49 protein-coding genes (2 of these 49 cut by a window edge) are annotated in these 57258 nt (G+C 64.4%); 18 read left to right on the top strand and 31 right to left on the bottom strand.

What is annotated here, in order from left to right:
- From ccoO to surE, 6 genes are all read right to left on the bottom strand, one after another.
- Positions 1 to 564 carry the 5' portion of a cytochrome-c oxidase, cbb3-type subunit II gene (gene ccoO / locus GJ668_RS03565; RefSeq protein WP_155448748.1) on the bottom strand. It extends 237 nt beyond the left edge of the window, so the window shows 564 of its 801 coding nt (coding positions 1-564); the start codon lies at positions 562 to 564; its stop codon lies off the left edge, out of view.
- 16 nt (positions 565 to 580) lie between these two features.
- The gene (gene ccoN / locus GJ668_RS03560) at positions 581 to 2014 is read right to left on the bottom strand and encodes a cytochrome-c oxidase, cbb3-type subunit I (protein ID WP_155448747.1); all 1434 of its coding nucleotides are present in this window, start codon (positions 2012 to 2014) and stop codon (positions 581 to 583) included.
- A 136-nt stretch (positions 2015 to 2150) separates the two neighbouring features.
- Positions 2151 to 3167 (bottom strand): RNA polymerase sigma factor RpoS, encoded by a 1017-nt coding sequence (gene rpoS, locus GJ668_RS03555; protein ID WP_155448746.1) that lies wholly within the window; start codon positions 3165 to 3167, stop codon positions 2151 to 2153.
- Positions 3168 to 3197: 30 nt separating this feature from the next.
- On the bottom strand, positions 3198 to 4175 hold the full coding sequence (locus tag GJ668_RS03550) for a peptidoglycan DD-metalloendopeptidase family protein (RefSeq protein ID WP_246194614.1): 978 nt from the start codon (positions 4173 to 4175) through the stop codon (positions 3198 to 3200).
- 56 nt (positions 4176 to 4231) lie between these two features.
- Positions 4232 to 4900: a protein-L-isoaspartate(D-aspartate) O-methyltransferase gene (locus GJ668_RS03545; protein WP_222930747.1), complete on the bottom strand. Its 669-nt coding sequence runs from the start codon at positions 4898 to 4900 to the stop codon at positions 4232 to 4234.
- Entirely contained in the window at positions 4900 to 5649 is a 750-nt protein-coding gene (gene surE / locus GJ668_RS03540) for a 5'/3'-nucleotidase SurE (protein ID WP_155448744.1), read from the bottom strand. The genes GJ668_RS03545 and surE overlap by 1 nt, the downstream gene beginning before the upstream one ends.
- Before the next feature lie 143 nt (positions 5650 to 5792).
- On the opposite strand from surE, the gene GJ668_RS03535 reads away from it, so the two are divergent.
- A complete protein-coding gene (locus tag GJ668_RS03535; protein ID WP_155448743.1) occupies positions 5793 to 6347 on the top strand; it encodes a Smr/MutS family protein in 555 nt (184 codons plus the stop codon).
- A 96-nt stretch (positions 6348 to 6443) separates the two neighbouring features.
- On the top strand, positions 6444 to 7274 hold the full coding sequence (gene lgt / locus GJ668_RS03530) for a prolipoprotein diacylglyceryl transferase (protein ID WP_155448777.1): 831 nt from the start codon (positions 6444 to 6446) through the stop codon (positions 7272 to 7274).
- Positions 7275 to 7355: 81 nt separating this feature from the next.
- Here lgt and rpsT read toward each other — a convergent pair whose 3' ends face one another.
- On the bottom strand, positions 7356 to 7619 hold the full coding sequence (gene rpsT, locus GJ668_RS03525) for a 30S ribosomal protein S20 (RefSeq protein WP_012969996.1): 264 nt from the start codon (positions 7617 to 7619) through the stop codon (positions 7356 to 7358).
- 182 nt (positions 7620 to 7801) lie between these two features.
- Between rpsT and murJ the strand changes: the two genes are divergently transcribed.
- Positions 7802 to 9337: a murein biosynthesis integral membrane protein MurJ gene (gene murJ, locus GJ668_RS03520; protein ID WP_155448742.1), complete on the top strand. Its 1536-nt coding sequence runs from the start codon at positions 7802 to 7804 to the stop codon at positions 9335 to 9337.
- 58 nt (positions 9338 to 9395) lie between these two features.
- On the opposite strand, the gene GJ668_RS03515 is transcribed toward murJ, so the two are convergent.
- From GJ668_RS03515 to parE, 3 genes are read right to left on the bottom strand one after another with little or no spacing between them, the layout of a single operon-like run.
- Entirely contained in the window at positions 9396 to 9704 is a 309-nt protein-coding gene (locus tag GJ668_RS03515; RefSeq protein ID WP_155448741.1) for a helix-turn-helix domain-containing protein, read from the bottom strand.
- Positions 9701 to 10000 (bottom strand): DNA-binding protein, encoded by a 300-nt coding sequence (locus GJ668_RS03510; protein ID WP_155448740.1) that lies wholly within the window; start codon positions 9998 to 10000, stop codon positions 9701 to 9703. Before GJ668_RS03510 ends, GJ668_RS03515 begins: the two co-directional genes overlap by 4 nt.
- Before the next feature lie 44 nt (positions 10001 to 10044).
- Positions 10045 to 11949, bottom strand: coding sequence for a DNA topoisomerase IV subunit B (parE, locus tag GJ668_RS03505; RefSeq protein WP_155448739.1), 1905 nt, complete (start codon positions 11947 to 11949; stop codon positions 10045 to 10047).
- Between the two features lie 117 nt (positions 11950 to 12066).
- Here parE and GJ668_RS03500 point away from each other — a divergent pair, with 117 nt between their 5' ends.
- From GJ668_RS03500 to cysZ, 5 genes are all read left to right on the top strand, one after another.
- Positions 12067 to 12306, top strand: a complete 240-nt coding sequence (locus GJ668_RS03500; RefSeq protein WP_155448738.1) for an exodeoxyribonuclease VII small subunit — start codon at positions 12067 to 12069, stop codon at positions 12304 to 12306.
- Complete coding sequence (gene ispA / locus GJ668_RS03495; RefSeq protein ID WP_155448737.1) at positions 12303 to 13196, top strand: (2E,6E)-farnesyl diphosphate synthase; 894 nt, start codon at positions 12303 to 12305, stop codon at positions 13194 to 13196. The genes GJ668_RS03500 and ispA overlap by 4 nt, the downstream gene beginning before the upstream one ends.
- Positions 13197 to 13403: 207 nt before the next feature.
- On the top strand, positions 13404 to 14240 hold the full coding sequence (gene folE2, locus GJ668_RS03490; protein ID WP_155448736.1) for a GTP cyclohydrolase FolE2: 837 nt from the start codon (positions 13404 to 13406) through the stop codon (positions 14238 to 14240).
- The gene (locus GJ668_RS03485) at positions 14237 to 14974 is read left to right on the top strand and encodes an alpha/beta fold hydrolase (protein ID WP_155448735.1); all 738 of its coding nucleotides are present in this window, start codon (positions 14237 to 14239) and stop codon (positions 14972 to 14974) included. The genes folE2 and GJ668_RS03485 overlap by 4 nt, the downstream gene beginning before the upstream one ends.
- 82 nt (positions 14975 to 15056) lie before the next feature.
- The gene (cysZ, locus tag GJ668_RS03480; protein ID WP_155448734.1) at positions 15057 to 16256 is read left to right on the top strand and encodes a sulfate transporter CysZ; all 1200 of its coding nucleotides are present in this window, start codon (positions 15057 to 15059) and stop codon (positions 16254 to 16256) included.
- On the opposite strand, the gene GJ668_RS03475 is transcribed toward cysZ, so the two are convergent.
- The gene (locus GJ668_RS03475; RefSeq protein WP_155448733.1) at positions 16225 to 16968 is read right to left on the bottom strand and encodes a class I SAM-dependent methyltransferase; all 744 of its coding nucleotides are present in this window, start codon (positions 16966 to 16968) and stop codon (positions 16225 to 16227) included. The genes cysZ and GJ668_RS03475 overlap by 32 nt on opposite strands.
- A gap of 100 nt (positions 16969 to 17068) precedes the next feature.
- On the opposite strand from GJ668_RS03475, the gene GJ668_RS03470 reads away from it, so the two are divergent.
- Positions 17069 to 17491: a phosphate-starvation-inducible PsiE family protein gene (locus tag GJ668_RS03470; RefSeq protein WP_155448732.1), complete on the top strand. Its 423-nt coding sequence runs from the start codon at positions 17069 to 17071 to the stop codon at positions 17489 to 17491.
- Between the two features lie 44 nt (positions 17492 to 17535).
- On the top strand, positions 17536 to 18336 hold the full coding sequence (locus tag GJ668_RS03465) for a sulfite exporter TauE/SafE family protein (RefSeq protein WP_155448731.1): 801 nt from the start codon (positions 17536 to 17538) through the stop codon (positions 18334 to 18336).
- A gap of 13 nt (positions 18337 to 18349) precedes the next feature.
- Here GJ668_RS03465 and GJ668_RS03460 read toward each other — a convergent pair whose 3' ends face one another.
- Together GJ668_RS03460 and GJ668_RS03455 are read right to left on the bottom strand one after the other, a co-directional pair.
- Positions 18350 to 18958 (bottom strand): hypothetical protein, encoded by a 609-nt coding sequence (locus GJ668_RS03460; RefSeq protein ID WP_186342855.1) that lies wholly within the window; start codon positions 18956 to 18958, stop codon positions 18350 to 18352.
- Between the two features lie 86 nt (positions 18959 to 19044).
- On the bottom strand, positions 19045 to 21015 hold the full coding sequence (locus GJ668_RS03455; protein WP_246194613.1) for a transglycosylase SLT domain-containing protein: 1971 nt from the start codon (positions 21013 to 21015) through the stop codon (positions 19045 to 19047).
- Between the two features lie 80 nt (positions 21016 to 21095).
- Between GJ668_RS03455 and GJ668_RS03450 the strand changes: the two genes are divergently transcribed.
- The 3 genes from GJ668_RS03450 (at position 21096) to amrA (ending at position 22934) form a co-directional block, all read left to right on the top strand.
- Positions 21096 to 21407, top strand: a complete 312-nt coding sequence (locus GJ668_RS03450; protein WP_155448728.1) for a hypothetical protein — start codon at positions 21096 to 21098, stop codon at positions 21405 to 21407.
- A gap of 110 nt (positions 21408 to 21517) precedes the next feature.
- The gene (gene amrB, locus GJ668_RS03445; protein ID WP_155448727.1) at positions 21518 to 22321 is read left to right on the top strand and encodes an AmmeMemoRadiSam system protein B; all 804 of its coding nucleotides are present in this window, start codon (positions 21518 to 21520) and stop codon (positions 22319 to 22321) included.
- A complete protein-coding gene (gene amrA / locus GJ668_RS03440) occupies positions 22308 to 22934 on the top strand; it encodes an AmmeMemoRadiSam system protein A (protein ID WP_425482469.1) in 627 nt (208 codons plus the stop codon). The genes amrB and amrA overlap by 14 nt, the downstream gene beginning before the upstream one ends.
- Before the next feature lie 72 nt (positions 22935 to 23006).
- Here the strand turns inward: amrA and GJ668_RS03435 are convergent, their stop codons facing one another.
- The 3 genes from GJ668_RS03435 to GJ668_RS03425 all read right to left on the bottom strand — a co-directional run bounded on the left by GJ668_RS03435 (position 23007) and on the right by GJ668_RS03425 (position 28894).
- The gene (locus GJ668_RS03435; RefSeq protein WP_246194612.1) at positions 23007 to 25709 is read right to left on the bottom strand and encodes a chemotaxis protein CheW; all 2703 of its coding nucleotides are present in this window, start codon (positions 25707 to 25709) and stop codon (positions 23007 to 23009) included.
- Positions 25710 to 25956: 247 nt separating this feature from the next.
- A complete protein-coding gene (locus GJ668_RS03430) occupies positions 25957 to 26787 on the bottom strand; it encodes an ATP-grasp domain-containing protein (protein ID WP_155448724.1) in 831 nt (276 codons plus the stop codon).
- A gap of 28 nt (positions 26788 to 26815) precedes the next feature.
- Positions 26816 to 28894, bottom strand: coding sequence for a molybdopterin-containing oxidoreductase family protein (locus GJ668_RS03425; protein ID WP_155448723.1), 2079 nt, complete (start codon positions 28892 to 28894; stop codon positions 26816 to 26818).
- Between the two features lie 71 nt (positions 28895 to 28965).
- Here GJ668_RS03425 and GJ668_RS03420 point away from each other — a divergent pair, with 71 nt between their 5' ends.
- Positions 28966 to 30159, top strand: coding sequence for an alkaline phosphatase family protein (locus tag GJ668_RS03420; protein WP_155448722.1), 1194 nt, complete (start codon positions 28966 to 28968; stop codon positions 30157 to 30159).
- Positions 30160 to 30206: 47 nt separating this feature from the next.
- On the opposite strand, the gene GJ668_RS03415 is transcribed toward GJ668_RS03420, so the two are convergent.
- The 4 genes from GJ668_RS03415 to smc form a co-directional block, all read right to left on the bottom strand.
- Positions 30207 to 30479, bottom strand: coding sequence for a segregation and condensation protein A (locus GJ668_RS03415; RefSeq protein WP_155448721.1), 273 nt, complete (start codon positions 30477 to 30479; stop codon positions 30207 to 30209).
- Positions 30472 to 32553 carry an NAD-dependent DNA ligase LigA gene (gene ligA / locus GJ668_RS03410; protein WP_186342854.1) on the bottom strand — a complete coding sequence of 694 codons (2082 nt, stop codon included), beginning with the start codon at positions 32551 to 32553 and terminating at the stop codon, positions 30472 to 30474. The genes GJ668_RS03415 and ligA overlap by 8 nt, the downstream gene beginning before the upstream one ends.
- Complete coding sequence (gene zipA / locus GJ668_RS03405) at positions 32550 to 33410, bottom strand: cell division protein ZipA (RefSeq protein ID WP_155448719.1); 861 nt, start codon at positions 33408 to 33410, stop codon at positions 32550 to 32552. Before zipA ends, ligA begins: the two co-directional genes overlap by 4 nt.
- Positions 33411 to 33497: 87 nt before the next feature.
- The gene (gene smc / locus GJ668_RS03400; RefSeq protein WP_155448718.1) at positions 33498 to 37025 is read right to left on the bottom strand and encodes a chromosome segregation protein SMC; all 3528 of its coding nucleotides are present in this window, start codon (positions 37023 to 37025) and stop codon (positions 33498 to 33500) included.
- 312 nt (positions 37026 to 37337) lie between these two features.
- On the opposite strand from smc, the gene GJ668_RS03395 reads away from it, so the two are divergent.
- The gene (locus GJ668_RS03395; RefSeq protein WP_155448717.1) at positions 37338 to 37685 is read left to right on the top strand and encodes a hypothetical protein; all 348 of its coding nucleotides are present in this window, start codon (positions 37338 to 37340) and stop codon (positions 37683 to 37685) included.
- Positions 37686 to 37737: 52 nt separating this feature from the next.
- On the opposite strand, the gene GJ668_RS03390 is transcribed toward GJ668_RS03395, so the two are convergent.
- The 6 genes from GJ668_RS03390 to GJ668_RS03365 all read right to left on the bottom strand — a co-directional run bounded on the left by GJ668_RS03390 (position 37738) and on the right by GJ668_RS03365 (position 46637).
- Complete coding sequence (locus GJ668_RS03390; RefSeq protein WP_186342853.1) at positions 37738 to 38703, bottom strand: lysylphosphatidylglycerol synthase domain-containing protein; 966 nt, start codon at positions 38701 to 38703, stop codon at positions 37738 to 37740.
- Positions 38704 to 38712: 9 nt separating this feature from the next.
- Entirely contained in the window at positions 38713 to 39606 is an 894-nt protein-coding gene (locus tag GJ668_RS03385; protein ID WP_484476972.1) for a lysophospholipid acyltransferase family protein, read from the bottom strand.
- Between the two features lie 43 nt (positions 39607 to 39649).
- Positions 39650 to 43396 carry a translocation/assembly module TamB domain-containing protein gene (locus tag GJ668_RS03380; protein WP_155448715.1) on the bottom strand — a complete coding sequence of 1249 codons (3747 nt, stop codon included), beginning with the start codon at positions 43394 to 43396 and terminating at the stop codon, positions 39650 to 39652.
- Positions 43397 to 43411: 15 nt separating this feature from the next.
- Positions 43412 to 45190, bottom strand: coding sequence for an autotransporter assembly complex protein TamA (locus tag GJ668_RS03375; RefSeq protein ID WP_155448714.1), 1779 nt, complete (start codon positions 45188 to 45190; stop codon positions 43412 to 43414).
- A complete protein-coding gene (glk, locus tag GJ668_RS03370; RefSeq protein ID WP_155448713.1) occupies positions 45187 to 46167 on the bottom strand; it encodes a glucokinase in 981 nt (326 codons plus the stop codon). Before glk ends, GJ668_RS03375 begins: the two co-directional genes overlap by 4 nt.
- A gap of 152 nt (positions 46168 to 46319) precedes the next feature.
- On the bottom strand, positions 46320 to 46637 hold the full coding sequence (locus tag GJ668_RS03365; RefSeq protein ID WP_155448712.1) for a sulfur globule protein CV3: 318 nt from the start codon (positions 46635 to 46637) through the stop codon (positions 46320 to 46322).
- A gap of 392 nt (positions 46638 to 47029) precedes the next feature.
- Between GJ668_RS03365 and GJ668_RS03360 the strand changes: the two genes are divergently transcribed.
- Positions 47030 to 47764, top strand: coding sequence for a glutathione peroxidase (locus GJ668_RS03360; RefSeq protein ID WP_155448711.1), 735 nt, complete (start codon positions 47030 to 47032; stop codon positions 47762 to 47764).
- 120 nt (positions 47765 to 47884) lie between these two features.
- A complete protein-coding gene (gene gorA / locus GJ668_RS03355) occupies positions 47885 to 49261 on the top strand; it encodes a glutathione-disulfide reductase (protein ID WP_155448710.1) in 1377 nt (458 codons plus the stop codon).
- A gap of 10 nt (positions 49262 to 49271) precedes the next feature.
- Here the strand turns inward: gorA and GJ668_RS03350 are convergent, their stop codons facing one another.
- From GJ668_RS03350 to pepN, 5 genes are all read right to left on the bottom strand, one after another.
- The gene (locus tag GJ668_RS03350) at positions 49272 to 50279 is read right to left on the bottom strand and encodes a phosphoglycerate mutase (RefSeq protein ID WP_186342852.1); all 1008 of its coding nucleotides are present in this window, start codon (positions 50277 to 50279) and stop codon (positions 49272 to 49274) included.
- Positions 50280 to 50324: 45 nt separating this feature from the next.
- Positions 50325 to 51554, bottom strand: a complete 1230-nt coding sequence (locus GJ668_RS03345) for an O-succinylhomoserine sulfhydrylase (RefSeq protein WP_155448708.1) — start codon at positions 51552 to 51554, stop codon at positions 50325 to 50327.
- A complete protein-coding gene (gene purF, locus GJ668_RS03340) occupies positions 51532 to 53046 on the bottom strand; it encodes an amidophosphoribosyltransferase (protein ID WP_155448707.1) in 1515 nt (504 codons plus the stop codon). The genes GJ668_RS03345 and purF overlap by 23 nt, the downstream gene beginning before the upstream one ends.
- Before the next feature lie 82 nt (positions 53047 to 53128).
- On the bottom strand, positions 53129 to 54274 hold the full coding sequence (gene lptF, locus GJ668_RS03335; RefSeq protein ID WP_155448706.1) for an LPS export ABC transporter permease LptF: 1146 nt from the start codon (positions 54272 to 54274) through the stop codon (positions 53129 to 53131).
- On the bottom strand, positions 54271 to 56907 hold the full coding sequence (gene pepN, locus GJ668_RS03330) for an aminopeptidase N (RefSeq protein ID WP_155448705.1): 2637 nt from the start codon (positions 56905 to 56907) through the stop codon (positions 54271 to 54273). Before pepN ends, lptF begins: the two co-directional genes overlap by 4 nt.
- Before the next feature lie 191 nt (positions 56908 to 57098).
- Between pepN and grxC the strand changes: the two genes are divergently transcribed.
- A protein-coding gene (gene grxC, locus GJ668_RS03325; RefSeq protein ID WP_155448704.1) for a glutaredoxin 3 crosses the window boundary here: on the top strand, positions 57099 to 57258 show its 5' portion. It continues 107 nt past the right edge of the window; the window shows 160 of its 267 coding nt (coding positions 1-160); the start codon lies at positions 57099 to 57101; its stop codon lies beyond the right edge, outside the window.

Here is a 57258-nt window from a genome sequence, read left to right as displayed (position 1 = left end):
GGCAGCGGTCGTATCAAGCCAGGGATAGCCGGGCATGACCGATTCGGGCACCAGCGCACGCGGATCGTACAGATGCTGGCGTTGCCAGTCGTTGGAATACTTGCCGCCGACACGCGCCAGATCGGGGCCGGTCCGCTTCGAACCCCATTGGAAGGGATGATCGAACATCGACTCGGAGGCGAGCGAATAATGGCCGTAGCGCTCCTTTTCGTCGCGGAAGGGGCGGATCATCTGCGAATGACAGAGATAGCAGCCCTCGCGCTGATAGATGTCACGCCCGGCCAGTTCCAGCGCTGTGTAGGGCCGCACACCGTCGCCCGGCTGCCAGTTCCACTGCTCCTTGCCCGCTTCATCGACGGTGACGATGGGTTCCTGGCCCGCCTTGTCCCAGACGATCTCGGGGAAGGCGTTGTGCTCCATCGTGCCCTTCAGATAGAACAGCGGCACGATCTCGACCAGTCCACCCACCGAAAGCACCAGGGCGGTAGCAATCAGCAGACCCCAGACGTTGACCTCCAGCCATTCCTGGAGGCTCTTGACGCGAACCTTGGCTCTGTCGCTCATGTCGATACTCTCCGCTTCAGGCCATGGCCGGGAGGGCGCGCGCCTGTTGCAGGCGACCCTCGACGACGGATTTGCGCACGGTCATCAGCACGTTGAACAGCATCACCGCCGCGCCGAACAGGAATATCATGCCGCCGATGGCGCGCATGGCGTAATAGGGATGCATGGCGTCGACCGACTCGACGAAGGTATAGGCCAGGGTGCCGTACTCGTCATAGGCACGCCACATCAGACCCTGCATGATCCCCGACACCCACATGGCGACGATATAGATGACGGTGCCGATGGTCGCGGTCCAGAAATGCAGGTTGATCAGACGCTCGGAGTACATCTCGGTGTGGTAGAGCCGGATCATCAGATGGTAGATGGCGCCGATCGAGATCCCGGCCACCCAACCGAGCGCACCCGAGTGTACATGGCCGATGGTCCAGTCAGTGTAATGCGAAAGCGCGTTGACGCTCTTGAGTGCCATCACCGGCCCCTCGAAGGTCGACATGGCATAGAAGGCCAGCGCCATGATCAGGAAGCGCAGCACATAGTCGGTGCGCAGCCGGTCCCAGGCGCCGGATAGTGTCATCATGCCGTTCACCGCCCCGCCCCAGGACGGGATGATCATGGCCAGCGAGATCGCCGCCCCCAGCGAGCCGGTCCAGTCCGGCAGCGCCGTGTATTGCAGATGGTGCGCGCCGAGCCAGACATAGCCGAACATCAGCGCCCAGAAGTGAATCACCGACAGCCGGTAGGAATAGATCGGCCGTCCGGCCTGCTTGGGCACGAAGTAATACATGATGCCGAGGAAACCGGCGGTCAGATAGAAGCCGACCGCATTGTGACCCCACCACCACTGGATCATGGCGTCCTGCACCCCGGAGAAGATGGAATAGGACTTGAAGAGTCCGACCGGAATCGCCAGGCTGTTTACGACATGCAGATAGACGATCATGATCATCATGCCGAGGAAGAACCAGTTCGACACATAGATGTGCGAGGACTTCCGCTTGGCGATGGTCATGATGAAGTTGAATGTGAAGGCCAGCCAGACCACGGCGATCAGGATGTCGATCGGCCATTCCAGCTCGGCGTATTCCTTCGACTGGGTCAGCCCGAGGGGCAGTGTAAGCACCGCCAGCACGATGACCGCATTCCAGCCCCAGAAGGTGAAGCGCGCCAGCGTGTCGCTCCAGAGTCGCACCCCGCAGGTGCGCTGAACCGAGTAGAAAGCCGTGGCCATCAGGGTACAGCCGCCGAAGGCGAAGATGACGGTGTTGGTGTGCAGCGGACGCAGCCGCCCGAAGGAGAGATAGGGACTGTCGAAGTTCAGAAACGGCCAGGCCAGTTCCGAGGCGATGTAGACACCGAAGGCCGCACCCAGCACCAGATAGACCACAGCCATGATCGTGAACCAGCGCACGATATCAAAATTGTACTTTTGCTCCAGACTGGCTTGCATGGACCCTCCCGAAACCATTGGACAGCACGAAGGTGAGGAGGCATCCGGCCTGGTACTGGGCGGCCGCGATCCAGAGGCGCCAATTGACGAATCTCAATGGATCGCGTCGTGAAAGTCAACCGTTGATCGTCAATGCTTATTTGAAGAAAGCGTCGACCGAAAACCCTTCACTTTCGAGGATATCGCGCAGCCGGCGCAGCGCGTCCATCTGGATCTGACGCACCCGCTCGCGCGTGACGCCCAGTTCGCGCGCCACGCTTTCGAGCGTCGAGTTCTCATAGCCGTGCAGACCGAAACGGCGCTCGACCACCTCGCGCTGCTTGTCGTTGAGCAGCCCGAGCCAGTGCTCGATGTTGACATGGATGTCGTCGTCCTGGATGCGCTCGGTGGGGTCACTGGAACCATCGTCCTGGAGCATGTCGACCAGCGGCTTGTCGGCGTCCTTGCTGTAGGGCGTGTCGACCGAGGTGATGCGCTCATTGAGGCCCAGCATGCGCTTGACCTCATTGATCGGGCGGTCGAGCAAATGAGCGATGTCTTCTGAGGTGGGATCATGATCCAGGCTCTGCGCCAACTGACGCGACGCCTTGAGATAGATGTTGATCTCCTTGACCACATGAATGGGCAGCCGCACGGTGCGGGTCTGGTTCATGATGGCGCGCTCGATGGTCTGACGGATCCACCAGGTCGCATAGGTCGAGAAGCGAAAGCCGCGCTCGGGGTCGAACTTCTCGACCGCCCGGATCAGCCCGAGATTGCCCTCCTCAATCAGATCCAGCAGCGGCAGACCGCGATTGAGATAGCGACGCGCGATCTTGACCACCAGGCGCAGGTTGCACACGATCATGCGCTGACGCGCCGCGTTGTCGCCGGCCTGGGCCAGGCGGGCGAACCGGATCTCCTCCTCGGCGGTCAGGAGTCTGGACTCACCGATCTCGTTGAGATAGATCCGGGTGGCATCGAAATCGGCCTCGGCGGCGTCGATGGGGCGCTCTTCCGGAACGCTGGACGAGTCGCCATCGAGCGGCTTGAGATCCTCCGAGTCGGACTCCTTGGGCGCGAGCGCTTCCGAGTCCTCGTCCAGCATCGGCAAGGCATCGCGATCGATTTCGGGCAGATTTTCGGGGGTCTCGCGGTCTTCAGCGCTCGACATCCACATCCTCCGGCGCGCGGGACGAAATTCTTAACGACGCGCAGGCAGATAGAGGATCGGGTCTACGGCCTGGCCATGACGACGAACCTCGAAATGCAGCAGATAGGCGCCATCCGCGCCCTGACCGACCTCAGCCAACACCTGGCCCTGTTTCACGCGCTCACCCTGCGTGACCAATAACCGGCGGTTGAAGCCATACGCGCTCAGATACTTTTCAGTGTGTTTGACGATGATAAGGTTGCCGTATCCCTTGAGTCCACTACCGCTATAGACGACCTGACCATCGGCCGCGGCCTTGACCTGATCCCCGGCCTGTCCGCCGATGCGCAGAGCGTGACGAGTACGATCGCCCTCGCTGAAGGTCTGCACCAGCGGGCCGGTGAGCGGCCATTCCCAGTCCACCCCCGAGGGGCCGCGCCGACTGCCCGGACCCTCGCGCGTCGCGGTCTTTGCAGCGGAGCGCGTGGTGCGGGTCTGGGCCGTTTTAGTCGTCTTGGTCTTGGTCTTGGTCTTGGTCGCCTGACGCCTGGCGGTCTGCTTCGCTGGAATCGGATCCGCGGGAGTCTGGCTCGCCTCAGATTGGTTCACCGGCGTAACCGGCGTGGGGTCGCTCCCAACCGTCTTGGGGACATCCGCCTCGATGGGCGCCGGTGGCTTGCGTACTCTCCTGAACCGTTTAGACGCCTCGCCATCCGGCGGCGCAATGCGCAGCAAGGTATCGGTATAGATGGTGTAAGGCGGTTCCAGCCGATTCCAGTGCACAAGCTGACGCTGACTGATCCCGAGTCGCTGGGCGATCAAACCGAGATTGTCGCCGCTTCGGATCAAATAGTAGCCGTCGGGCGCCGGACCGGACCAATACCGGCCATGGAGCGATTCCGACGTTCTGGAGGCACAACCGGCGATCAGCAGCGTCAGAACCAGACTCAGTAGCGACGAGACGACTGGCAGCCATACGCGGTCTGGCTCTTTACAGGTGGTAGCTGGGGTCGATCGAGGCTGGAACAAGGTCAGGTCACCGCTTCCATCAGGCCCGCCGCGAACCTCAGCCGGCAGGTTCCGGTTCAGGCGACCCCAGCCAGCAAGGGTACGAAGCTGGCAGGTTCCAGGATTTCGTGACCGAAGCCGCCACGCGCCAGCCGCACCAGCCGCACCAGACTCTGGTGCGGTCCATCGCCGATCGGCAGCACCATGACCCCACCGGGCGCGAGTTGCTCGGCCAGTGCGCGCGGTATCCCGCGCGGGGCGGCGGTCACGAGGATGCCCTGATAGGGCGCGTATTCATGCCAACCCTGGGCACCATCGCCATGGCGATAGCGAATATTGCGCATCTTCAACGCGCCGAGCCGTTCCTGGGCGCGTTCGAACAGCTCGCCGACGCGCTCGACACTGTAGACACGGCGCACCAGCGAGGCCAGGACGGCGGTCTGGAAGCCGGAGCCGGTGCCGATTTCCAGCACCGTGTCGGGCGCGCCGTGCTCGATCAGCGCCTGGGTCATGCGTGCTACGGTATAGGGCTGGGAAAGCGTTTGGCCATGCCCGATCGGCAGCGCCGAATCTTCATAGACCCGACTGGCAAGCGCCTCGTCGACGAACAGATGGCGGGGCAGCTCGCGCATCACGCGCAACACCTCGGGCGAGTCGATCCCGGCCTCTATCAGACGCTGGATCAGACGTTCGCGCGTGCGTCTGGAGGTCATGCCGATCCCCGGATCGAGCAGGGTCTCGGCCATTACACGCATCCGGCCAGCCAGGAGCCGAGCGACGCCAGCGCAGAATGACGGGTCAGATCGACCTGAAGCGGCGTGATGGAGACAAACCCCGTGCGCACGGCTTCAAAGTCCGTTCCAGGTCCGGCATCCTGCTCGGGACCGGCCGGCCCGATCCAGTAGATCGGCTGACCGCGCGGATCGCGCGCCTCGACGATCGGTTCGGCCTTGTGACGATGTCCGAGCCGCGTGGCTTTGAAGCCTGCAAGTTCGGCATAGGGTCGATCAGGGACATTGACATTGAGGATGATGCTGGCTTCGAGTGGACGCTCGCGCAGACGCTCAACCAGTTGGACCGCCACGCGCGCCGCCGTGTCGAGATGCTGGGGCGTACTCGAGGCCATGGAAATCGCGATCGAGGGCAGCCCCAGGAAGCGCCCCTCAGTGGCGGCGGCCACGGTGCCCGAGTAGAGCACGTCGTCGCCCAGATTCGGACCATGATTGATGCCGGAGACCACGATGTCAGGCTCGATCGAGGGCAGTCCGGTGAGCGCCAGATGCACGCAATCGGTCGGTGTGCCGTCGACCTGAATGAAGCCGTTGGGCATGCGCTTGGCACGCAGTGGACGGTCGAGCGTGAGCGAGTTGCTCGCCCCGCTGCGATCGCGCTCGGGGGCCACGACCACCACCTCGCCCAAGGCCGCCAGGGCCTCGGCCAACACGATCAAACCCGGTGACTGATAGCCGTCGTCGTTACTGACAAGGATCTTCATGGCGATATGCTTGCTCTCCTGACTTCGCCGAAGATCATACTCCAATGGGCGCCGATCGGGCATCCCGACATCGTCGACCGACGGCGCGACAGCTATACTCGGGCCCGAGCGCGCCCAGACAGCCAGAGATCCGGATCCAGCCGATGAAGCCCACACTCCAGGACACCGACCGTCAGCTCTTTCGCGAACAGGTCGAGGATGCCGAGCCACTGTCGTTCGAGGGCGCTGAGCCATTCCGTCGCCGCCCGCCGCCGGTGCCGCGTCCACGCCCGATCGAGGCGCCGGATGGCGACGAGCGGGTGGCGCTCGCCGAGTCAGAGGTCGAGACCCACGACTATCTGCTCTTCGCGCGTCCCGGCGTCCAGAATCGGGTGCTGGCCGATCTCCAGCGCGGCGCCTTTCCGGTCGGGCTGGAAGTGGATCTGCATGGACTCCAGGCTGAACACGCGCGCCAGATCCTGGCCGAGTTCCTCGCCGAGTGCGCGCATCGGCGCGTGCGTTGCGCGCGCATCATCCACGGCAAGGGCATGCGTTCCAGCGGACGCGCGCCCGTACTCAAGAGCAAGGTCAACTATTGGCTCAGACTCTATGATCAGGTACTGGCCTTCTGTTCGGCGACCCGCCGCGATGGCGGAACGGGCGCGGTCTATGTGCTGCTGCGCAATCCCAATAAGGCCGGCAGAACGCGCGCGCTGTGATGGACGCTCGGCGCCAGATTCGCACACGCCATGCTTGCAATTTCGTGACCGCCACCCACTCCTTTGTATCCACTGCCCCGTGATACCATCCGCGCCATGCTGACCTATCCCGACATCGACCCCGTCGCCCTCGCCCTTGGCCCGCTCAAGGTCCATTGGTATGGACTCATGTATCTGATCGGCTTCGCCCTGGCCTGGTGGCTCGGGCGCTGGCGCGCACGGCGTCCCGAGTCCGGCTGGACGACCGAGATGGTCGACGATCTCATCTTCTATGGTGTCGTCGGTGTCATCGTTGGCGGGCGGCTCGGCTATATGCTGTTCTACGGCTTCGATCAGATCCTGGTCAATCCGCTGAATCTGCTCAAGGTCTGGGAAGGCGGCATGTCCTTCCATGGCGGGCTGATCGGCGTCCTGGTCGCGATCGGGCTGTTTGCGCGCCGTCATGGTCTGCACTTCTTCCAAGTCGGCGACTTCCTCGCGCCCCTGGTGCCGACCGGACTGCTGGCTGGGCGTCTCGGCAACTTCATCAATGGCGAACTCTGGGGGCATCGCACCGAGCAGCCCTGGGGCGTCCAGCTCCCCTGCGAGCACTTTCCGCATCAGTGTCTCGATCAGCCGGCTGATGCGCTGCTGAGTCCCGCCGTGCATGCCTCCCAGCTTTATGAGGCTGCGCTCGAAGGGCTGGTGCTGTTCGTCGTCCTCTGGCTGTTCTCCAGCCGCCCGCGCCCGATGATGGCGGTCTCAGGGTTGTTCCTGCTCGGCTACGGAAGTTTCCGCTTCCTGGTCGAGTTCGTGCGCGAACCCGATGCCCATATCGGCTATCTGGCCTTCGACTGGCTGACCATGGGACAGATCCTGTCACTGCCGATGGTGCTCGCGGGTGGACTGCTGCTCGTCCTGGCCTATCGACCCAAAGCGGCGGACTGATAGGGTCTGAACGCAGATCAGCAGGCAACAAAAAACCGGCTCTAGGCCGGTTTTTTGTGTCTCAAGCAAGCGTCTTCGCGATCAGGCCATGGCCTTGATGTGCGCGTTCAGGCGGCTCTTGTGACGGGCGGCCTTGTTGGCGTGGATCAGACCCTTGCGAGCAGCGCGGTCGATACGCGGCACGGCATCCTTGAACGCCTGAACAGCCGCTTCCTTGTCTTCGGCGCGGATCGCCTTGATCACCTTCTTGATAAAGGTGCGCAGGGTGCTGCGCTGAGCCATGTTACGCTGACGACGGTCTTCCGCCTGACGGGCGCGCTTGCGCGCTTGGGGTGAGTTAGCCAACTGAGAGTCTCCCGAGAATTCGATGTCTGACGCGGTCAAAGTAAAAACGATGAAACCGCGTGGAGGGTCGGCCAGCGGCTTGGGCCATACCGAACGCGGTTTAGACGACGCAGTATTTCGGATCGGGGCGTGATTGTCAATTATAATCAGCACCTTTTCCTGTCTGGAGCCGTCTCCGATCCATGGCCTCGCTGGTTGCTGCATTCGCCAAGGTGGGTGGCGGGACGCTGTTGTCGCGCATTCTGGGATTCGTCCGTGATCTGACGATCGCGCGCGTGTTCGGCGCCGATGCCGCGACCGATGCCTTTTTCGTCGCCTTCAAGATCCCCAACTTCGCGCGCCGGCTGTTCGCCGAGGGCGCGTTCTCGATGGCGCTGGTTCCGGTACTCAACGACTATCGCGAGCAGCAGGGACGCCCGGCGCTCCAGTCCTTCGTCGACGACATGACGGGCACGCTGGCCGCCGCGCTGCTGCTGATCACTGGGCTGGGCATTCTGGCCGCGCCGCTGCTGATCCTGGCCTTTGCCCCCGGCTTCGGCGCAGAGGCCGATCAGTTCGCGCTGGCTACGATGCTGTTGCGACTCACCCTGCCCTATCTGTTCTTCATCACGCTCACGGCACTGGCCAGCGCCCTGCTCAACACCTATGAGCGTTTCGGAGTACCAGCGTTCACGCCGGCCCTGCTCAATATCATCCTGATCGGCTGTGCGCTGTGGCTGGCGCCGCGTCTGGAGACGCCGATCCTGGCGCTGGCCTGGGGCGTGCTTATTGCTGGACTGACGCAACTGGTCTTTCAACTACCCTTTCTGGCGCGACTCGGACTCTTGCCACGTCCCCGCTTCAAGCCGCGCGATCCGGGCGTGCGCGCCGTTTTCAGGCGTCTGGGGCCGGCGATCCTGGGGGTGTCCGTGGGTCAGATCAGCCTGCTGCTCGACACCCTGCTCGCCTCGGTCCTCGTGACCGGGAGTATCTCCTGGCTCTATTACTCGGATCGGCTCATGGAGCTGCCGCTCGGACTGCTGGGCGTGGCCCTGGGCACAGTGATCCTGCCGCGTCTGTCACAAAGCCAGGCGGCGCAGGATCCCGAGCGCTTCTCGGACACGCTCGACTGGGCCTTGCGTCTAGCGCTGCTGCTCGGCCTGCCGGCGGCGGTCGGGCTGCTGGTGCTGGCCGAGCCGGTGATGGCGACGCTCTTTCTGTCGTCGGAGTTCGACACGCACGCTGTCACCCAGGCCGCGCACTCGCTCATGGCCTATGCGCTCGGCATCCCGGCCTTGCTGGCGATCAAGGTGCTGGTGCCCGGCTATTACGCCCGGCAGGACGTGCGCACGCCGGTGCGTCTGGCCCTGATTGCGCTCGGTGTCGGGCTGGTCGTGCATCTGCTGCTCATGGTGCCGCTGGGACATGCCGGACTGGCGCTCGCAACGGCGTTGACAGCCGCGCTCAACGCCGTCCTGCTGCTGCGCGGGTTAAGACGCTCAGGTCTCTATCGACCACGACTCAACTGGAGGCGCCTGCTCAGTCAGACGGTGCTGGCCAGTCTGAGCATGGGATTCGTGCTGCACTGGGGCATTGGGGTGCGCGCCGACTGGATCCAGGCAGATTCCTGGACGCGGATCCTGGAGCTGACAGGCTGGATTCTGGCGGGCGGATTGGTTTATGTAACACTACTGCTCGTTGCCGGACTAAGGCCGCGCGATCTGCGCGAGTGTCGTTGATGGGCATTTTTGCCTGACCAGACAGCAACCTGTCAGTTTGAAGCCCTGCGGAGGCAGCTCAGGCCGCCAATTCAGTCAATACCTCGGGATGCTTGGCGACGATCTTCAGAAGACACAGCACCGCCCCCGGCGGCGTGAATCGCCCCTGCTCCCAGTCACGCAAAGTTGCCACAGGCGTCTGAATCAGGTCGGCAAACTGAGGCTGTGAAAGCCCCAGCGCCTGACGCGCGGATCTGACGAGCATCTGCTCCGGGGTCGTGGTGCGCGCGATGAGGCCGTCGCGCATCTCGGCGAGGCTCTCGCGCAGACCCGGCAAGGCTTCACCCGCGTCCTGTTCGATGGCTTTGGCGATCTGGTCGATGTTCATCGAGCGGCCCTCAGTATGTCGTTGGGTTGGATGTTGGACTGATCCGACTTCGCATAGATCGCGACCAAACAGACCACGCCTTGCGCCATGAGGTTGAAGTAGATCACGCGCACGCCGCCGCGTTTACCTTTCGCTTGAGCCGCCCAGCGCACTTTCCGCGCGCCGTCGGCACCTGGGATCACGTCGCCGGCCAGTGGGTTCCGGGCGATCCAGGTCACGAAATCGAGCCGCTCGTCCTCCGACCAGATGGCGTCGGCCTGCTTCTGAAAGGTCGGAGTTTCGATGACGGTTTGCATGGGTTGCATCGTGCGGGAATCCCGCATCATGCACAATGCCCTGATCAGGACACCTCAGCCAAATCCCCCTTCTCCTGCAACCAGGCACGCCGATCCGCCGCGCGCTTCTTAGCCAGCAAGCGGTCGAGCAGCTCGTCGGTCTGATCCGCCTCGGCGATGGTGAGCTGCACCAGGCGGCGCGTGTCGGGATGGATGGTGGTCTCGCGCAGTTGCGCCGGGTTCATCTCGCCTAAGCCCTTGAAGCGCTGCACATTGACCTTGCCCTTGATCTTCTCGGCGGCGATGCGGTCGAGAATACCCTTCTTCTCGTCGTCGTCGAGGGCGTAGTAGACCTGCTTGCCGACGTCGATGCGATACAGCGGCGGCATGGCGACATAGACATGCCCTTCGGCCACCAGACGCCGGAAGTGCTTGAGGAAGAGCGCGCACAGCAGGGTCGCGATATGCGCACCGTCCGAGTCGGCGTCGGCCAGGATGCAGATTTTGCCGAAGCGCAGTCGGCTCAAATCATCACTGCCCGGATCGACGCCGATGGCCACGGCGATGTCGTGGACTTCCTGCGAGGCCAGCACCTGGTCGGGTTCGACCTCCCAGGTGTTGAGGATCTTGCCGCGCAGCGGCAGGATGGCCTGGAACTCGCGGTCGCGTGCCTGCTTAGCCGAGCCGCCGGCCGAGTCGCCCTCGACCAGGAACAGCTCGCCGCGCTCGGGATCGGTCGCGGTGCAGTCGGCGAGCTTGCCCGGCAGCGCCGGACCCTGGGTGATCTTCTTGCGCGTGACCGTCCGCCCGGCGCGCAGTCGTGCCTGGGCGGCGCCGATCGCCAGCTCGGCGATGCGCTCGCCCTCGGCGACGTGCTGATTGAGCCACAGACTGAACGAATCCTTGACCACGCCCGCGACGAAAGCCGCGCACTCGCGCGAGGACAGCCGTTCCTTGGTCTGGCCCGAGAACTGCGGGTCGAGCAGCTTGACCGAGAGGATGTAACTGACGCGGCTCCAGACATCCTCCGGTGCCAGCTTGACCCCGCGCGGCAGCAGGTTGCGGAACTCGCAGAACTCGCGCACCGCCTCGGTCAGCCCGGTGCGCAGACCATTGACGTGGGTGCCGCCCTGCACGGTCGGGATGAGGTTGACATAGCTCTCGGCGATCGGCTCGCCGCCGCCGGCCCTGGGTGGCTCAGGCAGCCACACCAGCGCCCAGCTCGCCGCCTCTGTGCGTCCTTCCATGTCGCCGATGAAGGGTTCAGATGGCAGGGTCTCGACGCCGTTGAGCGACTGGAGCAGATAGTCCTGGAGTCCGTCCTGATAGCACCAGAGCTGCTCCTCGCCGCTGGTTTCATCGCGAAAGCGCATTTCCAGCCCTGGGCAGAGCACGGCTTTGGCCTGGAGCAGATGAGTCAGCGGACGCACGGCAAACTTGGGGCTATCGAAATAGCCGGGATCGGGCCAGAAACGCAGCCGGGTACCGGTCGCCTGGCGTTTGACCGTACCGACCACATCCAGATCGCTGACCTTGTTGCCGTCCCTGAAGGCCATGTTGTATTCCTGGCCGCCGCGCCGGACCCAGACCTCCAGATGCTGCGAGAGCGCGTTGACCACGGACACGCCCACGCCATGCAGACCGCCCGAGAAGCGGTAATTGTCGGCGTTGAACTTGCCGCCCGCGTGGAGCTTGGTGAGGATGACCTCGACCCCAGGGCGGCCTTCCTGCGGATGGATGTCGACCGGCATCCCGCGCCCGTCGTCCTCGACCTCCAGCGAGCCGTCGGCATGGAGCGTGACGGCGATGCGCTTGGCATGACCGGCGAGGGCTTCGTCGACGCTGTTGTCGATGACCTCCTGCGCGAGATGATTGGGACGGGTGGTGTCGGTGTACATTCCGGGGCGCTTGCGCACCGGGTCGAGGCCCTGGAGGACTTCGATGGCTGAGGCATCGTAATGGCCGGTCATGAACGCGCGGATCTTCCTTAAAGCTGAGTTGAGTCGAAGTGGCCGGAGCGGTCGCGCTGGTTTGACCGCTCAACCGAGCTACGGTACCGTACCTGCAAACCCGGATTCAAACCCTAGATGAAACAACCCAAGACCCCGCCCCCGCCAGCGTTCGAGCAAGCCCTGACCGAACTGGAAGCCGTCGTCGATGCCCTTGAACAGGGCGAGATGACGCTCGAAGACGCGCTCGCGGCCTTCGAACGCGGCATCGGTCTGACCCGTGTCTGTCAGCAGGCGCTGGAAACGGCTGAGCAGCGGGTGCGTATCCTCACCGACGCCCGGCCGGACGCCGAGCCAGAGCCATTCGACAACCCATGACCGATCACACACTGGATGACTTCCGCGCGCGCTGCGCCGCGCGCGTCGAAACCGCGCTCGACCAGATCCTGCCGCCCGTGAGCGTGCAGCCGTCGCGATTGCACGAGGCCATGCGCTACACAGTGCTGGCCGGCGGCAAGCGCATCCGTCCGCTGCTCGCCTATGCCGCCGGCGAGGCACTCGGACTCGACGCTGCCCTGCTCGACCGCTCGGCCTGTGCCGTTGAGATGATCCACGCCTATTCGCTGATCCACGACGATCTGCCGGCGATGGACGACGACGATCTGCGCCGCGGGCGTCCGACCTGTCATCGCGCCTTCGACGAAGCGACCGCGATCCTGGCCGGCGACGCGCTCCAGACGCTCGCCTTCCAGGCCCTGGCCGAAGCGCCCGGACTGAGTGCCGAGTCGCGCGTCGGCATGGTCGCGGCGCTCGCCCGTGCCAGCGGCGCACGCGGCATGGTCGGTGGTCAGGCGATGGATCTCGAAGCCGAAGGCACGCCGCTCGATCTGGTGCAACTGGAGAACATCCACATCCACAAGACCGGCGCCCTGATTCGCGTCTCGGTACAGATGGGCGTGCTGGCGCATGGCGGACTCGACGCCGATCCGGCCGAGCGTCTGGACCATTACGCCAAGTGTCTGGGTCTGGCATTCCAGATCCAGGACGACGTGCTCGACGTCGAGGGCGACACGGCCCAGATCGGCAAGACCGCCGGGCGTGACCAGGCACTCAACAAGGCCACCTATCCGGCCCTGGTCGGTCTGGCCGAGGCCAAGGCCATGGCCAATCAGCTCATCACCGAGGCCATTGAGTCGGTCGCCATCTTCGGCGAGCGCGCTCAGCCGCTGATCTGGATCGCCAACGCCCTCCTGGGACGCAAGCACTGAAGCGATGTCGAACGTTACGATGGGCATCGCTAGGCGCTGTCCATCCGACCACGCCGAGGCCATATCCTAAGGCCGGCATGACATTGAACCGCCGCCCCCTCGAACCGCTCTAACCCCGGCACTCGGCCCTGTCAGCCAGTTCGACTTGGCCGAGCCACAAGCCGCCCCCATCTTCCAGCCAATCATCCCGACGACGACACAATTCTCATGGAGCCATCGACCACATCCCCCTGTTCGACCAATGCCAGCTGCGAGATCGCAGATGTCCAGGGGAGCGCGGATACCCGCCGCATCGCCATCGACCGGGTCGGCATCAAGGACATCCGCCATCCGGTGCGGGTACTCGACCGCAGCGGCGCTGAGCAGCATACGGTCGCGAACTTCAACATGTACGTCTATCTCCCGCACGACTTCAAGGGCACGCACATGTCGCGCTTCGTGGAGATCCTCAACCGCCACGAGCGCGAGATCAGCGTGTCGTCTTTCAAGACCATGCTCAGCGAGATGTCCGAGCGCCTGGAGTCGGAGGCTGGCCATATCGAGATGCGCTTTCCCTTCTTCATCAACAAGAAGGCGCCGATCTCGGGGGTCGAGAGTCTGCTCGACTACGAGGTCACCTTTATCGGCGAGATCCGCGACGGTCAGCCGCGTCTGGAACTCAAGGTCATGGTGCCGGTCACCAGTCTCTGCCCCTGTTCCAAGGAGATCTCGGCCTTTGGCGCGCACAACCAGCGCTCGCACGTCACGGTCCAGGTGCGCATGGAACGTTTCATGTGGCTGGAGGAACTGATCGAGCTGGTCGAGCGCGAAGCCTCGTCCGAACTCTATGGTCTGCTCAAGCGCCCGGACGAGAAGTTTGTCACCGAGCGCGCCTACACCAATCCCAAGTTCGTCGAGGATCTGGTGCGCGACGTGGCCAAGCGGCTCAATGACGACCCGCGCATTCTCGCCTACATCGTCGAGGCCGAGAACTTCGAGTCGATCCACAACCATTCGGCCTATGCCCTGATTGAGCGCGACAAGACCGCCGAGGCCACACTCTGAATCCGGTCGAACCCCGCTGTCTGCTGCTGCATGGCTTCACCGGCGGCGGGGCCGACTGGTCGAGCGTCTTTGCCGACGATCCAAGATGGCTGGCCATCGACCTGCCGGGGCATCTCACCAGCCCGGATCCGACGAGCGACTATCCAGAGGTCATACGCGATCTGCTCGATGCGCTGCCGGCGAGCATCGATGAAGTCATCGGCTATTCGCTTGGCGGGCGGATCGCGCTCAGTTTCATCCAGCTTGCGCCCGAGCGTTTTCGGGCTGCCACCATCATTTCGGCCCATCCAGGGCTGCTCGATCCGGCGATGCGCGAACAACGCCGGCTGGCCGATCAGGTCTGGATCCGGCTGCTGCGCGATCAGGGAATCGAAGCCTTCGTCACGGCCTGGGAGCATCAGCCACTCTTCAAGACCCAGGCACGGCTGCCAGCCGAGATCCTGGCACGCCAGCGTGCGCGACGTCTGAGTCAGCGCTCCGAGGGGCTGGCCAGCGCGCTCGAACGGCTCGGTTTGGGCGAGATGCCCAGCACCTGGGAGGCGCTCGCGTGCTACCAGGGTCGGCTCGATTGGATTATCGGCGGCGAGGACACGCGCTTCCAGGCGATCGCGCATGAAGTCTTGGCGCACCGCCCGGCAACCCGACTGGTCGTACTGGAGGGCGTGGGTCACAATCCACTGCTGGAAGTGCCCGAGCGGCTGCGCGCCCGTCTCGACACACACCCGGACCATTGACCCGATTACAGACCTTGAACCCGGTCCGGGTTTCGGCGTCTCATGTCCGAACTTCAATCCATACACCGCTCGATCCGTTGTTATGTTAAGCCATTCCATCTCCGGGGCCGGGTACCTGCTACAGGGTCTGCGGCTCATCACCCGTCCCGGAATCAAGCGTTTCGTGGCCATTCCGCTGCTGTTGAATATGCTGGTGTTCTCGGCGGCCATCTATGTCGGCGTACAGCAGTTCGAAGCCCTGATGGGCTTTATGGACTCCAAACTCCCCAGTTGGCTCGATTGGCTCGACTGGTTGCTCTGGCCCCTGTTCATCCTGTTCTTGCTGGTGGTGGTGTTCCAGACCTTCGGTCTGCTCGCCAACCTGATCGCCGCGCCCTTCAACGGACTGCTGGCCGAGAAGGTCGAGCTGATGCTGACCGGCCGCCCCATTGAGCAGGACGGCGATTACGACCGGCTGCTGGCCGAGCTGGGGCCGACGCTGCTCGACGAGTCGCGCAAGCTCGCCTATGCCCTGCTGTGGGCGATCCCCTTTCTCGTGCTGCTGTTCGTGCCCGTCGTCGGCACGGTGCTCTGGTTCCTCTATACGGCCTGGATGCTGGCGGTCGAATACAGCGACTATCCGATGGGCAATCATGGTCTGCGTTTCGGCGAGATCCGCCGCCGACTGCGCGAACGACGCGCGCTCAGTCTCAGTTTCGGCGCCGCCGCCGCCGGGATGGCGATGGTTCCGGTGCTCAACTTCCTGCTGATGCCCAGCGCGGTGGCCGGCGCGACGGCTATGTGGGTGCGCGAGTTCCGACCGGCCAACGGCTATCAGGGATCGCATCAGTCGCGCGTGGCCACGCATTATGTCCTGTTGACCATCGACCATCTCTCGGGACGCATGAATGGCGAGATCCTCGCCGGTCCGCTCACCGGCCGCACACTCGACGCCGCCGAGACCGCCGAGCTGCTTGATCTGCTCAATCTGTGCTATCGCACCGACGCCGAATCGGCCGAGGCGCTGGAGGCCTATCTGACCCATGAGCGCGGTCAGCGTTTCCAGGAACCGCCGCCGCGCCCGGATGCCGGACGCGCGCCGCCACCGTCGCCCGATCGACCCGGCCTGGACGAAAACGAGGCACGCGCCATCCTGGGGCTGGCGCCCGAGGCGGGCGCCGATGACATCCAGGCGGCCCATCGACGCCTGATCCAGCGTCTGCATCCGGATCGCGGCGGCTCGGACTATCTGGCCGCCAAGGTCAACGAGGCTAAGCGGGTGCTGCTGTCACCTCGCTCTTGACGCGCAGCAGATCGACGCGATGGGGCTTGAGGAAACGCGCGCCCTCGGGTGTCAGATGACGCTCGAAGGCGGCGCGGATCTCGGCCAGACGTACGGCGTCGAGGTCGTGGTCGGTGTGCGTGACCTGGATGAAGCGCTCGGCGAAGGCGTCCCAGTTCAGATAGACGCCTTCCGACTGATAGAACACCTGACGCTCCCAGGTGAAGCGCCCTGAGGCGACCGCGCGCTCGATGGCCTCATAGGCTGCCGTGCGCACGAGGCACTCGTCATGGATGAGCCGCATCACCTCGTTGAGTGCGCCCCAATAGACCGGCTCGGAGAGATAAACATAGCCGCCCGGCACCAGCACGCGCTGAATCTCGGCGAGCGCGCGGTCCATGAGATCGACAGGGACATGGTGGAGCGACTTGAACAGAAAGACGCCTTCATAGGTGGCGTCCGCATCGGCGATCGACTCAGCGCCGCCGACACGAAACTCGACCCTGGGCAGATCCTGGATGGCGAGATTCTTCTGGTGCTGGATGCGGTCGACCTCGGTCGCCGTCACCCGACGCGCGCCCAGGCGGGTCGCCAGCAGCCGGGTCATCCAGGCCGCGCCACAGCCCAGCTCCAGCACCTGGTGCCCGTTCACCTCGACCAGATCCTCAATGACCTGGATCTCGTCGCACAGTCGGTAGGCTTCGGGGTCAGTCTGGATCATCTGTCTCGGCATGGTGATTTGGTCCAAATTCGCAGTTGTGTTCAAAGCGTTCGAGTCCTAATGTCGATGGCGAGGCATACTTTTTCATCATCCCGCACAGGAGCCGAAACGGATGAACCAACATCACACATGGCTGGATAGATGGCTCTCGATCCTCTTTCTCTATACCGAAAAGCTCGTGCTCGTCGGCGTCGGCGGGCTTGCCCTGGTCGGCATCGGACAGCTGATGTGGGGCATCTATCAGCAAGGCGCGATCCGGCTGGAAGACCTGCTGATGATCTTCATCTTCATCGAGATCATGGCGATGGCCAACGTCTATTTCTTGCGGCGTAGCGTGCCCTTCACCTATCCGATGTTCATCGCCGTCACGGCGCTCTCGCGTCTGATCGTACTCCAGGGCAAGGAGGGCAGCTCAGAGGGTCTGATCTACGAAAGCGGCGCCATCCTGCTCATCAGTTTCGCCATCCTCGTCATCCGCTTCAGTCAGCAGTTCAGTACCGATGCCCTGGAGCAGCGCGAGGATCGGCACGAATAAGCCGCATTATAGCGTTCACACTCTCTGACGGACGGTTGCCCCACATGCTCGTGATCGAACTCATGGCCTATCTCGCCATCGGCGCACTCTCCGGCGTGCTGGCCGGACTCTTTGGCGTCGGCGGTGGCGCCATCATGGTTCCAGCCCTGATGCTGCTCTTCGGCGCACTTGGCCTCGGCGGCGACTGGATGGCGCATCTGGCGGTCGGAACCTCGCTGGCGACCATCATCGGCACCGGAGCGGCTTCCACGCTGGCGCACCATCGGCGCGGCGGCGTGCGCTGGGACATCGTCTGGCCGCTGGCGCCAGGCATCGTCATCGGTGCTCTGGCCGGCGCGGCCCTGGCCGGCTGGATTCCCGGTCTCTGGCTGCAACGGATCTTTGCGGTCTTTCTGGCCTATGTCGGGGTCCGTCTGCTGCTGACGCCCGCTGCATCCGTCTCGGCATCGCATCCGCTGCCCGGTCGGGCTGGACTGGCGGGCGTAGGCGGCGGGATCGGGATGCTATCGTCACTGGTCGGAATCGGCGGCGGGACGCTCACCGTGCCTTTTCTGGGCCGTCACGGCCTGGAGATGCGCCAGGCGGTTGGTACCTCGGCGGCGTGCGGATTGCCGATTGCGCTGGCTGGCGCGCTGGGATTCGTGCTGACCGGTTGGGGACGCGCTGGACTACCGGCGTTCAGCACCGGCTTCGTCTACTGGCCGGCGGTCCTGGCCATGCTGATCGCCAGCATGCCGATCGCCCCGCTCGGCGCCCGATTGGCCCATGCCCTGCCCGTGGACCTGCTCAAGCGGCTCTTCGGTGGCCTGTTGCTGCTGATCGCCATGCGCCTGGCTTTTTCTTGAGTGGCGCCGGCCTTTATCGAGCCGTGTTTGGACTCAGGACCAGCCGCCGATAGAGATAGAGCTGACCGTTTTGGTCGCGCAGTGCCAGCCGGCCCTGGTCCAGAGCAAACTCGAAGGTCTGAATGAAATTCTCAGCGCGATTGCTCAGCTCCACCCGCGTGTCCTGGAGACGGATCTCGCCCTCGACATACCCCCGACAGGCCGAATAGAGCCGGTAGAACCCGCCCTGAACGATCAGGAGTCCGCCCTGGTTGTCTTCCCAGAGTCCCTCCAGCGAGGTGCCGCTCCAGGGCATGGCGCCGCCGCTCGCATTCTGCATGGCGCGCCACGCCGAATCCGCCATGGCGCTGGCCTGGGGGATCGCTTGATCAGGCCGGGTCGCCAATGCCCCAGGCATCTGACCCGGCGCTGACAGCGGCAATGGCGGTCCCTGGCCCTGATCGAGATTCGCCGTAAACCCCATGCTCTCCATCATGCGCGCGATGGCGTGCGCCATGGCTTCGGCGGCTGTCTGTTGAGCGGCGGCCGGCTGGGGCGACAACCCACCGAGCATCAGGGTTAGGATGAGGGCGTGGCTCGCACGCCGGCGAAGGATGGACGATCGAGCTTGAATGGCTGGCATGAAACGCTGGGCGCACAACACGGACGCCGAACCGGTGATGGAGGCTGGAGGAGATTCCCACAAGCGCGCCAGTGTAACAGAGCCGGTCACTCGGTTCCTGCCTCATCAGAACGCGGCTGAGCCTCGCCGCCGGGTTCGGATTGGCGTGGTGTCGTCTCCCGGAAATCGCGCCCCGGCACCGGCGGCAGGAGTTCGCGCAGACGTCGCGGCTCCAGACCCAGACGCTCGGCATAGAGGATGCGGTAGGTCAGAACGCGCTCGACATAGCCGCGCGTCTCGGCGAAGGGGATGCTTGCGATCCAGAGATCGGCCTCCATGCAGGTCTCCGGCAGCCAACGGCTGACGCGCGCCGGGCCGGCGTTATACGCGGCCGTGGCCAGGGCTGCATGGCCGAAACGATCGCGCATCCGGGTCAGATAGGCGCTGCCGAGCGTGATATTGCGTTCAGGATCGAGCAGATCCCAGCGCGAGGGTTTCGCCAGTCCCAGCTCAGCGGCGACCTCGACGGCGGTCGCCGGCATGAGCTGCATCAGACCGACAGCACCCGCCGGCGAGGCGATGGTGCGGGCGAAGACGCTCTCCTGACGCATCACGGCCTGAATCCAATCGGGTTCAATGCCGATCTGCCACGCCTGTTCGGCGGCCAGATCGCGATAGGCGAGCGGAAAGCGGATCTCCAGGTCGTCCCAATACCCCGAGCGGGCGAGCATGACGATGGCCTGATCGTGCCAGCCACGTTCATGGGCGAGCCGGGCGGCGACCATGAGACCGTCGCTATCGAGTCGACCGGCGAGCGTGCGCCACTCGCGCCGCACATCGACCTCACGACCGAGTTGATCGAGCGCGAGGATGCGCCGATAGGCCGGATCCTGGGCCAGCGTCTGGAGTCGTTCGGGCGCCACCGGCACCGGACGGTGGTCCAGGTTGTAGGGTTGGTCCAGACGGTCGGCGGCCATGAAGCCCCAGAAGCTGCGTTCGCGGGCCGCCTCGGTGAGCGTTGCGCGCGCGGTCTCGGAGTGTCCGAGAAACTCCTGGGCCACACCAAGCCAATAGAGCCAGCGCTCGCGCTTGATCTCGCCATCGGGCAGGCGCTCGATCCATTTGGCCAGCCAGTCCCAGGCGCGGAGCCTGATGGCCGCGCGCAGACGGCGCTCCTGCTCGGGCAGATTGTCGGCGTTCGGCTCGACGGCGTCCCAATAGAGCAGACCCAGCCGATCGCCCGACTCAGTCAGGGCACGACCGACGGCGACCTGCGCCTGCTCGCGTGCCGCCGGATCGTTCGCCAGCTCCGGCTCCAGACGCCGCAACGCCAGTGCCGCGCGTTCGAGATCGCTCCGTGCCAGCGTCACGATGCCGTGTGCCAGGATGGCGGCGCGCATGGGGTGGGTCTCCTGGAACCGACTGGCGTCCAGAATGCGCTCAGGCTCGCGATCGATCGACAGCCAGAGCGCGAGCCAGGGCCGCTCGGACTCGGGTAGCCGCTGACCGAGATAACGGGCCAGACCTGGACGTCCGGCCTCCAGCGCCAGCCGGATACGCGCCCAGACCCGTTCGGTCGTCAGATGTCCCGCAGCGCTCCAGTGCGCGAACACCGAGTCACAGGCATCGGGCCGCGACTGGCTCGACAGCCAGATCGGCTCGACCTCAGGAAGCGCTTCCTCGGCGCGTCCGGTCTCGATCAAGGCGCGCAGAAAGAGACAACGCCGCTCGACCGAGTCGTCGGGTTGATAGAGGCGCGCATAGTCTGCCCAGCGCCCGGCATCGGCCAGTCGGCGCAGATAGGCCAGACGCAGCCGCTCGGCCAGAGGGGTGTCGGGATAGTCGGCGAGAAAGGACTCGATGCGTGCGTCCGGCGCCTGATCCAGATCGCGCGTCAGCTCCGCAAACAGCAGATAGGGATAGAGCGGATCAGCACGCAACTCATTGGCCAGCGTCTGAAAGGTCGCCAGATCGCCGCGTTCGAGTGCCGACTCAGCGGCGAGGAAGCCCTCGCGCGTGTCGGCGCGTACCTCCAAGGCGATGAAACAGGAGACGGCGAGCCATGCAAGGGTTAGCATGGCCGGCAAACAGGCCGCACACCGCGACCGCCTCGACAACGACAGACTCATCGGATTTGTCACAGTTTGGAGCCATGTATATGCGAATGACCATTGTAGCCATCATTCTCCTTTTAGTCGGTGCCTGCGTCGGCGGCGTCATGACGCTCGCCTTCGGCTGGAACATAGGCGCGGCGAGTGGAATGGTGGTCGGCACTCAGGCCGGCGTCTGTCTCGCCGTCGAGACCGCGCGCCGACAGGGTGTGATGGACGAGGCCGAACTGAATGCGCTGGTCGCCACCAGCATCGCCCACATCCGCGCCGAGGGTGAGTCGGTGCCGCTGCAAACCGAGATCGACTGGGTCGAGGATGCCGCCGGCTGCACCAAGCTGGTCGAACAGCTCGATCAATAAGCCTGCATCCGGTGTCAGCGGACGCTCGACGTCGCCGACGCCGGTTTATACTTTGGCATGTAGGGACTGACGATCCGACTCCAAGTCACTTTGCGTGAGGAGGTGTACCCATGCCAACGATTCGACAGCCTGCCGTGGCCGATCGCTTCTATCCGGGCGATCCCGCCGAGCTACGCCGGATGCTCGATGCCCTGCTCGCCGAGCCGCATCCGTCGACATCCTTCCAGCCCGGCACGATACCGCCCAAGGCGCTGATCGTACCCCATGCCGGTTATATTTACTCTGGCCCCATCGCCGCCACCGCCTATGCCACACTGGCTGCGGTGCGCGGTCAAATCCAGCGCGTGGTGCTGCTGGGTCCATCGCACCGTCTGCCCTTTGTGGGACTGGCGGCGAGCAGTGCTGATGTTTTCGCTACGCCGCTTGGACCAATCCCCATTGATCAGGCGGCTGTCGAGCGCGCCCTGACGCTGCCGCAGGTCCAACGGCTCGACGCCGCGCACGCCCAGGAGCACAGCCTGGAGGTCCAGTTGCCCTTCCTGCAACAGGTGCTCGACGACTTTACGCTGGTTCCGCTGGTGGTCGGCGAGGCCACGCCCGAGTCGGTGGCCGAGGTGCTGGATCTGCTCTGGGGCGGCCCCGAGACGCTGATTGTCGTCAGCTCGGACCTGACGCACTATCTGGATTACCGCACCGCGCAGCGCATCGACGCCGCGACCTCCGAGGCCATCGAGGCGCTACGTCCCGAGTCGATCGGCTATGATCAAGCCTGTGGCCGCGCCCCATTGAACGGTCTGCTGACTCTGGCACGACGACGCGGACTCAGGGCCGAGACCCTGGATCTGCGCAACTCAGGCGATACGGCTGGATCACGCGATCAGGTGGTGGGTTATGGTGCCTATGCATTCCATTGACACGACTGAGACGGCGACCGAACGGCCCGTCTACGACGCAACAGAGCGCACGGCCCTGCTCGACATCGCCGCACGCTCGATCACGCACGGACTGGCGCATCAGCGACCGCTGGATCTGGACCCGCACGACTATCCCGAGCCGCTGCGCGCTATCCGCGCCACCTTCGTCACGCTGGAGCATGGCGAGAATCTACGCGGCTGCATCGGCGTGCTGGAGGCCTTCCGCCCGCTGGTCGTGGATGTGGCCCGGAACGCCTTCGCCGCCGCCTTCGAAGATCCGCGCTTTCCGCCGCTGCGTGCCGCCGAGTATCCCGAGCTGACGCTCAAACTCTCGGTCCTGACACCCGCCGAACCGCTGGCGTTCGACTCCGAAGCCGATCTGCTCGCTCAGATCCGGCCGGGCGTCGACGGACTCATTCTGAGCGACCGCCGCCATCGTGGCACTTTTCTGCCTTCGGTCTGGGAGCAACTGCCCAATCCGCACGACTTCCTTGAACATCTCAAGCGCAAGGCCGGGCTGCCGATGGGTTACTGGTCGGATAGTCTGCGTGTTGACCGCTATCGAACCGAGTCGTTCGGTGAGCGAATCAGCCGACTCCAGCAGACCGTTTGAACCGCCACGACATCCTGGACGCGAAGACAAAAAGCAGCGCCTGTTGGTCTTCATGAAATAGACGCGGTTGTCTCAGTGTCCCTTTTTCACATCCCGCTCAAGAACTGGGACACGATCGGCGTGACCATGATCCGAGCCAGTGGCGCGGGCCTTGAGTACATGTTCCTCAAGGCCTTCGACATCCAGGATGGAGAGCATCGCGGAGCGTTCGTTGCCCAGGTCGGGACGCACCACGGCCTTGGTCAACACGGATTTGCCGGCGAGCTCGGAGCCATAGCAGGCGATGCTGCGGTTGGGGATCTCAGGGCTGTCCATGATGCGGTCGATCACGATCCCGAGAATGCCTTCGTCTTCCTGGACACCGGCGCGCGGCTTGACCTTGACGAGCAGAATGCCGTCGCTGTCTGGGTTATAAGGCCGGTCATTCAGACCCAGAAGCTCGTACAGCGAGATGACTCCGACAGTCTGACCAACGTAGGAGAAGACGCCGATGAAGCCTGGATTCGAGCACACCAGCGGCGTGATCTGCTGGTCGTTGATGGAGCAGATGACATTGCAGGATTCGACACCGAACAGCCGCCCGCCGATCAGGAAGGTCGAGATGTCGGTGGTGACCTCATTGCCCGAAGGCTGCGGATAGCGCTGGCGCTCCGGCTGAGTCTGGTGACCATCGTGCCGTCCGCTCGGGCGCTCGCCACCGACAGCGGCGACCGAACCGATCTGCATGAAGACGAGCGCGATCACATCGTTGCGATAATGGTCTTCCGGCCCCTTGTATTCGCGATAGCCTCTTGAGGCACGCGCGCCGACCACGAAATAGGCGCCCTGGTACTCGACGATGTTGGATACGCCGGCGCCGGGCTGGAGGGCGAAGAATTCCGGGTCCAGCTCCAGACTGGTGCCGGGTAGCATCTGCCCGCGCGTCGAGGCGATTACCTGGCGATTCGAATCGGCGAACACGGCAAAGCAGCCATCGAGAATCTCGCCGCGCTCGCTCTTCGGCAGGGCGTCGCGCAGCATGGCGGCGAACTGAGGTTCGGAGTCGAAGACGATGCCGATGCCGCCGACCACCTGTTGGGGATTGTCGAGCGCAGTCACCGAGGCGCCGTAGATGTAGGTGTGGCGGTCGCCATAGAGCCAGGTTCGCGCAAAGGGCGAGACGCTGTAGATCTGGGAGTCGCGGATGGCCAAGGTCTCCATCACCCAGGATTCGCCGAGCTTGCTGCCGATAGCCTGGCTGAAATCCGGATTGGATACCGCGACGATGGTGCCGAGCCGGTCGTAGAGAAACAGATTGGTGTAGACCGTGTAAAGATTGTTGATATAGGCCAGGATGGCCTCCAGAGTCCCGCGCGGCTCGTCGGTGATCCGGTCGCCGGCCAGGGTCTTGCGGAAATAGGAGGTGAGCGCCCACCAGCGGCAGTCGTTGGCACGCTCGTAGAGATTGCGGTCCATGATGTCGATAGCGAGCGAGGCGCGAAACTGCACGTCGGCGAGGATGGAGGACACTACGGTCTGATTCAGGTTGCCGATCGACTCCTCGAACACCTCCTTGGTGCGCGCGCCCGTCTTGCTGATCTCGCCGAGCAGGGTCTTCGAGAAACTGTTCTCGCCCGACTTGGTGTTGGCGATGCGGACATTGCCGTTCCAGACAGTGACGTCGAGTTCTTTCTGGATCTTGTCGGCCTGGCGCGGAATGTTGCGCAGCGCATCCGAGAACAGGGTCGAGCGGCGCATGACCGCGTCCAGGATATGACCGGCGATCTGATCGGCGCTTTCTTCCGGGTTCTTCTCGAAGGCATAGCTCAGCGGAACCATCACATGACCGAGCCAGCCGGGTCCGGCATAACCCTGATACCCCTTGGTGGCGCAGGTGGTGGCGAGATATTCGCGCCCGGCGAAGCGGGCGACCCGGTAGGCCAGACCGGGTTCCGGACGCATGCGGGCACCGACCTGGATGTGGTGCTCGTCGCTGCTGGCAATGACCCGCCCGTCACGATCGAGCAGCATCAACACCTCCCCGCCGTCGGCGGCGATCAGATGCTGGAAGACGCCGGCCATCTCGTCCTCGAAGCGGAACATCAGGCAGAGCACGCCGAGCACTCTGGACTTGGGCGAATTGTTCTCGGTGATGCGATAGGCATAGATCAGGCTGCGCTCCCGCCGCGGGTCCAGATCCGACGCCCGGTAGACCTCAACGTAGTCGCGGCTGGTCTCGATCGCCTCGCGGATCAGCGGATCGCGCGACTGGCTGACCGGATTCTCGTCGTCGAGCTGGGCGAGCACCTGCCCGGTCGGACTCAGTAGTACGATATTGTCGTAGACCGAGTACTTGGCGACATACTCGCGAAAGCGGCTCTTGATGGCCTCCATCTGATAGGTGCCGGCGCTTGGCCCAAAACCGTCGACACGCGCTTCGCGGCCATCGTCGTCACCTGCACCGCTGTCTTCGGTGGTGCCGAGCGCGGCAATGAAATCGCGGAAATCGTCGTCCGTTGCCAGAAAGCCGATGTCGGCTGTGCGCTCGAACAGGTTACGGATCACGATGTCCACCGCCACCTGAGCCTTGGCCTGCATTTCCGCGACCGTCTTCTTGAGGTTTTCCGTCCCCAGATGGTGGAGTAGCTCCTTGGTGAGATTCTGGAAACCCTCGCGCGTCTCGGTCATGTCCATGCCGATGTTGCTCATCTGCCCGAGTAGCGTCAGCAAGTTCCAGCGCTCGGACAGGGCGTCCAAATTGGTGCTGTATGCCCTAACCTGGGGCATGTGCGACATCAGCGAATCCACCCTGGCGGGTTCGGGGGCGAGCGAAGGAGCGGTCGAGTTAACCATAGCAATCAGATCCTTAGCAGAGCTGGCCTAGCCGGGCCGGAGCGTTGGCCGCGACCGGCGCGGAACCCGATCAAAATATCAGGCAAGTCTCGCACCAGGATAATTCGTTGCACCTGCCGACAGACCAAGCGCTGGCTGGAAGCCGGGCTGGCGCCACGACAGACGGTGGTCAAGGTGTCGATCGACGGCTTCAGGAGGTGAGCCAGCGGTCGATCCATTCCAAGCCGCGTGCTTTGTCGGGACAGAGGATCACGGCGTGGCGGTCTGGGGTCTGCGCATCGGGTCGGACGAGCGCGCCGGCCGCCGAGAGCGCCGCCGCCTGGTCGTCGGTAAGCGGCTCGGTGCCGAAGAGCGAGATCACCAGCCCGCCTGGCACCGGCGGCGGTGCCTCGAACGGCTCGCCGTCCATGAGCGCCACCCAGGCCGGCACGAAGTCCGGTCCATAGAGTTCGAGAAAGCCATTGGAGCCGCGCAGATGGGCCTCGATCGGCTGTCCGCCGATCAGCTCCAGATTGCAGAGTCCGGTATACCCCGACAAATGACGCTCGACCCAGTCGCGGACGCGCACGTCGAGTTCGGGTCGTTCGACGCCCACCTCCCAGTAAATCGGACGCGCGCGATCCTTGCGTTCCGAGGCGCGGGTATGGGCCAGCCAGACCACCTGGCCCTCGCGCACCAGACAGTCGGTGCTGCTGTGTTCGCCCTCCAGCCGCTCGCACCAGAACAACCCAGGTTCGTTGGGGACGGCCTCGGCACGCACCGCGCGCGCCTGGAGCGCCATGCCGGCCAGATTGACGATCGGCTTGACGAATACCCAATCGTCCGGCGCCAGACCCAAGGCGCGCGGATCGACCCCGCAGGGCGCGGCGCGCAGACCGGCGTCGAGCGCCACGCCGAGCTTGTCATAGACATGCCGATGGGCGGGATTCAGCCGCCAGGCGGCGGCATCGTTGACCGCGACCTCGGATCGCGGCGTGGGTTGGAAGAGCGGCGCGCGTTCAGGCAGGACTCCGATGAACATGGGATTTGGACCAATCGTCTACGACGCTCTAGGTTATGGACGCGACCTCGCACAGGCTCGACTTGAACGGCGGAAAGCCGCTGATCGGATCGAGATGCCGATCATCGGTCAGCTCATTGACGTTGGCGCTGTTCCAGCCGTGGGTGCAGTGGACCACGCCCGGCTTGATGCGCTCGGTGACGCGCGCGACGAAACGCACCGCTCCGCGCGGCGAGCTGACCTGGACCGGCGCGCCGTCCTGAATGCCGCGCGGCTCGGCGTCGCGGGGATGGATCTCGACCAAGGGGTTGGGAATCGCCCGGCGCATGCGCTGGATGTACTGATGCTGTGAATGGGTGTCGAACTTGGTGCGTGCCCCACTGGTCAGGACCAGCGGATAGTCGCGGGCGATCTCAGGCGTCGAGAGCGGACTCTCCGCCGGTTCGCGATAGATCGGCAGACCCTCGTGTCCAGCCGCGCGCAATTCAGCGGCGTCGAACTCGACCTTGCCGCTCGCGGTCGGAAAGCCGCGCAGCCGATAGAGCCGGTCAGCGTCGAGAAAACCATGCTCGACCAGATCCTCGATCGCCTCGGCATAGACGGTGACGCCGTCGGGATTGGTGTAGACCTCCTCGCGGATCTCCTCCGGGATGCCCTCAGCAGCCTCGGCCCAGCTCGCTTCCAGATCGCCGTTCCAGAACTGCTCGCCCATGCCCAGCCGCACGCCGAGTTCCAGGAACATCTCCCCATCCGGACGCGCCTCGCCGCGCGGCGCGACCACCGGACGCCGATAGCGTAGCTCGCCCTGATAGGCGCAGCCCGGATAGGCGATCAGCGCCGGGCGTTCCAGACTGGTCGCCGCTGGCAGCACGATGTCGGCCTGGAGCGTGGCCGGATTATGGAAAAAATCGGTGGCGGCGAAGAAATCGAGCGACCCGAGCGCCTGTTCCATGCGTTTGGAGTTGGGCCACATGGCGGTGTTGATGCCCATGGCTAGCAAGGAACGCACCTGCTGCGGGCGGCCATCGAGGATGCAGTCGGGCAGCAGCATGCTCTGCCCCGCCGGCCAATACTTGGTCCAGACCGGATAGACCTCATCGCCGATGCGCGGCGGCAGGCTGTTGCGACAATAGTCGAACAGCTCGATCGGCTTGGGCAGCACCTTGTCGTTGAAGAAACGGTTGCCGCCCTCGCGGTCCAGATTGCCGGTCACGGCCGAGAGCAGGATGAGCGCGCGGTGGTTCTGGAAGCCGTTGCTGTGCTGAACGGTCGAGGTCGGCGAGAGCGTGATCTGGGCCGGCAGCGTGGTGGCAAAGAGTTCGACCGCCGCGCGCAGGTCGGACTCGGCGATGCCGCAGATGGAGGCCACCCGCTCGGGCGTGAACTCGGCCACATAGTCCCTGAACGCCTCGACACCCGAACACCATTGATCGAGGAACGCCTGATCCTGCCAGCCATTGGCAAAGATCAGATGATGGAAGCCGAGCGCCAGCGCGCCATCGGTGCCGGGACGGATCTGGAGGTGGATGTCGGCCTGATCGACCATGGGCGTGCGGCGCGGATCGACCACGATCATGCGCCGTCCGGGCTTGAGCGTGACCAGACCATGGGTGTCGAACGGCGGGATCGAGCCGCGCGGATTGGTCGACCAGATCAGATGACAGCGCGTCTTGGGCGAGACCACGGTCGAGGTGGTCTTGATCTTGTAGCCGAAGGTGACCTTCTCGGCCACCATGGTCGCGGAGAAACAGCAGCCGCTCTCAGTCAGATAGTTGGGCGAACCAAAGGCGTGGGCAAGCCGCTGGAGTTGGGGACGCGCTTCCTTGGTATAGCCGGCGAAGAAGGCCACCGCCGGCGCGCCATGGGCGTCACGGGTGGCGCTGAGCCGTTCAGCGATGGTGTCGAGTGCCTCGTCCCAGGAAATGCGTTCGAACTGGCCGCTGCCGCGCGGTCCGACCCGCTTGAGCGGATAGAGCAAACGCTCGGGATGATTGCGCCGGTCGAGTTGGGCGTAGCAGCGCGGACAGTCCGGCCCCTGGACGGCGATCGGTTCGCCGCTGTCGTCGAACTCGACCTGGATCGGGCAGTTGGCATCGCATTCGTAGCAGGTGCTGGGCTTGGTGGGCATCTCGATGGTCTCGCGCGACGATGGGGGTTCGTGGTTTCATGCGGAATGGTCCTCAACATGACGTCCGATTCATGGAAACCAAGCCTAGACCCGACTACAGCGGCCACGGCCTGCTGAATCTGATGAGCACTGTGATCCAGGCGCGCGGCGGACGGTGCGAGCATCCGCCGCTGGCCGGACTGGGGCTGGACACTCTGACGTGCGCGACCAATCTGGTGCTGCTGGTCATCGACGGACTGGGCGCCGACTGGCTGGAACGACAGGCGCCGGATGGCGTGCTCAGCCGAGCGCGTTGGGGCGCGATCAGCTCAGTGTTCCCAACAACTACGGCCTCGGCGATCCCGACCTATCTGACTGGACTGTCGCCGCTTCAGCATGGTCTGACCGGCTGGTTCACCTATTTCGGCGAGTTGGGATCGGTGATGGCGGTTCTGCCCGGCAAGCCGCGCTATGGCGGGGTGTCGTATCGCGCGGCGGGGATTGATCCGCGTCAGCTTTTCGCCCACCGCTCGATCTTCGACCGCATCGGCACGCGCGGCATCACTGTTTCGCCGCGCTTCATTGCCTATTCGGACTTCAACCGCGCGCATCTGGGGCGCGGCGAGGTGCGGCCCTTCGAGTCGCTGGACGAGATGTTCCAACAGACGTGGCGAGTGATCCGGCCGCGCAAGCGTTGGGGGCGCTCGCCTCAGCGACGCGAGCGGCAGTATCTCTATCTCTATTGGCCGAGGCTCGATTCGATCGGGCATGAGCATGGCATGGAGAGCGCCGCAGCCCTCGCCCATCTGGCTGAGATCGAACAGGCACTGGAGGCGTTTCTGAGTGCGGCGGCGGGGACGGATACGGTGCTGCTGGTCTGCGCCGATCATGGTCAGATCGACATCCAGCCCGAGGATGTCATCGATCTCGCCAATCATCCCGAGCTGGTCGAGTGTCTGACGCTGCCGCTGTGCGGCGAGCCGCGCGCGTCCTGGGCGACGGTCCGTGCCGACAGCGCGCGGCGCTTCGAGGACTATTGCGCTAGCGAGCTGGGTGGACTGGTCGAACTGATCCCAAGCCGACAGGTGATCGCGGACGGCCTGCTCGGTCCGGGGCCGGCGCACCCGCACATCCGCGATCGGGTCGGCGATTACTGTCTGCTGCCGCGCGCGCGGCACGTCCTGCGCCAAACCCTGCCCTTCGAAACACCGCATGTCCATATCGGCGTTCATGGGGGTCTGAGTGAATCGGAACTGCGGGTGCCTCTGTGTCTGTTTGAGCTGTAGATGGTGCGGCAACGAGTCCCGAGGCGAGTACGAAGAACCAGATCAGCTCAATTAGGCCGACGCTTGAGCGTCTCGAACGCGACGAGCTGCACGTCCTGCGGCTCATCGGCATAGTAGGGCCGCTCACCACCCCGCCCCTGCTCCTCGGCCAGCTCCTGCTCGCGCTCGGCGATCAGACCCAGACACTGGCGCACCTGCTGGATGGTCGCGTCCGAGAGCGGATGACGCATCCCGGGCGGTGGCGTGACATCCTTGACGATCGCTGTCAGCGTCTTGCGCATGGCGATCATAATCTGTTGTTCCTTCGATAAATCAGTCATGGAGTGCCCCCGGTTGTAGTGTGTCTGAACGGCCATCGTCTCCATGTGGCGCCTGGAGCCGCGCGATCAAGGATTCGAGTCCGGCCTCGTCGATCACGGTCACGCCCAGCGTCTCGGCCTTGGCCAGCTTCGAGCCAGCCTCCGCGCCCGCCAGCAGATAGTCGGTCTTCTTGGAGACACTGCCCGTCACCTTGGCGCCGAGTCCCTGCAACCGTGCTGCGAACACCTCGCGTTGCTGACTCAGCGTACCCGTGATAACGAAGGTCTTGCCCGCCAGGGGCGCGGCCGCCGGCGTCACGGACGCGGGCCGCTCGACCGCCGGCCAGTCGATCCCGGCCGCGAGCAGATGCGCGATCGCCTCGCGGTTGTGGGACTGCGCCATGAAGCTGACCAGATGCGCCGCCATCACCGGACCGATACCCTTGATCGCGACCAGATCCTCGACGCTCGCCGCCATCAGCGCCTCGATCCCGCCGACATGCTCCGCCAGCAGTTGCGCCGTAGTCTCGCCGACCTCGCGGATACCGAGCGCGAAGACGAAGCGCGCCAGGGTCGTCCGTTTGCTGTGCTCCAACGCCGCGATCAGATTGGCCGCTGACTTCTCGCCCATACGCTCCAGTTGGGCCAACCGCTCGGCGCTCAGACGATAGAGATCAGCCGGCTCGCGCACCCATTCCAGATCGACGAGCTGCTCGATGAGCTTTTCGCCCAGCCCCTCGATATCCAGCGCCCGGCGCGAAGCAAAATGCCGGATCGCCTCCTTGCGCTGTGCCGGGCACCAGAGTCCGCCGCTACAGCGCGCAACTGCCTCGCCCTCCGGTCGGATCACATCCGAGCCGCAGACCGGACAGTGGATCGGCCGCTCGACCATCCGCGCTGTGTCCGGACGGCGCTCGACAAGCGCGCGCACAATCTCGGGGATGACATCCCCGGCGCGACGCACAGTGACCGTATCCCCGATCCAGACGTCCTTGCGTCGAATCTCGTCGAAATTGTGCAGCGTGGCGTTGGAAACGGTTACGCCGCCAACCTGAACCGGACGCAGTCGCGCCACCGGAGTCACGGCGCCGGTACGCCCGACCTGGAACTCGACCGCCTCGACCTCGGTCAGCGCCTCCTGGGCCGGAAACTTGCGTGCGACCGCCCAGCGCGGATGGCGGGCCGTAGCCCCCAATTCGGCCTGGGCGGCAAGCGGGTCGAGCTTGAAGACCACGCCGTCGATGTCGTAATCGAGCGTCTCGCGTCGCTGTCCGAGATCCTCGAAATAGGCGCGACAGCCATCGAGTCCGGTCACGAGCCGCTGCTCGGGCGAGATCGGCACACCCCAGGCCGCCAGACGCTGAAGCAGCGCGAACTGGCTCGCGCCGCTGTCACCTGAGTATTCACCCCAGCCATAGGCGCAAAAACGCAGCGGACGCCGGGCGGTGAGACGCGGATCGAGCTGGCGCAGACTGCCGGCAGCGGCATTGCGCGGATTAGCGAACAGACGCTCACCGCGCGCCTCCAATTGCCTGTTGAGGCGGGCGAATCCGGCGCGGGTCATATAGACCTCACCGCGCACCTCCAGCACCTCGGGCCAATCCTCGCCCAAGAGCCGCAGCGGAACATTGGGGATGGTGCGCGCGTTATGGGTCACGTCCTCACCCTGAGTGCCATCGCCACGGGTTGCGGCCAGAACCAGGGTGCCGGACTCATAGCGCAGACTGATGGCCAGCCCGTCGAGCTTGGGTTCGGCGGTGTAGAGCACGGGATCGAGTTCGGGCAGAGCGGCTGTGATACGACGATGGAACTCGACCAGCCGCTCGTCGCTCATGGCGTTATCGAGCGAGATCATGGGGACGGCATGACGCACTTCGCCGAGTTCCGGACGCGGCTCGGCGCCGACGCGCTGGGTGGGCGAGTCAGGCGTGATCAGCTCGGGATATTCGCGTTCGAGCGCCTGGAGTTCAGCGAAGAGCCGATCGTACTCGGCGTCCGGGATCTCCGGATCGTCGAGTACGTAGTAGCGATGATTGTGATGGCGAATCTCGGCGCGCAGCGCCTCGATGCGCTGGACGGCCTCCGGGCGCGTCACCGTCGCGGGGTCCGTTTCCAGCGCAGCTCGTTGTCGGTCACAGCCTGGCGCAGATCTTCCTCTTTCTTGACCGTCAGCGGCCGGCGCGTCTCGTCGAGCACATCGCCATTGAGCGATAGGGCCAGCTTGCGTGCCGTGGCCACCATCTCGTCGAGGATGGTCATATCCTCGGGATCGCCTTCCAGCTGAGCGAAGAGCACCAGCCCAGGGGTCGAGAATGACTCCATGTCATCGAAAGCGAAACGCCCCGGCTTGACCATGTTGGCCATGCTGAAATAGACCCGAACCTCGTCCTCGAACTCGTCGAGACAGTGGAAGATGTCCATTTCGCCCGGATAGAGTCCGCAACCCGCCGCCACTTCCAGGATCTCCGGCCCCCTGAACGGATAACGGCGCGCGCTGACAGTCAACTGGATCAGCAGCGGATTGGCCACCGAGACCTCGCGGCGCGGCTTGGACGTTGTTTTGGGTGCTTTGGCGGCCACCGGCGCGGCTGGAGCGGTCTCGGGTTCATCGACAAGCGGCTCTAGCTCGGGTTCGGGTTCGATCCGAGGTTCCGGCGGCGGCTCGGGTTCGGGAGCGGTTCGCGCACGCGATCCGGACTTGGCGCGCGACGGCTTCGGTGCGGGGATCTCCTCGGGCGGCTCGTCGTCGTCGTCATGATCGAACACGGGTTCATGACGGTTCGGGCGCACGCCATAAGGCTCGTCCGCACCGGCTTCCTCGAACAGATACTCGTCTTCGTAGTCGTCGGAATAGCCGTCCTTGCGCTCGCGATGCCGCTCCCACAGATAGAGCGCCACGATCAGGATGGCTCCCACGACGATCAGAATCAGGCGGATAGTGCTGGCGTCCATTCGAATGCTAGTTGTGTTTGAATTTTTATGATGTCGGGCCGCAAGTATAACAATGCCCGTTGAGGCTGTATCGTCCAAGATGGGACATCAGGATACCGCCGCCAGCCGCACGGCTTCGTCGACATCGACGCTGACCAGACGCGAGACGCCCGGCTCGTGCATGGTCACGCCCAGCAGATGATGCGCGATCTCCATGGTCACCTTGTTGTGACTGATGAAAATGAATTGCACCTGCTCGGACATCGCACGCACCAGCTCGCAGAAGCGCCCGACATTGGCATCGTCGAGCGGCGCGTCGACCTCGTCGAGCATACAGAAGGGCGCCGGGTTGAGCTGAAAGATGGCAAAGACCAGGGCCACGGCGGTCAGGGCCTTCTCGCCGCCCGAGAGCAGATGAATGCTGGAGTTGCGCTTACCAGGCGGACGGGCCATGACGCTCACGCCGGTTTCGAGCAGATCCTCGTCGGTCAGTTCCAGATAGGCGTGCCCGCCGCCGAACAGACGAGGAAAGAGCTGCTGAAAGCCGTGGTTGACCTGATCGTAGGTGTCCTTGAAGCGACTGCGCGTTTCGCGGTCGATCTTGCGGATCGCCTGCTCCAGGGTCTCCAGCGAATGGGCGATGTCGTCGTGCTGGGTGTCCAGATAGGTCTTGCGCTCGGACTGTTCCTTGAATTCCTCGACGGCCGCCAGATTGACCGCGCCCAGACGCTGGATGCGCGCACCGATCTTAGTCAGTTCCTCCTGCCAGACACTCTCGGTCGCCGCCGGGTCGAGTGACTCCAGAATGACGCCCTGGTTGGCGCCCTGCTCGACGAACTGCTCTTCGAGCGTGCGCTGGCGCACCAGACGCTCCTGACGCTCCAGCCGCAGGGCGTCCAGACCGCGCTGGCCGTCGCGGACCTCCTGCTCGGTGCGCTGCCGCGCCTGCTCCAGCGTGCGCACCCCGGACTCAAGCGACTCGCGGCGCTGGCGGGCCTCGGTCAAGGCGTCCTCGACCTCGACCTGGAGCACGAGTTGCTCGTCCAAACGCTCGCGCTGCTCAGCCAGCGGCTCGACGCCCTCCTCCAGCGCCATCATCAACTCATCGCGCCGGTCGAGCAATTGCACCTGCTGCGCCTGAGCGCGCGTCTGGCTTTGACGGGTCGCCTCGCGCGCGGCGCGGTTGGATTCGACCTGGATGCGGAACGTCTGTGCTCGGTCACGACAGGCGCGTTCGCGCTCGCGCCCCTCGGCTACCTGGGTGCGCAGCCGGGTGCGCTCCTGCTCCAACGACAGCCGGCGCTCGGCCAGGGTCTCCATCTGCTCCAGCCAGTCGTGCAGACGTTCGCGCGTGTCCTCCATTTCGGCCAGCGACTCAGCGCCCTGGCGCTCAAGCTCGGCCCATTCGTCATCGAGCGCGCGCCGGCGCTCGGCCTGATGTTCGAGTCGGGTCCGCAGGGCGCTCAGCTCGGAGCGCAAGGACGAGCGCTCGCGCGCAAGGCCCGCCAGTTCGGATTCGAGCGCGAGACGGCGCTGTTCGGATGCGGTGCGCGTGTCGCGGAGGTTCTGCTCATCGTTCAGCCGCCCGGCTTCCTCGTCGGCAAGCGCGGCCAGCTCGGATTCGAGCGCGGTGATGGTCTCGGCGCGCTCCAGCACACCCGAGGCGCCATCCGGCTCCGGAATGCGCAGCCAGTTGCGACCGACCTCGATGCCTTCGGGCGTGATCAGGGTCGCGTCGAGGCTCAGGGCATGACGCGCAGCGAGCGCTTGGCTCAGATGTGCGGCCGTGCGTGTCGGACCGAGCAATCCGGTGATTGGCCAGGGCGCCTGCGCACGCTGGCCGAGCCGCTGATCGTCGCTCTCTGGATCAGCGTGAGTATCGGGGTCGAGTAAGTCGTCCGTCGCCGCCGTTTCGAGCAGCACCAGACCCGGCGGCAGCGCGTCGGTGTCAGAGACCACCGCCTCCAGTGTCTCGACCGTCACGGCGCGCAGGGCCGTGCCCAGACGGATCTCAACCGCACGCTCCCAGCCCGACTCAACCCGCAGCCGCTCGACCAGACGCGGTGCGCTCGTCAGTCCCCGGTTCGACAACCAGTCGCGGCGTTCGAGGTCGGTATCGGCCAGCGCGGATTCCTGCAAGGCCGTCAGCGAGGCCAGACGGCCCTTGTGTTCGCGCAGGCGGGTGCGGACCTGATCGAGCGCATCGGCCAGCGCACGCAAGGCGGTTTCGTGCCCGGCCAGGGTGCCGAGCACGGTGTCGCGTTCGTCTTCCAGCGCCGCAATCCGCTCGTCGAGGACAGACTCGCGCTCGCTCAGCTCCTCCAGACGCGCCGAGACATCTGCGTCATCGAGACGCGCGCGTTCCTCCTCGATGCGTCGCCGGCGCTCGCACTCGCGTCCCTGGGCCTGCTCCAGCGCGGTGAGTCGCGCCCGCTCCAGTTGCGCCTGCTCGGATGGACGTGCCGCCTCGGTATTGAAGTCGTCCCACTCGGACTCCCAGGACTTGAGCTGATCTTCGAGCGTCATGAGCGAGCCTGTCGCCTCCGACAGCTCGGACTCGGCCTGCGCCAACTGCGGCGCATCGACGGTGAGTGCCTGCTCGATCTCGGTCAGACGCGCCTGATCGCGCTCCAGGTGCTGCCCGGCCTCATAGAGTTCCTGGTCGAGCCGCACCAGCTCGGCTTCACGCCGGCCCCGTTCCTCGTTGGCGAACTGGATGGCCTGCTCGGCACGGGCGATCTCGGCACCGACGGCGTAGTAGCGACCCTGGATGGCATTGAAGTCATCGGCGGCGGCGCTGTAGGCCTCGCGCTTGGACTCGATCTCGGCTTCCAGCCGGCGCTGTTGGGCCAGCCCGGCCTCGCCCTGGGTCTCAGCCTCGGCCAGACGCCGGCTCAGCGACTGGAGTTCATCCTCGAGCGCACGCCAGCGCAGTGCCTTGAGTTCCAGATCCAGGCGGCGTTCGTCGGCGCGCAACTGGCTGTATTTCTCAGCGGTCGCCGCCTGGCGCTCCAGATGCTGCAACTGCTTGCCGACCTCTTCGCGCAGATCGTTGAGACGGTCGAGATTCTCGCGCGTGTGGCGGATACGGTTCTCGGTCTCGCGCCGGCGCTCCTTGTATTTGGAAATCCCCGCCGCTTCTTCCAGAAAGAGGCGCAGATCCTCGGGGCGCGCCTCGATGAGACGCGAGATCATTCCCTGCTCGATGATGGCGTAAGAGCGCGGCCCGAGTCCGGTACCGAGAAAGAGATCCTGGATGTCGCGACGCCGACAGCGGGTGCCGTTGAGAAAGTAACTGGATTGACCGTCGCGCGCGACCTGGCGTCTGACCGAGATCTGATTGAAGGCCGCGTACTCGCCCCCGACCCCGCCGTCGCTGTTGTCGAAGATCAGCTCGATGCTGGCCACGCCGACCGGCTTGCGACCGGTGCTGCCGTTGAAGATGACGTCGGCCATGGACTCGCCGCGCAGCATCTTGGCCGAGGACTCGCCCATCACCCAGCGCACGGCGTCGATCACATTGGACTTGCCGCAGCCGTTCGGACCAACGACACCGACGAGGTTGCTCGGAAAGGAGACGGTTGTGGGATCGACGAAGGATTTGAAGCCGGCGAGCTTGATGCGCTCGAGTCTCATCGGGTCGGTCTGCCCATGACTTGGATTCCAGTGGATTCAAAGGGTGGAGCATACCGTGCTGAGTCGACGGCCTCCAGTCGACAGGGACGGCCGTGGCACATGGATCTTTTCGTGTTCAACCCTAAAGATTTGTCATCATTCCGTGGCAATTCAAACACTGTGACGTGCTTCACAATTTACGCTACAGATCATGCGTGAATTCACTGGCTATTGACATGGATTTAAATCGAAGTTATTCATCAATGCGTCCGAGGAAGAATTCAGCCTGCCACAAAAAAGCATGACAGATCAATACAATAAAATAAGAAAATCATGATTTTCTTAAAGATCTCTGGAGGACGGATCATGGTGGAGAAAATTCGTATCGGTGGGGCTTTTTTTGATGATCTGGCGATGATCCCAGATATCAAATCAGCACTGACAAGCGATCGCCGGCTATCCGAAGATGAGTTTGCGGCTCGACATGCTGACACTATTCGACGGCATTACACGACGGTCGCGCGCTTGGAATTCCTCCAGGAAGACGCCTACTTCTTCGCAAGCTGCGTCTGGCGGTATCTCAATTCGCTCGACCTGCGCGAGAATCCTGAGCAGGCCAAGTTTCAACGCCGGCGCCCTGAACCGTGGTACGAGCCGCCTATGGCGCGTCGCCTGGCCTGAACCACGGCCGAGCGGGACCAGCAACGCTCGGCCCATCACGGCTGCCAGCCTCTCAGGCACTTGACTTGGCGTTCACCTGAGAGCACGCCGCACCACCACCCGGCAGTAAAAAGGCCAGCGCGCCGAGCAGCAGCGTGCTGCCGAGCAGGAACAGATGCAGATTGACCGCGCCGGCGAGCGCCGGCTTCGGCTCGACCCCGAGCGGTGTCAGGGCCGCGACCGCCGCCAGCTCATAGCTGCCGGACCCTGCGATGCCATGAAAGGGCAGCACGCTGGAGAGTTCGGCGCCCATGACGCCGGCTAGCAGCCGCCAGACATCCGTTGGCAGGAAGAACTTGAGCAGACTGGTGAAGGCCGCGAACTTCAGAGTCCAGATCAGGGCCGTCCAGCCATAGACGCGTGCGATCAGCCAGGGATCACGCGGCGCGGCCTGGAGTACCCGGCGCGTGATCGAGCGCACGCGACCCGGACCGGCCAGAACGGCTGAGTCGCCCAGGCCGGACAGCAGGATCAACACGCCAAGCCCCGCCATCCAGAGTCCGCCCGCCAGCCACCAGAGCCAGGATGGATGACCGAGTTCAAGGATCAACAGCGCAATCAGCGCCAGGAAATGCAGATCGAGCAGCCGGATCCAGAGCAGTGCGGCTCCCGAGTCCAACAGGCCCTGTCCGAAATAGCGTCGCATCAGCCAGGGAAAGACCAGCTCGCCCGTGCGCATCGGCAGCAGATTGTTGGCCGTGTTGTGCAGAATGCTCAGCCGCAGCACAGTCGGGAAGCGCCCGGCGAGACGGGCGCCGAAATACTCACTCACCCGCCGCGCGCGCAGTCCATAGCTCAGGGCCGTGAGCAGGAACAGCCAGGCGAGCAGCCAGGGCGAGAGTTCGTGCCAGGGCGCCAGCAGCGGTCCCCAGCCGACCATGAACTCAACGGCAATCACCAGCCCCAGTAACAGTGTTGCACCGAGCAGCCAGTCGCGCGCGCGGCCCCAACGCCAATCGCGTCTGTCGATCTCGAACACGGCTGTGACCTATCTTTTGGTGCCCGCGCGACGTTTTTTACACTTCGGCGGATAGATGGACGCCTCCCCCGGCGGTCGGGTCTTGAAGCGACGATGGACCCAGAAGTATTGCTCCGGCATGTCGCGCAAGCGGGACTCGATGACCTGATTCATGCGGGCTGTATCCTGCTCCGGATCGTCGCTCGGGAAGGCGTCGAGTGGCGGATCGAAGATCAGCTCCATGCCCTGACCTCTGGGCAGAAAGCGCGGGAAGGTCGGAATGACCACAGCGTTCGTCATGGCCGCAAAACGCCCGAGCATGGGCACGGTCGAGGCTGGGATACCGCAGAAGGGTACGAAGATCCCACGTCGCCCGCCATCCTGATCGGGCAGATACAAAAAGGGTGTGCCGCGCTTGACTTCGCGGATCAGTCCGCGCAGATCGTCCTGGCGCTCGATCGAGATGCCGCCGAAGCGGTGGCGCGTGCATTTGACATGGTGCTCGACCACCGGGTTGCGGATTTTCTGGTACATGCAGATGCCCGAATGCACCAACGCCGAAAAAGCCTGACCACCGAGTTCCAGTCCGACGAAATGCGGCAGCAGAATGATCACCGGCCGCCCCTCAGCGAGGCAGGCATCGACGCGCTCACGGTGGCGCAGGCGCACCAGACGTGCCAGCCGGGCACGCGAGGCGCTCCAGCCGAAGCCCTGACAGAACGCGGCCACCCCGAGCCAGCCGAAATGGGTGCGCAGCAGGCGCTCGCGTGCCGAACCCGTGATCTCCGGAAAGCAGATCTCCAGATTGCGCCGCGCGACCAGACGCCGCGAGCCGGCCAGCAGATACCCGAGACGCCCGAGCACCGAACCAAGCGCCCAGAGAAGCGGAAACGGCAGCCAGCCCAACGCCTGGATCAGCCACACTCCCAGCCAGCTCGGCCAGGTGCGCGGATGCCAGAGTGACCGATCAGTTTTCGAATTTGAAGAAGATGTCGGCACCTTGACTCTCGCCATTTTCGCTCTGAAATTCGATGTGCTTGGAGACGTCGTAGCGCAGCTTGACCTTGTTGGGCTCGTCGCCGAGTCCGCTTTCATATTCCATATAGATCTTGGGGGCGATATAGGTCCCAACCGTCAACCCCGCCTGCTCGGTCCGGTCATTGGCCGAGGGCGGGATGCCGGTCATGAGATACTTGGTAATATCGGCCTGGGTCATGCCTGGATCACTGTCGGAGAAAAAGGTCATCTTGGGAGTACGCAGCGTGCCGATCACCCGGACTCCGGCGGTGGTGTCGCCGCCCTCGCGCTCGGCCTGGAGCAACAACCCCGGATTGCCGATCGGACTCTTGGCATAGATGAGCCGCCCCTGAGTGATGGTCAGCGGCGCGCCGAGTTCAGCCGCGATCCCAAAGCCGCCACTGAGCCGGTATTGCCCCTCGGTGATCTGTAACTGACCGTCGCCCAGCATGTCGCGTCCCGGATTCTGCAGGACGCGCAGAGCGCCCGAGAGACGCCCGCGCACGCCGAAGGCGTCGATCGTGACCTCGTTGCCGAACACCAGACGCAGGTCGAGCGTGACGGGGAAGGCTGTGCCGCGCTCCTTGGTTTCGAGCACCACGTCGCTCGATGGCGAGACGGTGCCGGTCGGCAGTGAGCGTGGACGGATGCGGGCCTCGGGAACACGAATCTCGCCGCGCACGACCGCGCCGCCGGGACTGACCTCGATGTCGATACCCGGCGAGAGACGCACGAAATACTCCTTGGTGTCGGCGAGCTTGAGCTTTTCACCTTCAATACGCAGCCTGGCCGTCGGCCCCGCGCCGTCGGTGCCTCCCGATCCGGTCAGCGTCAGTTGGCCGCCGCCAAGGTTGGCCGTGCCACGGATGTCGAAGCTCTGGAATGAAGGCGCGCGGGCGCTGATGGTCATGTCCTTGACCTTGAGCGCCAGCAAGGGGAGCTGAAAGTTCACGTCCTTGACCTCGAAGCGTCCGCTGACACCAGGCTGACTGAGGGTACCGCCCAGCGTCAGATCGGTCTCGATGCGCCCCTTGAGTCCACTGATGTCGGGCGCCAGACTGGCCAGGGGCGTCAGATCACGGATCTCGGCGCGCAACCGGCCGCGCAGTGACTGGGCCGGACGCGCCGGAGCGTCCAGACGCCAGCCGGGAAGACTCAGGTCGGCCTCGATCTGGCCGAGGCCGGCGAGCGGGATGGCCAGTCGCGTCGAGAGTCCATTGGCCCCCGAATTGAGCGTCAGTTGGGCGTTGGAGAAATCCAGCTCCTCGCGCTGGCCCTTCCCGAATGCGAGCTGGACGCGGCCCTTGGGAATCTCGGCGGTGGCGGTGCCGCTCAGGATGGCGCCATTGGCCTGGAAGCGGCCCTTGATCCGCCCGGCACCCTCGGCAATCAGGGTCTCGGGCAGCAGATCCTTGAGCAAGGCAAAATCGAGCCGGTCCAGATCGAGTTCGGCAGCCCAGCGCCCGGCGGCCGTCTGCTCGAAGCCGACACAACCACCCGCGCCCTGGGCGGCTTGGCGCAGACACAGGGGTCCGGCGACGATTCGCTCGCCATCGAGCGTCAGGGGCAGCGGACGCTGAAGCGACCAGGTGCCCCAATCCTGGCTGTCGAGTTGCAGCGACGACACCCGACCGCTGTAGCTGCCACCTTCGGCGAGTGCGCCCGTGGCCTCCAGGCTGAGTCCGAGCGGTTGGCCCGTGAGCCGCGCCGAGAGCCGATGATCGCTCATCTGTCCATCGCCGCGCAGTTCCAGTCCGCTCCAGCTCATTCCGCCGGCGACCAGATCGCGACCCCTGAGCTGGAGTGAGAAGCGTCCGCTCGGGGCCAGATCCAGATCGGCTGTGCCACGCAACTCAGCGAGTGCGTTCTCGGCCAAGACCATCTGGTCGCCGTTGAGATCGAACGTCACGCGCGGGGCTTCGGTCGTCCCCTGAACGCGACCGGTCGCCGTCAAGCGCCCCCGTGCCTCGGGCCAGAGGTTGGCCAGATCAGGCGAGTCGAGCGCGAAGCTGAGATCCAGCCGGCTTTGATCGAGGCGTCCATCGACGCGCAGCTGGCTGGGACCGGAGGCCGCACTCAATCCTTCGACCTGGAGGCTATCGCCCTCCATGCGCACCTGGCCGCTGGCGGCGATCGGATAATCGCGCAGACGCCCGCTCAGCGTCTCGATCACAGCGGTCAGCCTGGGACCATCGTCGCCGAGCGTCCCCTGGCTGGTCAGGCGTCCATCGATGCGTCCGGGCCAGTCGGGCACATAGACGCCTGGATTCAGATTCGTTGCGCCCAGGCTCAGATCCCAGGCCAGCTCCGGCGCCCAGGTCAGCGTGCCCGCGCCCTCCAGACGCCCATCGAGCGTGTCGAGCGCGAAAGATTCGAGCACGGTTCCAGTGGCTGTCCCCTGCCCGATCAGGGCGATGCCAGCGCTCGGGGCGCCGGGGCTGGCGACCTGCCCGGACAGCTGATAGACGAACGACTCGAAGCTGCCCGAAGCCGTTAGTGCGCCCTCGTTGGATTCGGCGATCAGCTCGCCGCTCAGCGGCCAGCGCAGCCGTTTCCAATCGCCCTCCAGGGCGAAGCGGCTCGGCTCCTGGCTCAGGTCCAGTTCGCCCTGGAGCCGTAGATCGGCTGTTGAGACCGGCTCGTTCAGCTCCAGCGTGCGGACCATCAGCCGCTTCTCTGTCCACAGCAGATCGAGCGCCAGGGCCGGCTGTCCGAACTCGGGTCGGTCCGGTGCGTGCGCGTCGAGCGTCCCCGAGAGCGCCGCCTCAGCGAGCGTACCCTGGGTCTTGAGCCGCGCCTGAACCTCGATCGGCGGCAGATCCGCCTGGAAGCTTGGCAGATCGACCCGCGCGACGTTGAGCTGACCATCCCAGCCCAGCGTACCGAGCAGGTCGCGCACCTCGGTTGTCAGTTCAGCCTCGACCGAACCGCTCAGGGTCTGGGTCAGCGCGAGCCGTTGCAGATCGCCGCTCACCCGGCCTGCGCCCGCGAGACGCGCCTCCGGCGGCAGGCTCAGCGCCCAATCGAGGTCGAGATCGAGCGGATAGTGCTCGGTCAGGGTCGCCCGTCCACGAAGGCTGGCGCTCAAGGCGGGATCGAGCAGACGCGCGTCCAAGCGCCCGAGATCCAGCTCGCCACCGGCGAAACGGCTGTCGACGAGCCGCGCCGACTCCAGGGCAAAGAGCGGTTTCTCGACACCCATCGTCAGGATTCGCAAACGTTCCAGATGGATCTCCCCGACCTCGACGCCGAGCGGCAGGACGATCGCGGGCAGGGTCAGCGGCGCGTCGTCCTCCTCGGTCTTAGGCGCCAGCGCCACGTCCAGGTCACTGACAGCCAGACGCTTGACGGCGAGAACACCCGTCGGGAGCATGCGCGGCGACCAATCCAGCTCAATTAGGCCAAAATGCAGGTTCAGTGTCGGCAGCGTCACGGTCAGGTCCGACAGTCGCAGACGATCGCGCACGCGCCCCTCGATCTGGCCGACGCTCAGGGTCTCGGGCGCGAGACGCTGCGCCAGCTCCAGGCCCCAGCGCAGTCCGCTCTGGGTGCCGAGGAGCACACCAACCCCGGTCGCCAGCATCAGCACCAGCGCCAGCAGTGAGCCAGCCAGCCAGCCGAGCCAACGTCGGCGGCGCGGCCTGGAGGCTGGCACGGCCTGTTCCGGTTCGGTCGCGGGTGTCTTGGTGTCATCCATCGGTTGCGCGCTCGTCTAGAGGTCTGGCCCGATGACGATATGCAGCCGGGCCGGCGGCACGCCATCGTCTGAGTTCTTGGTCAGCTCAAAAGCCAGATCTAAACGCACCTGACCGATCGGCGACGCCCAGCGCACCCCCATGCCGGCGCTCTGGGCCAATTCCTGCGCGTAATCAGGATCGAAGGCATTGCCGAAATCGGTGAAGATCGCCGCGCTCCACGGACCCTTGATCCGGCGCTCCAGCTCCAGGCTGCCGACGGCCAGATAGCGCCCGCCGATCGTATCGTCGGTGAGCGGGTCGGTCGGTCCCAGGGTATCGAAGCCCCAGCCACGGATAGAGTTGTCGCCACCGGCATAGAAGCGCCGGCTCGCGGGCAGATCCGTGACGCTATCGGCCCAGGTCGCCCCCAGATCGGCGCGGGTGATGAAGCGATAGTTGGTCGCAAAGCGCCGAATCCACTTGAACTGAACCTGACCGCTCAGATAGGACGCCTGCGAGACCACGCCCTGTACAGCCCCGACCAGGCTGTACTTGAGCCGATAGCCGTCATTGGTGAAGACTGGATCATCGGCGACCGTCTTGGACCAGGAGGCGTTGGGGGCCAGTTCGTTGGTTGCACCCATGGTATTTTCATTGACACTGAGATCCTCGTAGCGATAGTCGAGGCCGATGTTGCGCCGCCAGCCGCGCGCACTCAGGGTCGAGTGTGCCGCCTGGAGGCTATGGATCCAGCCCTGGTAGGCGGCCGTGTCATAGTAGTTCGAAAGCGGCTTGATGATGATGTAGTCACGGGTCGGGTCTTGAATCGGGATGCGATAGTCCAGTTCCCACTGCGAGAACGCGGGCGCCACACTCAGCGCGGTGCGCAGCTTGTGTCCACGGGACGTTATATAGCGGCGACGATAGTCCAGGGTCAGACGCGGCCCGACATCAGTGGCGAAGCCCAGACCGATTCGGTACTTGTTGGCCTTGTTGCGCTCGGCCACGACCTCGATCGGCACCTGGTTGTCGGCGCCGAGTTCGTCTTTCAGCGGGATGATCTCGACATCGCTGTAATACTCGCTGCCGAGCAGACGGCCCTGGAGTCCAAGCAAGAGATCGGGATTGTAGACATCACCCGGCTTGAAGCGGACATAGCGTTGCAGCAGCGACTCGTCGAGCAGATCCTGTTTGAAACGCACGGCACCGAGACGGTATTGCGGACCGGTTTCCAGATGGAAGAAAACGTGCGCCTCGTAGGCCAGCGGGTCGATGAGCACCTGATGACGAGCGAGCCGATAGTCGAGATAGCCGGCTGAGGTGGCAGCGTAACGGATGTCGGACTTGGCTTTTTCGTACTGAGTGTGCAGGAGCACGTCACCGACCTTCATTGGAAAGGTCTTGGGAAAGACCGGATTGGTCACACCCTCGCCCGTGACCTGATAATCGATGGTGGTGATCCGCACCGCCTCCCCCGGCTCGACCTGATAGCGCGCGCGCCAAACGCCCTCGCCATTCGCCGGACGTTCGAGCTGATCCTCGATCTTCACACGGTAGCATCCAAAGGGCGCGAGCGCCTCGCGAATCTGATCCGGTGCTTGACGATGCAGGGCCTCAACACGCTCAGCGGTCAACCCGGCCTCGGTGCGCTCGTTGTAGATGCTCAACAGCGCCAGGACATTGGCCTCGCGTTCGCCTTTGAGTCCCTCGACCTTGACTTCGAGCTTGAGCGCCCAGGCGGGCGTGGCGCCGAGTAAGCTGAGCGCCAGCGCGAGCACCAGGCTCCAGCCATGTCGACGCCGCCAATCCGTCATTGCAACGCCATGAAGCGCGCCGCGCCGAGCAGCGGGGTATTGGGTTGCAGAATCACACGCACCGGCATGCGCCGCATCAGCGAACCCATGCGTCCCTTGTCGAAGAAGCCCTCCAGGAAGCCGCCACGACGCAAACAGGCCAGATTCTTCAACGGGATGCCGCCGCCCAGATAGACCCCGCCGAGCGCCATGTGCTTGAGCGCGGCATTGCCCGCCTCGCGCCCGTAGAGACGCATGAAGAGATTCAGGGTCTCGCGACACAACGGACAGCGATCGTCGGCGGCGGCCTGCGCGATGATCGCGGCCGTGTCGCCACCGGTGTCGATGGCCAGTTGCAGCCAGTCAGGCGCCTGAACACCATGATGAAAACACAGAAAATCGAACAGATTGGTAATCCCCGGACCCGAGACGACACGCTCCCAGCTCACGCGCCCGAAGCGCGACTTGAGATAGGTCAGCAGCGCGAACTCCAGATCGTCGGCCGGGGCGAAGTCCGAATGCCCGCCCTCGGTGGCAAAGGCATGGTGACGCAGCCCGTCCCAGAACAGCCCGGCCTGCCCCAGCCCGGTTCCAGCGGCCACGACACAGGCGTTGCCCTGACTGCCCGGATCGCCTGGATGGATCTCGGCCAGATCATCCGAGCCAAGAATGGGCACACCCCAGGCGATGGCCTCCAGGTCGTTGAGCAGTTCCACACAGGTCAGGCCGAGACTCTGCTCCAGGGCCTCGGCGTCCAGCACCCAAGGCAGATTGGTTGTCTCACAGCGCTGGTCGTGGACAGGACCGGCGACAGCCAGGACCGCGAACCGGCATTTGGCGCCCGTTTCGAGCAGATACTGCTGCACGATCTGATCGAGCGAACCGAAGGACGCGCTCGGATAGCGCCGGGTCTCGCCAAGACGCACGGAGCCGCCATCCGTTTCGGCCAGACCAAGGGCCGTCTTCGTGCCACCGATGTCACCTACCAACAAGCGCATATCCAGATCTCCAATCACCGGACAGCGAGCACGCTGTCACCATCGGCGGGAATGAGGGGTCGCGATCAGTCGGCGGGGATCATAGCAAAAAGAAACCCCGCCCGAACCCGCAAGGGTACGGGCGGAAGCGTCAGGATCAAGCACTGAGCGGCTTATTGACTCGTCGTCGATTGGGTGGTGGCGGGATAGGCATAGCCCGGATAGGCGTAACCTGGGTAGCCATAGACAGGCGCACCCCAGCCATAGGGAGCACCATAGAGACCATAGGGATAGCCGCCATAGTATGGATAGCCACCGTACCAGGGCGCGCCTCCCCAGGGGCCGCCACCCCAAGGACCGCTCCAGGGGCCACCGCCCCAGGGACCGCCCCAATCAAATGGGTTCCAGCCCCAGAAGGCATTGACGGGCAAGGTGGCGAGTGCAGAGGCACCGGCCAGGGCCGAGGCCAGCAGGAGTCGCTTCATCGTCATCTTTGTATCCTCCACGAGATCAACAGCTCCGTTCGCGAGAACGGCGTTCATCATGCGGTCGAGCCGCAGCGCGAAAGATTAAGCAAACGCCCGCGCGCGTGCGTTGATCCGCATCAATCAATGCTCGCATTCACGGCGACCGCCATGCAAGCGTGTCCCTGTACGAACACACAGCGAGACTTGAGATCGACGTAACAGCCCCCAATCCAACGGAGCTGATCTCGATCGAGCTGTAGGCGCTGGCGATTCATAGTCGCCGCCGATCGAGACGATTCCTATAATCCATTTAATTGAACCACTTTTTCCGGGTTAATCTATGTCCGTCGGCCACGCGGCCAACGCGATCATCAACCCAAAACGACGACTCATCATCCATTCAGGAGAACCGAAGCATGTTCCAGGACCGTACCGGAAGCCGTATCCCCAGCGTCACCTTCCACACCCGCCAGGGCCATGAGTGGGTCGATGTAACCAGCGATGAGATCTTCGCCGGCAAGACCGTGGTGGTCTTCTCGCTGCCGGGTGCCTTCACCCCGACCTGCTCCTCCTCGCATGTGCCGCGCTACAACCAGCTGACGCCGACCTTCAAAGAACTGGGCGTCGACTCGGTGGTGTGCGTCTCTGTCAACGACACCTTCGTCATGAACGAATGGCAGAAGGCCCAGAACGCCGATAACCTGATCTTCGTCCCGGACGGCAACGGCGAGTTCACCGACGGCATGGGGATGCTGGTCGACAAGGACGATCTCGGTTTCGGCAAGCGCTCCTGGCGCTACTCGATGCTGGTGCGCGACGGCGTGGTCGAGAAGATGTTCATCGAGCCGGAGGTCGAAGGCGACCCCTATGAGGTCTCCAACGCCGACACCATGCTGGAGTATCTGGCGCCCAACAAGCCCAAGCCGCTCGATGTGGCGGTCTTCAGCCGCGGCGGTTGCCCCTTCTGCGCCAAGGCCAAGGAAGCACTGCGCAACGCCGGCATCGATTTCGAGGAACTGGTGCTCAACAAGGACTACACCGAGCAGGGTCTGCGCGCCGTCTCCAACGCGGCGACCGTGCCCCAGGTCTTCGTCAACGGCAAGCTGATCGGCGGTTCGGACGCGGTCATCGCCTGGCTGCAAGCGCGTTGAAATCGCACTGAATCCGCTCTTGCCTTGACCTAACCGGGCTTCGGGCGATCGCGATCCAGCGGTCGCCCGAAGCCTTTTGCGTTCAGGCACCGGCTTTGCAAAACAGGAGTGACAGCAATCATGAGTCAGCATTTCGACGTGATCGCCATCGGCGGCGGCAGCGGCGGTCTGGCGATCGCCGAAAAGGCCGCGCAATTCGGCCAGCGCGTGGCCCTGATCGAGGGTGCCAAACTGGGCGGCACCTGTGTCAATGTCGGCTGCGTACCCAAGAAGGTGATGTGGTATGCCGCCAATCTGGCCTCAGCGGTCGCCGATGCACCAGACTATGGCGTCCAGGCTCATTCGGATGGCTTCGACTGGGGCAAGCTGATCGCGGGGCGCAATCAATACATCGCTAACATCAATGGCTACTGGAACGGCTATGCCGAACGGTTGGGCCTGACCCGGATCGATGGTTACGCGCGTTTCGTCGATGCGCGCACCGTCGCTGTCGGCGATCAGCACTACACCGCCGATCATATCGTCATTGCCACCGGCGGCCGGCCCATCGTGCCGCGCATGCCGGGCGCCGAACTCGGCATCACCTCGGACGGTTTCTTCGCGCTGGAAGAACAGCCCAAGCGGGTCGCCATCATCGGCGGCGGCTATATCGGCGTGGAACTGGCGGGCGTGCTGAGCGCACTCGGCACCGAGATCACCATCGTGGCGCTGGAAGACCGGATGCTCGCGCTGTTCGACCCGCTCATCAGCGAGACCCTGACCGAAAACATGAAGCTGCACGGCATCGACATGCATCTGCAATTCGAGGTCGCCGGCATCGAGCGCGATGAACAGGGGCTGGTGCTGGCCGCGCGCGACGGTCAGCGTCTGACCGGCTTCGATCAGGTCATCTGGGCGGTCGGGCGCGCGCCCAACACGCGCGAGCTGAACCTGGAGGCGGCCGGGGTCACTGTCGAGCGCAGCGGCGTTATTCCGACCGATGCCTATCAGAACACCAATGTCCCCGGCATCTATGCCATCGGCGACATCGCCGGACGCGAGCTGCTGACGCCGGTGGCCATCGCCGCCGGGCGACGTCTGGCCGAGCGGTTGTTCAACGACAAGCCGGATCTCAAGCTCGACTATGAGAACGTGCCCACGGTGGTCTTTGCGCATCCACCGATCGGCAAGGTCGGGCTGACCGAACCCGAGGCGCGCGAGCGCTATGGCGACACGCTGACGATCTATGAGACCAGCTTCACCCCCATGCGCTACTCGCTCAACGCGCACGGCCCCAAGACGGCGATGAAGCTGGTCTGTGCCGGTGCGGACGAAAAAGTAGTCGGCATCCATCTGATCGGCGATGGCGTCGATGAAATGATGCAGGGCTTCGGTGTGGCAGTGAAGATGGGAGCGACCAAGGCCGATCTCGATAACACGGTCGCTATCCATCCGTGCAGCGCCGAGGAACTGGTGACCATGAAGGAGCCGGTGCGACGGCCCGGTCAGTCCGGCTAGGAGTTACGGATCAGGCGACAGGGAGCGTCGCCCGTCTCCGCCAAAAACGCCGTGTTTGGCGCGATGTGATCCTGAACGCGGCTCCGTCACAAGGATCGAGCCGGATCGCGTCCAGACGCCCGGCACGCAAGGGGTTCCACAAGCGCTCGATCACGGCATCGAGTTCGGACGTGGCGCGTGTCCAGGCCTCCAGGTCGTGCGCCAGCCAGGCGCGCCAATGACGATCCCAAAAGACGAGTTGACGCCCGGCGGTCGGTAGCGGGTCGTTTTGCCAAGCCTTCAGCGAACGATGCGGACGTGCGGCCAGACGCGCCAACCCTGACAGCGCCGGATGATCGCCGATCAGTGCGTCCGGCCCCTGACCGGACAGTGCCGGCCGCGATCCCGCGCCCCAGATCCAGATGCCGCTGATGAGCGGCCGGCCCGTCGCCTCGCGCTGCCGGTTGACCGGTTCGGCGTGAAAGAGCATCTGCGTCTCGTTGAGCAGGCGCATCCAATCGCGCGACTCGGGTCCGCGCGGCAGATGCTCGGCCATCGAACCGCCCTGGATCTGATGCAATGGCCGGGTTCTCAGCCCTGGAGGCTGAGGCAAACGCAGATACCAGCGTTGAGGCGATGGCGCGATGAGCCGAACCCCATCCTCGACGAAATGCCGATTGAAGGCTGCCACCAGCGCCTCGGCCTCGTCAGGCTCCGGCGCGACACCCGGACCCGCATAGACCAGTAGACGATCGCGATCCGGGCGCAGATGGATGGGATCGGCGTGCATCCAGATCGCTTCGGATTCGACCTCGACGCCCTCGCCCAGCAGCGCGACCGGAGCGCTCGGAGCCGCGTCTCCAGCCGGCCAGTCGACTCCGGCGGTACGCAGAAGCACTTCGATGGGATCGCGGTCAGAACCGGCCAGACGATCCGCGCGCGCCAGCAGACGCTCGATGGCCGGTGCCTGAAATTTCAGTCCGGTCCGCTCCGGGATGGGCGCCAGCAGCGATGGACACAGAATCTCCAGACTCAACATTTCACATCCAACGCCTGTTGCGGCCGGCTCATCCGATCGAGATCCTCAGCCCAGTCCCCGCGCTAGATCAGCCTGGAGATCGGCCGGATCTTCCAGTCCAACCGCCACCCGGATCAGGCCCTCGCCGATCCCTGACTCGGCGCGTTGTTCGGGCGTCAGGCGACCATGGGTCGTCGTCGCCGGATGGGTGATGGTGGTCTTCACATCGCCCAGATTGGCCGTGATCGACAGCAGTTGTGTCGCGTCGATCACGCGCCAGGCCGCCTCACGACCGCCGCGCACCTCGAAGGCGAGGATGGCGCCGCCGGTGCGCTGCTGATGGCCGACCAGCGCATGCTGCGGATGTTCAGCCAGCCCCGGATAGTGAACCCGTGCGACCGCGGGCTGTTCCAGCAGCCATTGGGCCAGACCAGCCGCCGCGCGCGACTGAGCGAGCATCCGCAATTCCAGCGTCTCCAGGCCCTTGAGAAAGACCCAGGCGTTGAAGGGACTCAGGGTCGGTCCCGCGGTGCGCAGCACGCCATAGACCTCTTCGCCGACTTGCTTGCGGTCGCCGACCACGGCCCCGCCGACACAGCGTCCCTGACCGTCGAGATACTTGGTCGCCGAATGCACCACGATGTCGGCGCCGAGCGCGAGCGGACGTTGCAGAGCCGGCGTGCAGAAACAGTTGTCGACCACCAGCAGCGCCCCATGTCGATGCGCGATCTTAGCCAGTTCGCGCAGATCGACCATCTCGGTGAGCGGGTTGGACGGCGTCTCACAGAACAACAGCCGCGTGCGCCGCTCAGGGTCGCGTTCAAGTGCCGATTCCCAGGCCGACAGATCGCTCAGGGGCACGTAATCGGTCTGAATGCCGAAGCGCGTCAGATATTTGTCGAACAGCATGGTGGTACTGCCAAACAGACTGCGCGCGGCGAGAATCCGATCCCCGCTTTTGAGCAGTCCCAGACAGACCGCCAGGATCGCGGCCATGCCCGACGCCGTGGCCACGCCGCACTCGCCGCCCTCCAGTGCCGCCAGCCGTTCCTCGAAGGCCCGCACCGTGGGATTGGTGAAGCGCGAATAGATGTTGCCCGCCTGCTCGCCGCCAAAACGCGCGGCGGCCTCGGCGGCACTGGCGAAGACAAAGCTGGAGGTGGCGAAGATCGGCTCGCTGTGCTCGCCCTCCTCAGTGCGACGATGCCCGACACGAATGGCACGCGTCGCGAATCCGGGCGAACCCGTACCGTCCCAGTCGTCCAGCGGCGGATCAGTTGGCGTTGTGGAGGTCAAGGGTGCTCTCGCTGTGGGCCGCGCGATGTTCTTTGGCGCTGTCGTTGCGGCGATCTTCGAGCGCCTGGAGATAGGCGGCTGTTACATCGCCCGTGACATACTGCCCATCGAAGACCGAGGTATCGAAGCGGTCGACGTGCGACTTGCCCTTTTTCTGCACGGCGTCGATCAGATCATCCAGATCCTGAAAGATCAGCCCGTCGGTACCGAGCTCGCACGCGACCTCCTCTTCAGTACGACCGTGGGCGATCAGCTCGCTGGCCGCCGGCATGTCGATGCCATAGACGTTGGGGAAACGCACCGGCGGTGCGGCCGAGGCGAAATAGACGCGATGGGCGCCGGCATCGCGCGCCATCTGGATGATCTGCTGCGACGTGGTGCCACGCACGATGGAGTCGTCGACCAGGAGTACGTTCTTCTTGCGGAATTCCAGATCGATGGCGTTGAGCTTCTGGCGCACCGAGCGCTTGCGCACCTTCTGGCCCGGCATGATGAAGGTGCGCCCGATATAGCGGTTCTTGATGAACCCCTCGGCATAGTGCACACCGAGCTGATTGGCCAGTTGCAGCGCGGCGGTGCGGCTGGTGTCTGGAATCGGGATCACCACATCAATGTCATGGTTCGACCACTGACGCTTGATCTTGGTCGCGAGCTTCTTGCCCATACGCGAGCGCGCCTTGTGCACCGAAATGTTGTCGATGATGGAATCGGGACGGGCGAAATAGACGAATTCGAAGATACAGGGCGAGAGCACCGGCTGCGCTGCGCACTGACGGGTATGGAGCTGGCCGTCGAGAGTGATCAGCACCGTCTCGCCTGGGGCGACATCGGCAATCAGCTCAAAGCCGCTGGTATCGAGCGCCACGCTCTCGGAAGCGATCATGTACTCGGTGCCCTCGGATGTCTCGCGCCGGCCATAGACCAGCGGACGGATGCCGTGGGGATCGCGGAAGGCGAAGACGCCGAAGCCGGGGATCATGGCGACCGCTGCATAGCCGCCGCGACAGCGCCGATGCACGCCGGCGACGGCGCGGAAGATGTCCTGCTCGTCGATGCGCAGCCGACCCTGGACCTGTAATTCGTGCGCAAGGATGTTGAGCAGGATTTCGGAATCGGACTCGGTGTTGAGGTGACGCAGATCCTCGACGATCAGATCCCGCTTGAGCTCCTCGGCATTGGTCAGGTTGCCGTTGTGGGCGAGCACGATGCCGTGGGGCGAGTTGACGTAGAAGGGCTGGGCCTCAGCCGAACTCGATGCGCCCGCCGTCGGATAGCGCACATGCCCGACGCCCATCCCGCCGCGCAGCCGGATCATGTGCTTGGTCTGAAAGACATCGCGCGCCAGACCATTGTCTTTACGCAGATGGAGCCTGTTACCCTCACAGGTGATGATCCCGGCCGCGTCCTGGCCGCGATGCTGCAAGACCAGCAACGCATCATAGAGAGATTGATTGACCGGCGCCTGGCCGACGATTCCGACGATTCCACACATGAAGAAGCCTCGACCACGCCATGACGAGAGGCGGCGCGGGTGATTGGGGACCAAGCAGATTAACCGAAGCTGACCGGCGCCATCAAGACGACTTGGCGAGCAACGGGTGCCGGTCGAACAAACGCCGGCTCAGCCGTCTGATCCAGAAGGTCTCGGGCAGCAGCATGAGATGCACGAACGCCAGGATCGCGAGCTGATACCAGAGGCTGCTGAGCCACTCGGGCGTGACCCCGGATTCCATCCAGCTCTCGGCCAGCCGTTGCAGGTTGAAAAAACTGAAATAGGCCAGCAGTGCAAGTATGAGACGCCCGGTGGCGCGCTGACGCGGCGAGGGATCGACCAGGGGAATGGCCAGCAGCGCCAGGGTCAGGATGGAGAGCGGCGCGGCGAGCCGGTGCTCCAACTCCACACGGTCGGCCAACTCACCCGCGCGGATGAGATCCGATGTTGGAATGGTCGCACGCTTATTGACGGCGCGACGGGTCGCTCCAGCGCCGGCGAGCCGGATCTCGTACTGTTCGAAGTCGCCGATCAGATAGTCCCCGGAGCCGGCTTGACCATCGAAACGGTGGCCCTGAGTCAGGGTCACCAGATGATCGCCTGTGGACTCTTCGAGCCGATGCCGGCCCGCCTCGCTCACCACCAGGCGCGTTTTCCCGCCGCGCTGGTCGAGCACGAAGACATCGCCGAGCGATTTGCGCGCGTCGATCTCGCCGATATAGACCACCACCTCGCCGCGTTGCTCGACATAAAAACGCCCCGGCTGGAGTCCGGCGATCTGCGCCGCCTGTTCCTTCTGCTGGAGTCGGATCTCCTGGATGCCGGCGGCGGCACGCGGCTTGAGATCGAGCGCGATCCAGCCGGTGATGAGCGCCACCGGCAGGGCCAGGATCAGGAAGGTGCGATAAAGGCGCGGCGGACCCACGCCGCAGGCTTGCATGGCGATCAACTCGCTGTCGCGCGAGAGACGCGCCAGCGTCACCAGCACGGCCAGAAAGAACGCCGGCGGCAGCAGGCTGGAGAGATCGCGCTGCAACTGAAGACCCAGATAGTGAAAGACCACGTTGACGCCCAGGCCGCCGAGATTGACCTCTTCCAGGGTGCGCAGGAACATCAGGCTGGCCAGGATCAGCACCAGCACCAGCACGATGGCCAGGAAGACCTTGGTCGCTTCGCGCAACAGATAGCGATCGAGCAGGCCGAGCATAGGAGGCCGTGTACCGATCATGCCAGCGCCTTGGAGACAACCTCGAAGACATCACTCGACAGCTCGCCGCTTCCCAGCACCCGTTCAAGTTCAGTGCGCATCAGCCGCTGACGCTCGGGATCGAAGCGACGCCAGCGCACCAGCGGCTTGAGCAGACGCGCGGCGAGCTGCGGGTTGGCCGGGTCGAGTTCCAGCACCTGACCAACCAAAAAGCGATAGCCGGCGCCATCAGCGGCATGGAAGCGCACCTGATTGAGGTTGCTGAAGGTGCTGACCAGACTGCGCACCCGGTTGGGATTGCGCGCGCTGTAATCCGGGTGGTGCAGAAGCGCCATCACCCGCGTCAGAGCATCCGCGCGCGGGGCGGCGGCCTGGACGGCAAACCATTTGTCGAGCACCAGCGACTCGCCCGCCCAGCGCCGATGGAAGGCGTCGAGCGCCGCCTCTGCCGCCGCCCCGCCCTGCTCGGTCAGTAGCCGCAAGGCCGCCATGACATCGGTCATATTGTGCGCGGCCTCGAACTGCGCCCGACAGAGCGCCAGCCCCTCGCCATCCTCGGCCCGCACCAGATAGGCCAGGGCCAGATTTTTGAGCGCACGCCGACCGACCGCTTCGGGACTGAAGACATAGTCGCCGGTCTCGGCGCTGTCGTGATAGACAGCGAGCAGATCCGCGCGCAGCCGTTCACCGATGCAGCGCGTCAACTGGCGATGGGCGCGATGGAGTCCGTCGACATCCACCACCGTCATGCGATCGCTCAGATAGGTCTCGCTCGGCAGGGTCAGCACCTCGGCGAGCAGCGCCCGATCGGCGCTCGGATCGCGCAGGGCGCGCTGGAAGGCCGCGATGTAGTCCTCGGGGATGGGATGGTCGGCATCGTCCGTCAGGGCCAGCAGCAGACGCTCATGCAGCGTCTGGGCCGCATCCCAACGGTTGAAGCCGTCGCTGTCGTGGGCCATGAGGAACATCCGGTCGGCGTCGCTCAGATCGTCGCGCACCCGCACCGGTGCCGAGAAACCGCGCAGCAGCGAGGGCACCGGCCGCTCGGTCAGACCGACGAGGGTGAATTCGTGCGCGCGCTCGGTCAGTTCCAGCAGGCGGGTGCCGGGCGCGGGTGGCGCGGATTCGCCCGCCAGCCAGACCGGCAGCGCCTGACCCTCGGCTCCGAGCAGGCCGATGGTCAGCGGAATATGGAAGGGGTACTTGACTGGCTGACCCGGTGTCGCCGCTGTCTCCTGGCGCACGCTCAGGGTATAGGTGCCAGCCGTTGCGTCGTACTTGCTCTGGATGCTCAGCTCGGGCGTGCCGGCCTGCTCATACCAGCGCCGGAACTGAGTCAGATCGCGCCCGCTGGCGTCTTCCATACAGCGCACGAAGTCCTCAGTAGTCACGGCCTGCCCATCGTGGCGCTCGAAATAGCGATCGGTCGCGCGCCGGAACGACTCCGGGCCGAGCAGCGCGGCCTGCATCCGCACCACCTCGGCGCCCTTGTCATAGACAGTGGTGGTGTAGAAGTTGTTGATCTCGATATAGGACTCGGGCCGCACCGGATGGGCCAGCGGCCCGGCGTCCTCGGGGAACTGATGCGCACGCAATGTCCGCACATCGCTGATGCGCTTGACCGCGCGCGAGCCGACATCGGCCGAAAATTCCTGATCGCGATAGACAGTGAAGCCTTCCTTCAGGCTCAACTGGAACCAGTCACGACAGGTGATGCGGTTGCCGGTCCAGTTATGGAAATATTCGTGTGCGATGACGCTCTCGATGCCATCGAAATCGACATCGGTCGCGGTGTCGGGACGGGCGAGCACGAACTTGTCGTTGAAGATATTGAGCCCCTTGTTCTCCATCGCGCCCATGTTGAAGTGGCTGACGGCGACGATCATGAAGATGTCCAGATCGTACTCGCGCCCGAAACGCTCCTCGTCCCAGCGCATGGCCTTCTTGAGCGAGCGCATGGCGTGGTCGCACTTATCGAGATTGTGCGGCTCGACAAAGATCTGGAGCTGGATCTCGCGTCCCGAGGCGGTGACGAAACTGTCCTCGACGGCGCGCAGATCGCCCGCGACCAGGGCGAACAGATAGCTCGGCTTGGGAAAGGGATCGTCCCAGGTGACGCTGTGGCGCCCATCCTCCAAGTCAGTGCGCGCGACCGGATTACCGTTGGACAGGAGAACCGGAAAACGCGTCCTGTCAGCCACCAGCGTGGTGGTATAGCGCGCCATCACATCCGGGCGGTCGAGAAAATAGGTCAGGCGCCGGAAACCCTCGGCCTCGCATTGGGTGCAGAGCATGTCGCCGGACTGATAAAGCCCTTCGAGCGCCGTGTTGAGGCTGGGATGGATCTCGACCTGGGTCTCCAGCGTAAAGCGGTCGGGCACGCGATGCATGGTCAGCCCTTCGGCGTCGACGCGATATTCAGCCGGCGTCAGTGCGTGACCATCGATTGCAACCTGCATTAGCGTCAACTGCTCGCCATGCAGACGCAGACTACCATCCCCGCGCGTCGCCGCCGGATTGCGCCGCAGCGCCAGCCGCGATTCGACGCGCGTGTGTTCGGGGTCGAGTTCGAAGCGCAGCTCCACCTGCTCGATCAGGAACTCGGGCGGACGGTAATCCTTGAGATAGATGGGATGCGGGGTCTCGCGATACATGGTGCACTCTGCCTGTCTGAAAAAGGATGGATCGAGCGGCCTCTGACTGGGATTATGTGTCGCCTTGGGCGGCGAGCCAAACCCCGGATGGTAGCGGCTTAGAGGCCAACAGGCCGACTCGACTTGACTGGAGCCAGGCGAGGGGCGAAGCTCGCACGCCATGGACAATTTCCGCTGATAGATTCGATACCATGCCACAGGTCACTGTCTACACGACCCACACTTGCCCTTACTGCGACCGTGCGCGGCGTCTGCTCAAGCGCAAGGGTGTTGCCTTCGCTGAGATCCCGGTCGATCACGACCGCGCGCGCATGGCCGAGATGGTCGAGCGCAGCGGCCGGCACACGGTGC

This window comes from Allochromatium palmeri, assembly GCF_009720725.1.
GTDB lineage: Bacteria > Pseudomonadota > Gammaproteobacteria > Chromatiales > Chromatiaceae > Thermochromatium > Thermochromatium palmeri.
This window is presented reverse-complemented; position numbering and strand designations above follow the sequence as displayed.

What these genes read in the sequence shown, in the direction of transcription:
- amrB (WP_155448727.1), top strand. Translation starts at nt 21,518, where the DNA reads ATGCCAACGATTCGACAGCCTGCCGTGGCCGATCGCTTCTATCCGGGC.
- pepN (WP_155448705.1), bottom strand. Translation starts at nt 56,907, where the DNA reads ATGTATCGCGAGACCCCGCATCCCATCTATCTCAAGGATTACCGTCCG.
- GJ668_RS03350 (WP_186342852.1), bottom strand. Translation starts at nt 50,279, where the DNA reads ATGTTGAGTCTGGAGATTCTGTGTCCATCGCTGCTGGCGCCCATCCCG.
- GJ668_RS03415 (WP_155448721.1), bottom strand. Translation starts at nt 30,479, where the DNA reads ATGACTGATTTATCGAAGGAACAACAGATTATGATCGCCATGCGCAAG.
- GJ668_RS03450 (WP_155448728.1), top strand. Translation starts at nt 21,096, where the DNA reads ATGCGAATGACCATTGTAGCCATCATTCTCCTTTTAGTCGGTGCCTGC.
- zipA (WP_155448719.1), bottom strand. Translation starts at nt 33,410, where the DNA reads ATGGACGCCAGCACTATCCGCCTGATTCTGATCGTCGTGGGAGCCATC.
- purF (WP_155448707.1), bottom strand. Translation starts at nt 53,046, where the DNA reads ATGTGTGGAATCGTCGGAATCGTCGGCCAGGCGCCGGTCAATCAATCT.
- GJ668_RS03545 (WP_222930747.1), bottom strand. Translation starts at nt 4,900, where the DNA reads ATGGCCGAGACCCTGCTCGATCCGGGGATCGGCATGACCTCCAGACGC.
- amrA (WP_425482469.1), top strand. Translation starts at nt 22,308, where the DNA reads ATGCATTCCATTGACACGACTGAGACGGCGACCGAACGGCCCGTCTAC.
- gorA (WP_155448710.1), top strand. Translation starts at nt 47,885, where the DNA reads ATGAGTCAGCATTTCGACGTGATCGCCATCGGCGGCGGCAGCGGCGGT.
- lgt (WP_155448777.1), top strand. Translation starts at nt 6,444, where the DNA reads ATGCTGACCTATCCCGACATCGACCCCGTCGCCCTCGCCCTTGGCCCG.
- GJ668_RS03470 (WP_155448732.1), top strand. Translation starts at nt 17,069, where the DNA reads ATGAACCAACATCACACATGGCTGGATAGATGGCTCTCGATCCTCTTT.
- rpoS (WP_155448746.1), bottom strand. Translation starts at nt 3,167, where the DNA reads ATGTCGAGCGCTGAAGACCGCGAGACCCCCGAAAATCTGCCCGAAATC.
- GJ668_RS03455 (WP_246194613.1), bottom strand. Translation starts at nt 21,015, where the DNA reads ATGCTAACCCTTGCATGGCTCGCCGTCTCCTGTTTCATCGCCTTGGAG.
- GJ668_RS03500 (WP_155448738.1), top strand. Translation starts at nt 12,067, where the DNA reads ATGAAACAACCCAAGACCCCGCCCCCGCCAGCGTTCGAGCAAGCCCTG.
- cysZ (WP_155448734.1), top strand. Translation starts at nt 15,057, where the DNA reads ATGTTAAGCCATTCCATCTCCGGGGCCGGGTACCTGCTACAGGGTCTG.
- GJ668_RS03360 (WP_155448711.1), top strand. Translation starts at nt 47,030, where the DNA reads ATGTTCCAGGACCGTACCGGAAGCCGTATCCCCAGCGTCACCTTCCAC.
- GJ668_RS03460 (WP_186342855.1), bottom strand. Translation starts at nt 18,958, where the DNA reads ATGCCAGCCATTCAAGCTCGATCGTCCATCCTTCGCCGGCGTGCGAGC.
- GJ668_RS03515 (WP_155448741.1), bottom strand. Translation starts at nt 9,704, where the DNA reads ATGAACATCGACCAGATCGCCAAAGCCATCGAACAGGACGCGGGTGAA.
- GJ668_RS03435 (WP_246194612.1), bottom strand. Translation starts at nt 25,709, where the DNA reads ATGTCGCACATGCCCCAGGTTAGGGCATACAGCACCAATTTGGACGCC.
- GJ668_RS03535 (WP_155448743.1), top strand. Translation starts at nt 5,793, where the DNA reads ATGAAGCCCACACTCCAGGACACCGACCGTCAGCTCTTTCGCGAACAG.
- GJ668_RS03380 (WP_155448715.1), bottom strand. Translation starts at nt 43,396, where the DNA reads ATGGATGACACCAAGACACCCGCGACCGAACCGGAACAGGCCGTGCCA.
- GJ668_RS03475 (WP_155448733.1), bottom strand. Translation starts at nt 16,968, where the DNA reads ATGCCGAGACAGATGATCCAGACTGACCCCGAAGCCTACCGACTGTGC.
- GJ668_RS03510 (WP_155448740.1), bottom strand. Translation starts at nt 10,000, where the DNA reads ATGCAAACCGTCATCGAAACTCCGACCTTTCAGAAGCAGGCCGACGCC.
- GJ668_RS03430 (WP_155448724.1), bottom strand. Translation starts at nt 26,787, where the DNA reads ATGTTCATCGGAGTCCTGCCTGAACGCGCGCCGCTCTTCCAACCCACG.
- GJ668_RS03365 (WP_155448712.1), bottom strand. Translation starts at nt 46,637, where the DNA reads ATGACGATGAAGCGACTCCTGCTGGCCTCGGCCCTGGCCGGTGCCTCT.
- smc (WP_155448718.1), bottom strand. Translation starts at nt 37,025, where the DNA reads ATGAGACTCGAGCGCATCAAGCTCGCCGGCTTCAAATCCTTCGTCGAT.
- surE (WP_155448744.1), bottom strand. Translation starts at nt 5,649, where the DNA reads ATGAAGATCCTTGTCAGTAACGACGACGGCTATCAGTCACCGGGTTTG.
- lptF (WP_155448706.1), bottom strand. Translation starts at nt 54,274, where the DNA reads ATGATCGGTACACGGCCTCCTATGCTCGGCCTGCTCGATCGCTATCTG.
- murJ (WP_155448742.1), top strand. Translation starts at nt 7,802, where the DNA reads ATGGCCTCGCTGGTTGCTGCATTCGCCAAGGTGGGTGGCGGGACGCTG.
- glk (WP_155448713.1), bottom strand. Translation starts at nt 46,167, where the DNA reads ATGCGCTTGTTGGTAGGTGACATCGGTGGCACGAAGACGGCCCTTGGT.
- GJ668_RS03425 (WP_155448723.1), bottom strand. Translation starts at nt 28,894, where the DNA reads ATGCCCACCAAGCCCAGCACCTGCTACGAATGCGATGCCAACTGCCCG.
- GJ668_RS03465 (WP_155448731.1), top strand. Translation starts at nt 17,536, where the DNA reads ATGCTCGTGATCGAACTCATGGCCTATCTCGCCATCGGCGCACTCTCC.
- GJ668_RS03375 (WP_155448714.1), bottom strand. Translation starts at nt 45,190, where the DNA reads ATGACGGATTGGCGGCGTCGACATGGCTGGAGCCTGGTGCTCGCGCTG.
- parE (WP_155448739.1), bottom strand. Translation starts at nt 11,949, where the DNA reads ATGACCGGCCATTACGATGCCTCAGCCATCGAAGTCCTCCAGGGCCTC.
- folE2 (WP_155448736.1), top strand. Translation starts at nt 13,404, where the DNA reads ATGGAGCCATCGACCACATCCCCCTGTTCGACCAATGCCAGCTGCGAG.
- ccoN (WP_155448747.1), bottom strand. Translation starts at nt 2,014, where the DNA reads ATGCAAGCCAGTCTGGAGCAAAAGTACAATTTTGATATCGTGCGCTGG.
- GJ668_RS03420 (WP_155448722.1), top strand. Translation starts at nt 28,966, where the DNA reads ATGGAAACCAAGCCTAGACCCGACTACAGCGGCCACGGCCTGCTGAAT.
- GJ668_RS03395 (WP_155448717.1), top strand. Translation starts at nt 37,338, where the DNA reads ATGATTTTCTTAAAGATCTCTGGAGGACGGATCATGGTGGAGAAAATT.
- ispA (WP_155448737.1), top strand. Translation starts at nt 12,303, where the DNA reads ATGACCGATCACACACTGGATGACTTCCGCGCGCGCTGCGCCGCGCGC.